A 51,058-nucleotide genomic window follows, 5' to 3' on the forward strand; every position below is an offset into this window, starting at 1 on the left:
AAGTCCGGTCTTGTGTTTGATGACGCTTTGGTTGAAACTTTGCATCGGGAACTCCTTGGGCATGACGCCCGGTTGATGGGTTGCTTACACTTCCATCAAAACGGAGTTCCCTTTCCTTTTCAAGGGGGTACTGTCAGATCAAGTCGAAACTAGAGCACGTAAGGACATGTCCGGCACGAGAATATCCACGTGCTTTTCCCGTGTCAGTACGCGCCATTGCTCCAGAATCTCCTCATAATTTCTGCCCAGTCGATCGATGCTGGTGATGCAGAGCAGATCGCCGGGCCTGAGCTTTTTGAGCATGGCCTGGTATTGCGGCCGCTGAAAGTCCTTGCCCGACATCTTGTCCATGAAGATGCGGTCGGGCGGTATGGCCTGCTGTTCCAGGGCGATACGCTGCCGGATTTCATTCTGATCCGCGCTGGATACGCGGATGTAGCCGTAGGTCTGTTCCATAGGGTTGTCCTTTTGCATCGGTTCACAGTTGCTCTCACCGATGGTTTTGCGGATGATCGGGGGGAAGGTGCGGCCCCCAAAGCGGCCTGGGCCTGTCATTGTTCTGTGCGGGGCTGGGGGCTATGGCTGGGGCCTTCGCCGTGGTTGAGGCGGGCGGGGGCGTGTCTTGCCTTTTGGCCTTTCCGGATTCTTTCAGCCGTCGGGCCTCGGTCAGATATTTGGTCAGGGTTTGGGCCTTCACCTCGATCCCCTTCTCGTGCAGCTTCTCGACGAGCTCCTGTGTGTCAAAGCCGCGCTTTTTCATCCGCTCCAGCGTCGGGGCGAGAGTGAAAATGGCCTGCTTTACGGTCATGGCGCGGTTTCCGTCCAGCGTGACAGTGGCGGGCTTGAGGTAGGCAAACGCCTGTCGGATTTCCTTCAGTTGGCTGGCTGTGATGCTCATGTTCTTTTCTCCTGTGATTGACGGGGCGTGACCCCGGTTTTGTCTTTTGCCTTTGGCGGTCAAGCGGCACGCTTGCCCACGACTTCCCGCAGGGAAGTATAGAGCATTTTCACTTTGAAAATGCTCTGCTGACGCGAAAGCGGCAGCCGCCGCAACGCGGCGTACATTCAGGCGAAAACCGCGTTTTTCGCCTGAATGCCACCTTTGACTTTTATAAAAAGTCAAAGGTAATCTGCTCTAGTGGGCTATGGCTCGACCCTGAGCCGAGATTCCCGGCGGACGGTCAGCGCATCCTTGATCTCCGGCGTTGCGGCACGGCTTCCCGTTCCTGCTGGACGTGCTGTTCACGGGCTTCTTGCCGGGCCTCCGCTTCCTGACGCTCGCTCTGGCGTTGGAGCAGCTCGGCCCGCTTGCGATTCAGGAAGTCGAGATGCAGGGGCCGGATTTCCGGCAAACGCAAAAATTCCAGAAACCCAGCCATGATCGCGTCCGCTTTTTCCAATTGGGACCCCAGCGATTCTTTTTCCTCATGGCTTTGCTTTCTGTGGGCCGCGTATTCCCCTTCAAGCCGCGTCTGCTTTTGGCGCAACGCTTCCGCTTCCCGTTGCAGATTTTCCATCCGCGTTTGGGTGATGTGCTTGACGGCAAGCGCCTTTTTCTGTTCGGCAATGAGAGCGGACGCTTTTTGCAGGATGGATTGGTAGTTGAAAACGGTGGCCTTCGGGAGCGAGAACTCCTCCTGAAGAATTTTTTCCGCTTCTTCGGCCTGCCGCTCATGCTCTTCAATGCTCTTTTTCAGCTCTTCTTCACGCTGCTCCAATTCGTCGATAGTTTTCTGGAAACGTTGGGCCATCTCTTCAGATTCTTGAATCAGTCTGTTCAGGGCCTCCTGTTGCTGTTTGAACTCCCGCGTATCCAGATGCTTTTTGGCTGAGCCCGGCTTTTGCTCGACGCCGCGCTGGATGGCGAAGCCACGGCTTTGCAGATAGAGCATTTTCTCTTTGAAAATGCTCTGCTGACGCGAAAGCGGCAGCCGCCGCAACGCGGCGTACATTCAGGCGAAAACCGCGTTTTTCGCCTGAATGCCACCTTTGACTTTCATAAAAAGTCAAAGGTAATCTGCTCTAGGCGGGCAAGTCGGCTTGCAGCTTTTTCAGACTGGCGCGGGTATAGATGCTGTTGGCGCTGAGCCGTCCGTCCGGCGTTACCGACACATGAAGGAAGTGCATGTGCGGCGTCTTTTCATCCATGTGTACCATTGCCGAGATGACGTTTTCCCTGCCCACGAAGTCGGTCAGAAAGGCCGCCCTCTCCTCGAAAAAACGCCTGGTTTCTTCGGCAGTGAGTGTGTCAAAAAATGCCGTGTCGGAACTGACCACAAGCCCGCATAGATGCACAGCGTCCTTGCGCACAGCCTTGACCAGGAGCAGATCGTCAATGCGATTCTGAATGGATTCGGCATAATTGGCGGACGGATTTTCACATAGATCGTAATTTCCGGCGCTCCGGCTGTAATCAATGTCAGGGTTGGAATGGCTCTCACGTTCGCGCCGGTTGTGCGACTGAATGCCGCGAATAGCGTCTTTTTTGAATTTGTCCATATGCAGGACGAGTGTGGACATAATGAAACTTCCTTAACCTGTAAGAAACAGGTGTACCGCTGTACCGGCGCTTAAGCAGCGGTACAGCGGTACACCTCCAACCGGCCTATTTTGAGCAGGCTTCCAATCTCTTTTTCAGTCGCTGAATCGCGCCCTTCGATTTGCCCATTTCCTCGGCGCAGTCGCGGATGCTGTAGCCTTCGCCAAGCAGCCTTTTCAGCTCCTCCAGTTCCACATCCTCAATTTCCCGAACCTGCCAATGCAGAGCGTTGCCCTCGGTAATCAGGTTGGCCTCAAAAGGCTTGGCGTCGTCGCCGAGAATGCCTCTGGCCTTGGTCAGATGAACCTCAAAACGCGCGCCTTCGGCCATTGCGTATTCCTTTGGTCTGCGGAGGCTGATGACCGTATCCATAATGTCCTCTTTGGCGCTGGTGCCGCGCTGGTCGCCGGACTTTCCGGCGTGGTGAATCAGGAGAACCGTAATACCCCTGCGACGCAGATCCAGAAGCCACGCCTGCATAGCCTGCCAGGACTGCGATTCGTTTTCCTTGCCCGTGCGGCAGAGTGTGACGATATTGTCCAGCACTACCATGTCCACGCCTTTCAGGAGAGGCTCAATCATGGCCTGCCCGTTGGGCGTGGACAAATCCGGCATGGCGCACGGCTGCAAGTCCGGCGTGATAAGTGAAAGGTTTTTCAGCGCCTGCGGCGGGATGGCCATGCCGCCCACCAGTGAGGACAAACGGCTCTGCATGGATGTGGCTGGCATTTCACCGTCCACATACAGCGTCCGCTTGGGCATGGGCGCGCGCCAGTTGAACACCGCGCCGCCGGAGGCGACAGCCACGGCCACACTCAGGGCGGCAAAGGTCTTGCCCACGCCTCGCGGAGCGTAAAGGATGCCTATCCCCTGAACCGGCAAAATGGGCGATAGAAGATAACCCCGGTCGGGTATCTGCATGGATAGGAACTCGCTCATGTCCAAGGCAACAAGGCCATGCTGTTTGGTCAGGGCTGCTTCCAGTTGCGAGCGGACGGCTTCAATGCCTTCAATCTGGTGAAGATCATTGAAATCAGTGCCGTTGCCACTGGTGAAATTGGGGAGCACAAGTTGAGCATTTGCAACTCTGGCCGCTTCTTCGCCTTTCTTGCGTCCGGCTTCGTCATTGTCGCCGCAGATAATGATTGGTCTGTCTGGAAACCGCTCTTTTGTGGTTCTGGCAACTGTTGGAAAATTTATTGCGGAAAAGGCCACACAGACCGTCCAGCCCGTTGCAAGAAAGATGCTTGCGCCAGTGGCAAAGCCTTCGCAGATGGCTATCGGTTTTTCCGGTCGGCCCTGAATGATGAATTGACCGCCAGACACCTTGCCACCCGTGAGAAAATACTTGGTTCCATCGGGATAGATGCGTTGCAGGCTTTGCAGATTGCCTGCGGCATCCAAAACAGGGATAAGCAACGCACCATCCCGCGCCTGCCGTATGCCTTCCAAAGCCGGAATGCCCTTGCGCCGCAGGTAAGGATGATTGGGGTCGCACGCTCTTGCCGAAGTCCAGTCCTGTCTGGCCTGTTGGGCTGCTTCCGCATGGCGTCTGGTACATTCTTCTTCCCGCTGTCGCCGGATGGATTGCTGGCGCTCCCGCCATGCGGACATCTCCGCAGGGGAAAGCGTCTGTTTTTCCTCGGCGCAGAACGTGCCCTGATCGTCGGTTTCCCAGTTGCACCACCAGAGCGTGGCCGGTTTGTCCAGATGGGCGATATACGCGCCGTTCAGCTTGCGCGGCTTGCTTTCTGTGGGGCAGCGGTGAAGAGTGCCGTCAGCAAGGATTTCTTCAGGAATAAGGCCATGCTGCTCAAGAACGTCGCTGACGCTCGCGGCGGGCATGGCTTCGCCCTGCCAGAGCGTTTAGCTAATTTCATTAGCAAAACGCTCTATGTCAGGCGGTGTTTGAAGGAAGGATACCGGTCTTGAAAAAGAATAAAATTCCCGGTGCGATGCCAGTGAAAAGAAAAAATCTCCGAGTTCTGTCAATCTCGGAGATTTTTATTTTTGTTGAATAATTTCAGATTATTAAAAAATACTGAGTTGTGCGGGTGCCGCAAAAAATATTTCACAGAGCTGAGAGATTTGAGCGGAAATTCAGCTTTCCCTGTCGCGCCCTGGACTTGTTTGAGCGTACTCACCCAGGGCAAGACGAATTTCTTCCATAGCCCAGCCTGCCAACTCAAAGGGAGTGTTGTTTTTGGCTTTTTGAGGGGTATGAAGCGCGTCCCGAACCGCAGACTTGAGTTCGGGGAAGGAGTCAAGTTCCCGCAAAAATTCTTCCTGAATTTTGGTACGGGTGTACTTTCTTCCCGGCCTGGCCTCGGCAATGAGTCGATTCACCAGAGGATAGAAAATACGCCGGACAGGCAGCTTGACGTTTTCCCGGCTTTCCAGGCTCTTTTCTCTGCCGGAAAGGGTTTTCTCTTTGTTTTGGTATTCAACTTTCTCAGCGAGCAACGCTTGATTTTGCTCCGTGAGTTCATTCATTTTCCGGGGGCAGGTTTTCCGTGACCTTCAAAGCTTCTTCCCGCCGCTGTCAACCTGTATTTTTGCAAGGGACTGCGGGGGGAATCCGGTCTCGTTCTTTCAACAAGAGCGGCTTTCAGCGCGGGCGACAGATAATTCTTGCGGAATGTGGGGGCGTGGCGCAGCCCTAGCCCGCTCATCAATTCAGCCGCGCTTTTTTCCCCTTGCCCAAGCAGAGCCAGCAAACGCCGGACTTGATCGCTTACTTGGTCGCTTGCTTGATCGCTTCGGATGTCTGCCAGGGCATCGCCCAGAGCCGTGAGCATAAACTCCACAAAGGCGGTGGCTTCTCCCCGCGCGTCAGCGCAACCGAGACTGTCGTAATACTCAGCCTGCCGATTGCGGACAATGGTTTCCACCGGCAGATACGCAAAGAGGGGATTCCATTTGCTGAGGATAAGCGTCTGCCAGAGCCGTCCCATGCGGCCATTCCCGTCGGCAAATGGATGGATGAACTCGAACTCATAGTGAAAAACGCAGCTCGCGACCAGAGGGTGCTCGTCCGTGCCTTCCAGCCAGCCAAGAAGTCTTTTCAGATGTCCATGCACAAGTTGCGCGGGCGGGGCCATGTGGACGACCTTGCTGCCCTGAAACACGCCCACGCCGCCCGTGCGGAGGCTGCCGGGCTTTTCCACAAGATCGCGCATGAGTATCGCGTGGGCCGACAGCAGGTCTTCCAGACTGTGCGGCTGCCATGTGTCCAGCTTTTCGTAGGCGGACACAGCGCCGTGCACTTCCTGAATATCGCGGGGTGGCCCAATGACCGCCCTGCCGTCAATGATGTCTGTCACCTGCTCCAGGCTGAGCGTATTGTTTTCAATGGCGAGTGAGGCATGGATGGTGCGAATGCGATTTTCCCGCCGCAGGTGCGGAGACAGAAGATCCACGGCAAGCCCTCTGACGGCGGCAAGCGTGGCAAGCTGTGCACTGATGCCTGCCACACCTTTGAGGATGGCGCTGGTGATGGTATATGGCGGATACGTCATGCGTCCTCTCTCCGGGCAGGCCAGCTTTCTCTACTCTGCTCCAGAATCAATGTTGCAGCAGCTTGCTGCAAAATTGTTGTTTCGGGGTTCAGCTGTCATTTTTGGCGGGGGAAATCTGTTTGAGAGTATTAACAATATGATGTAAGTGTGTTATATCCCCCCAAAAGGATGAGCCCATGGAAGCAAAGCCCGACTGCCCCAAGTGCCATGCCAGCACGGTATATCGAAGCGGAAAGATTCTGGAAAAACACCGGTATCGCTGCAAGAATTGTGGATTTCAATTTACTCGCACCACTCCACGTGGCCGCCCGGCAAGTGAAAAAGCCCTTGCCGTCACGCTGTATACCATGGGTCTGTCCCTGTCTGCCATTGCCCGCATTTTTCATGTTTCACCCCCCGCTGTTTTACGTTGGGTACGAAATTTTGCGGAACGTGTTTATGAAAAGCCTGAACCTGGTGAGGCCATCATTGTTGAGCTTGATGAAATGTGGCATTTTCTGAAGTCAAAAAAAAGAAACTTTGGATCTGGAAAGCCTGTTGTCGTGATACCGGTCAACTCATCGACCGGGAATGTGGCGGGCGTGATCAGGCTACCCTCCACAGATTGATGGAGCGATTGAAAAAGTGGAAAGTCTGGTTTTACTGTACGGACAAGTGGAAGGTTTATCCTCTGGAGATAGCCGAAAACGATCTGCTTCAGGGGAAAAGTGGCACAGTCCGCATAGAAAGGAACAATTGTCGCCAGCGTCACTGGTTTGCCAGATTCCGCCGAAAGTCGGTCGTTGTTTCACGAAGCCTGCATAGGGTTGACTTGACGATGGCTCTTTTTGCCAGGTTTCATCTGAATGGAACTCTGGATGACATTAAAACATTATTTAGTTAATACTCTCAAATGATAAACTTATGACGTGAGTCCTTAATAGTAAAGTACTTTATTAATGGCTTAGAAATATCAATTCATCTCCTCCGGCAGATCCGGGTGGCCTGTATTTAAATTAAAGATCCTTGAATAATGCTTTTATTATTAAAATCTTCAGGCACCCACATTCCTTTTTTTCTTCTTTCTTTAGCAATCTTACATGAAAAAAGATTATTATAATATGACCTTATTTGCTTTAAATATTCATATTCATCATCTATATTTTTAAATCTATCTTGAATAACATCTAAGGGGCCTATTTCACATCCGATCCACTTTCTCTTTTTTAATTCGGATACAATATATGTTGTTCCAGATCCGCCAAATGGATCAAAAATTAAATCCCCTTCCATTGATGACATCTCAATTATTCTATCAAGTAATTTAATTGGTAATTCATTAGAATTTTTTCTTTTCTTATATTTTGCATGACGTACTGGTGAAATATCATCCCATACATCTGATAAATTAATTCCTTTTGGATTCATTTTATTTTTATATCCACCATAATCCTTTATTTCTCTATAACAATTTTTGCATATTTTCATTTCAAGTCTATCTGGTAAAAAAACTAAAGGAGATTTTCCTTTAATAAAATATAATAATGAGTAATGAGATGGATATAATTTATTTGGAATAGGTAATGAATATTTCATATCTACAACTATCCAATTTCTAAATGATAAGTATTCATTTAATATTGATGCAAAAATAAAATTCCACTTTGGCAAATTCCAAATAAAAAAAGATCCACCAAATTTTAAAACTCGACAACATTCAATAATCCATTGTTCACACCATCTAATATACACATTGTATGATAAAGAATCGTTTATTTTTGATGGATACATTTTAGACAAATTAAATGGGGGGTCAGCAAAAATTAAATTAAAGTAGTTATCTGGTAATGTTTTTAAAAGATGGATACAATCTTCATGATATAATTTACCTAATGAAGTTTTAAAATCAGGCTCAACTGTATTGCTTACTGTATTTGCATTTATATCTTGATAAGGTGCTATAAGAAAAGAATCAAGCAAAGAATATGAATGAGAACCTATCTTTAATCTGAGCTCGTCTTCCGATATATTCAAAAATGTAAGCAATTTTTCTAGGTCATCCCCGAGTGGAAATTTTTCTTCCTTCAAATAAAATTCTATCGCTTCTTTTGAAATTCCAGTCAATCGAGAAATAGAGCTGGCTTCAGTTGCGGCTGACGCTTTACTTGCTAGAATTTTTTTTAGACAAAATCCATTCATAATAGCCCCATTAACAGGTCGTGGAAAAACTCGGTTTTGGCCAAACTTCAGGACACGAAGTCGTTGAAATTATCGATTGAGCACTTTTAAAAATCGATGTTTTCAATGGACTGCCTTAGTGACTATAGTCCGTAGACAAATAACCTAAATTAGCTAGAAAGGCAAGTATTATGAATACAGATAATATCCCTGCCTATTTTGGCGAATTTTTAAAAAAAACTCGCGTTGAAAAGGGATTTTCCCAAGAATCCCTAGCTCTTAAGACTGGATTGGATCGTACCTATATTTCGCTGCTTGAGCGAGCCAAACGACAGCCCACATTAAAAACTTTTTTTATTTTATCACAGGCATTTGAAATACCAGCAGAAAAGGTTGTGCAACAAATTATTGAAATAGGTCATTCGCATGAAAATTGTCAAAATTGAGCAGATCGGCACTGGTCAATGGCTACGGCAACGTGCCTCCTGGCAAAAAATTAATCAACAAGTAATACAAGCTATTCGAGGCACTGATTGGCCTCATGGCACTGGAAAGTTTAGTATCTTCCCCCAATCTGGTAAAAAAAGAAGAGAAGGTAATGGTGTTGTTCCAATTAAATATCCATGTATTTCAGCATTAGTTTCCAATTCGTGGAAAGCAGAAGCATTTCCGCAATTGCCTCCAGGAGTTTTAACTCCTGGTGATTTTGATGCTATGATAACTATTCCAGAAGGAAATGTTGTATTTGAATGGGAAACTGGTAATATATCTTCAAGCCATAGAGCAATCAATAAAATATTAGCTACGTTAGGAACCGCAATTTGTAGTGCATATCTGGTGTTACCAAACAAAGAGCTTGCTAAATATCTTACGGATAGAATTGGTAATTTTGAAGAGCTTATGCCATATTTTGATCTCTTTAGAAAAGAATGCCCAAATGCCCCATTTGATATAATAAGTATAACATACGATGAAATTTCTTCTCATGTTCCAAAGATTCCAAAGGGTAAAGATGGAAGAGCTATTATCTAGAAGATATTTCATCATTACTGATTATTTGAGAGTATTAACAATATGATGTAAATGTGTGATATGCCTCCCACAGGAGGAGCCCATGGAAGCAAAGCCCGACTGCCCCAAGTGCCATGCCTGCACGGTATATCGAAGCGGAAAGATTCTGGGAAAACAACGGTATCGCTGCAAGAATTGTGGATTTCAATTTACTCGCACCACTCCACGTGGCCGCCCGGCAAGTGAAAAAGCCCTTGCGGTCACGCTGTATACCATGGGTCTGTCCCTGTCTGCCATTGCCCGAATTTTTCATGTTTCACCCCCCGCTGTTTTACGTTGGGTACGAACTTTTGCGGAGCGTGTTTATGAAAAGCCTGAACCTGGGGAGGCCATCATTGTTGAGCTTGATGAAATGTGGCATTTTCTGAAGTCAAAAAAAAGAAACTTTGGATCTGGAAAGCCTGTTGTCGTGATACCGGTCAACTCATCGACCGGGAATGTGGCGGGCGTGATCAGGCTACCCTCCACAGATTGATGGAGCGATTGAAAAAGTGGAAAGTCTGGTTTTACTGTACGGACAAGTGGAAGGTTTATCCTCTGGAGATAGCCGAAAACGATCTGCTTCAGGGGAAAAGTGGCACAGTCCGCATAGAAAGGAACAATTGTCGCCAGCGTCACTGGTTTGCCAGATTCCGCCGAAAGTCGGTCGTTGTTTCACGAAGTCTGCATAGGGTTGACTTGACGATGGCTCTTTTTGCCAGGTTTCATCTGAATGGAACTCTGGATGACATTAAAGCATTATTTAGTTAATACTCTCCGATCCTGATTTCCCCGAACTGCGGAAATTCTCCATCCACAACTATTTCCTGGCCAGGTCCATCAGCCTGATGCGGGAAGGCGGCGTCGCGGCCTTTGTGGTCAGCCGCTATTTTCTGGACGCCGCCGATCCCTCGGCGCGTGAGCATATCGCGGGACAGGCCGATCTTCTCGGTTGAACAGAATAACTTTTTGCAAAGGCAGTGGCTGGCGCGATTCCATCGTCGTACTTGTGTTGTCAGTCGCTCTCAGAAAATGATGGACATGAGTTTGGCTTTGTTTGCCAGGTTCAGGGTCAATGGAGTATTGATGAACGTTTATCACTCCTAAAGTGAAACTCTCTTTTACGAAAATGCTTGTCTTTTGCTCGGCAGCCCTGTAAAAGCTCTGGGAGTCTGTATGGGGCAGGAAGGCATTTCCCGTTTTACGGGGTCAACACAAAGAGGTAGGAAAGTATGAAACGTGTCTGTACGCTTCTTCTGGCCGCCGGTATGCTGCTCGGCGCGGCCACCGGCGCGAGCGCCATTGACTTCAAGGCCAAGGGCCAGTGGCTGATGGGCTTCGGCGTGGGCGAAACCAGCCCGCTGCAAAAGGTCCGCGACGGCGCGAACAAGAAGAAGTACAACGACAACGACCAGTTCGCCGCCAATCAGCGCGTGCGCCTGCAGTTGGACGCCGTGGCCTCCGAAGCCCTGTCCGGCACGGTCTTCTTTGAAATCGGCACCCAGGCCTGGGGCAAAGCCGCGGATGGCGGCGCTCTGGGCGCTGACGGCAACAACGTGATCAAAATCAAGCGCGCCTACATCGACTGGGTCGTGCCCCAGACCGACCTGAAGTTCCGCATGGGCATTCAGGGCGTGGCCCTGCCCAGCAAGGCGGGCGGCTCGGCGATCATGGATACGGATGTGGCGGGCATCAACGCCTCCTACAAGTTCAACGAGAATGTGAGCCTCACCGCCCTGTGGGCGCGCCCGGCCAATGACAACTACCGGGGCTACCTCAAGGACGGCAACAATTACCACCGGAATTATCTGGACAACATGGATCTCTTTGCCCTGATGCTGCCCGTCACCCTGGACGGCTTTGAGATCACCCCCTGGGTCATGTACGGCATGCAGGGCGAGAACACCCTGGCCGACTACAACCGTTCCTGGGGTTCCAAGGACGGCAATCTGGCTTACAGCCTGCGTCCGTACCCCGCCGCGGATCAGATCGGCGACACAAGCAAGGCTTATGGCTCCATGTTCTGGGCCGGTCTGCCCTTTGCCATCACCGCCTGGGACCCGTTGAACATTGAGGTGGATCTGAACTACGGCTATGTGGAAGCCATGGGCCGCTACGACGCCTGGCGCGGCGGCTATGCCGGCACGCCCCGCTGGAGCAAGCGATCCAGCACCGAGCGTTCGGGCTGGCTGGCCAAGGCCCTGGTGGAATACAAGCTGGATTGGGGCGTGCCCGGCATCTTCGGCTGGTACGGCTCGGGCGACGACGGCAGCCCCAAAAACGGTTCCGAGCGCATGCCTTCCATCGTGCCCATGGGCAACTTCACCTCCTTTTTGGGCGACGGCAACTACGGCTGGATGTGGCAGGACTTTGCGCTGGATTATTCCGGCACCTGGGGCCTGGGTCTGCAAGTCCGCGACATGAGCTTCATGGAAGACCTCAAGCACACTTTCCGCGTGGCGTACTGGGGCGGCACCAACAACACCTCCGAAGTCAAATACATGACGAACTCCTATGCCTGGGCCGAGGGCTACGGCAACGGCACTTCCCCCTATCTGACCACCGAGGACGGGCTGCTGGAGTTCAACCTGGTCAACAGCTACCAGATGTATGAAAACTTCGACGTGAACCTGGAATTGAGCTATGTGGCCAATTTCATGGATAGCGACACCTGGGAAAAGGCCGGAGCGCGCGACTCTTCCTTCCAGAAGCAGGACATGTGGAAGGCGCAGCTCACCTTTGCGTACAGCTTCTAGCGCCATAACGCATACTGTTGCTCTGTATCCGTGACGCCTGTCACGTGACGCAGAGGCAGGGGGAGCTTCGGCTCCCCTTTTTTGTTTCTACCGGGCATGCCGAAAAGAGCAGGGCCGCCGGTAAAAAATTTTTTACGAAAAAGCTTGCCCTTTGAAAAAAAAGCCGATAAGGCTGAAAGCAACCTGTACGTGACGTGAAAGACAATTTTTTACTTTATGGAGAGGAAGGGAAATCATGAAACGTCTCTGTACGCTTATTCTGGCTGCGGGAATGCTGCTCGGCGCGGCAAGCGGCGCGAGCGCCATTGACTTCAAGGCCAAGGGCCAGTGGCTGATGGGCTTCGGCGTGGGCGACACCACCCTGATCAACAAAACCCGTGACGGCGCGGCTGCCAACAAACAGAAGTACAACAACGAGGACATGTTCCAGGCTCGCCAGCGCGTCCGCCTGCAGTTGGACGCCGTGGCTTCCGAAGCTCTGTCCGGCACGGTCTACTTTGAAATCGGCAGTCAGAAATGGGGCAATGCCAATCAGGGCGGCGCGCTGGGCGCGGACGGCAACAGCGTCATCAAGATCAAGCGCGCCTACATCGACTGGGTCGTGCCCCAGACCGACCTGAAGTTCCGCATGGGCATTCAGGGCGTGACCCTGCCCAACAAGGCCGGCGGCTCCGCCGTGTTCGACACGGACGTGGCCGGGATCACCGCCTCCTATCAGTTCAATGAGAACGTGGGCCTGACCGCCCTGTGGATGCGCCCCTTCAACGACAACTATGCGGGCGGCAACTGGAGGGATATTACCTCCAATAACAACAGAAATTATCTGGACAATATGGATCTCGTCGCCCTGATGCTGCCCGTGACCCTGGACGGCTTTGAGATCACCCCCTGGGCCATGTACGGCATGCGCGGCAAAAATACCGGCAAATTTGCCGACTACGCGGACAGTGAGCTTTCCGACGGCTACCCCAACTTCACCCTGGCGCCTTACAGCGGCAACCGGGGTGAGGACAACTGGCTGCCCAACAGCGGTCGGACGGGCAAGGCCTACGGCTCCATGTTCTGGGCCGGTCTGCCCTTTGCCATCACCGCCTGGGACCCGTTGAACATTGAGGTGGATCTGAACTACGGCTACGTGGAAGCCATGGGCCGTTACGACGCCCCGCGCGACGGCGGCGCCTGGAGCAAGCGCTCCAGTACCGAGCGTTCTGGCTGGCTGGCCAAGGCCCTGGTGGAATACAAGCTGGATTGGGGCGTGCCCGGCATCTTCGGCTGGTATGCCTCGGGCGACGACGGCAACCCCAGAAACGGCTCCGAGCGTATGCCTTCCATCGATCCTTACGGCAACTTCACCTCCTTCATGGGCGACGGCAACTACGGCTGGGGCCCGGGCGCCGGCTACGTGGACAAGGGCGTGAGCTATGCGGGCACCTGGGGCATTGGCCTGCGCGTGAAAGACGTGAGCTTCCTGGAAGACCTCAAGCACAGCCTCACTGTGGCCTACTGGGGCGGCACCAACAGCCCCTCGGAAATCAAGTACATGGATACCGCCTATGCCTGGAATTACGGCACGGATTATTCCGACGGCCCGTACCTGACCACCGAGGACAGCCTGCTGGAATTCAATCTGATCAATGCCTGGCAGATCTATGAAAACCTGGAAATGAACCTGGAACTGGGCTATATTGTCAACTGCATCGACAATGACGCCTGGAAAAAGGCCGGAGCGCGCGACACTTCCTTTGAGAAGCAGGACGCCTGGAAGGCCCAGCTCATTTTCGCCTACAGCTTCTAAGCGCACACAGGGCGTCGGGTCCTGTCCGGCGCTCCGCAATCGTAAAGGGGGGGGCTCCGGCTCCCCCCTTCTGTTTTTATCCCGCCTGCCAGAACATTTCAAAGTTGAAATATTCTGGGAACAGCTCCCAAGGGCAGGCGGCCACGCATGGGCTAACGCGGCGTCGCCGTGTTCCGGGCGTTGAGGCCGCAGGGCGGGCCTTTCTCACGATTTTGCAATGAGCTGGAGGGAGAGAAGCTATGGAAGAACTGACAAAAATGGTTCAGAGCGTCAACAGCGTGTTGTGGGGCGTCTACTGCCTGATCCCTCTGCTCGTGGGCACAGGTATTTATTATACCTTCCGCCTTAGGTTCGTGCAGATCCGCAAATTCCGCAAAGTGGTCCGATATACCTTCGGGGATCTGACGCTCTTCGGCAAAAAGGCCGGCAAGGACGGCATGAGCTCCTTCCAGTCCCTGGCCACGGCCATTGCGGCCCAGGTGGGGACAGGCAATCTGGCGGGCGCGGCCACGGCCATTGCCATGGGCGGCCCGGGCGCCATCTTCTGGATGTGGATCGCGGCCTTTTTCGGCATGGGCACCATCTTTGCCGAGGCCGTGCTGGCCCAGCTCTACAAGACCAGAGATTCCGAGGGGCACGTCACCGGCGGCCCGGCCTACTATATTGCCAAGGGCCTGGGCAGCAAGTGGCTGGCCGGGTTCTTTTCCGTGGCGATCATTGTGGCGTTGGGCTTCATCGGCAATATGGTGCAGGCCAATTCCATTGCCGATGCTTTCCGTTCGGCCTTCAGCATTCCCACCTGGATTGTGGGCGTGGCGATTGCCCTGCTGGCGGGCTTTGTCTTTTTCGGCGGCATGCGCCGCATTGCGGCCACCACGGAAAAAATAGTGCCTGTCATGGCCCTGCTCTATATTCTGGGCGGCCTGTGGGTGCTTTTGACCCATCTGGACATGCTGATCCCGGCCTTTAAAATGATTTTTGTGGGCGCGTTCGATCCTTCGGCGGCCACCGGCGGCCTGATCGGCGCGGGCGTCAAGGAGGCCATGCGCTACGGCGTGGCCCGCGGCCTGTTTTCCAACGAGGCAGGCATGGGCTCCACCCCGCACGCGCATGCCGTGGCCAAGGTCAAGTACCCGGCGCAGCAAGGCTTTGTGGCCATCATGGGCGTCTTTGTGGATACCTTTGTGGTGCTGAACATGACGGCTTTCGTCATTTTCGTCACCGGTTCCATTGACGGCACGACCACGGGCATTGCCCTGACCCAGAAGGCCTTTGAAACCGGTCTGGGCGCCACGGGCTACGGCTTTGCTTTTGTGGCGATCTGCCTGTTCTTTTTCGCTTTTTCCACAATTATCGGCTGGTACTTTTTCGCAGAGCAGAACATCAAGTACCTGTTCGGCGTCAAGGCCGTAAATCCCTTCCGGCTGCTGGTGATGTGCTTTCTGGTGCTGGGCTCGTTCCTGCAGGTCACCCTGGTCTGGGAACTGGCCGACATGTTCAACGGGCTCATGGTTCTGCCCAACCTGATTGCGCTGGTCGGGCTGGGCAAGCTCGTGTCCAAGGCTTTGAACGAGTATGAGGAATGCGGCGAAAAGGATTCTTTATAAGCTGTTGCGCGGGCCGCACACCCTGAAACTGCATTCCCCCCAGGCCGGGCCGCAGGAGCGCCGCCCGGCCTGGGGACGCGTCTGGCCGCCCGGGGACTGTCTTTCCAGTGGTTCTTTTGCCTGCCGGCTTTGTCACGCCGCGCTTTTTGCGCTAGAGCATTTTCTCTTTGAAAATGCTCTGCTGACGCGAAAGCGGCAGCCGCCGCAACGCGGCGTACATTCAGGCGAAAACCGCGTTTTTCGCCTGAATGCCACCTTTGACTTTCATAAAAAGTCAAAGGTAATCTGCTCTAGGAGCGGAGCATCACCCGACCGTCCTCATTCGTAAGGCGGCATGGCCGCCAACGGCGGATGCGGGCGGGCATGGCTTCGCCCTGTCAGAGCGTTAGAGCATTTTCTCTTTGAAAATGCTCTAAAGAGTTCAACGAAAATCTTTTCCCCGGCAGAATGACGAGTCCGGGTCCCGAAAAACAAGCCTTTTTTCTGATATGCATGAGCAGGCTCTGGCCGAGACCGCAACAGGACGCACGCGGCACGGCCTCCGGTTCAGCGATAGTCGCGCCCGGACCAGAGCACGCGGCCGATCACCCGGAACTGATCCGCGCTGTCGCCCCGCAAATCAAGGCTTACCGGCGGATAAGCCGGATTGACGCTGTGCAGGATGATTTTCCCGGGCAGCTTGTCAATGCGCTTGATGTAAATGGCGTCCTCAAAACCCACGGCATAGAGGCGGCCCGGGCTGATTTCCGTTTGGCCGCGATCCAGAAGCACCAAATCGTTGTCGAATATTTCCGGCATCATGCTGTCGCCCGAAACGCGCATCAGCACCATGCGCCGGGGGTTGCCCTTGCGGCGCAGATAATCGCCGCGAAAGGCATAGCCGCCCTCGCTGTGGGCGCTGACTTCCATGCTGCCGGTGCCGGCGGAGAGCCGGGCCTCGGCCAGCGGCACGGTAATCAGGTCGGTTTCGCAGTCCTCCTGCACGCTGGGCAGTTCCCCGTCAGCGGCTTCGGGCAGCCGCATGGGGCCGCTGCCGAAAAAAAGCCAGTGCGCATTGACCCCGGTCTGAGCCGCGCAGGTCTGTATCCAGGCCGGCGGCACTTCGCCGCGTTTGCGCGCGCCGCTCACGGATTGGGGCGTAATGCCCAGGGCGCGGGCCAGCTCGGCGTCGCTCCCGGCTTTAAGGGCCCGCATGAGGCGGGCAAGAGTCTGAGAAAAGGTCGTGGCATCAGGCATGGCGAACCTCGCTGGCCCTGAAGACGGAGAGAAAAAGCGTTTACGCTTGCATGCAGGGCAGACGCATCTAAATATTAAGTTCAATAATTTGCTATGTTATCATAAATGCTGGTAAGAGCCGCTTCGGCGGCGGAGCCGCACTCCGCTCCCACGAGGCCTGCGGCTTCGGGCGATGCTGTCGCATCGCCGCCAGAGCTGCCGCATAAGATGCGTCAGCCCTGAGCTTGCATGCTCTTCGTGCGGAGTGGATGATATAAATTTTTTATGAAAATTACCAGCGTTCAACGCTGTTGGCAAGGTTTTTGATCAATAAAAAACCTATAACCGCAGCCAGGGCGCGGCAATCTGCCCCCAGCCCGGCCCTCTGCTCGCGGCAGTGGTTGCAGAGACTTTGTCGGGAAACGCGGACTTTTTCGTTCGCCATCCGTTGAGGCGCTTTCTTTTCGCTGTGGCACCTGAGATTTTCGCGGTCACGGCATGAGATTTCAGCCCAGGCAGGAAGATTCGGCCCGGGCTCCATCGGCGTGTAAACTCTAGAGCATTTTCACTTTGAAAATGCTCTGCTGACGCGAAAGCGGCAGCCGCCGCAACGCGGCGTACATTCAGGCGAAAAACGCGTTTTTCGCCTGAATGCCACCTTTGACTTTCATAAAAAGTCAAAGGTAATCTGCTCTAGACCATTCCGGTATTGGCTCCCCCCCCGCCTCAAAACGGCATGGGCCGCAGCCGGGCCACCTCTCGCCTGGAAAGGGGGGCAGTCCGGCCGCTTTTCCCGGTCGCGTTCCTGCGGCACACGCGCTGTTTTTTTGATTCCTTCCCGGCATAATTCTTGCTTGGCAAGCGCAGGCGGTCAAATTTTCTCCCGCCTGCGTTTTTTCGCATCCGGCTTGCCGCCCGACGCGCTCATGACAAGGAGTAACCGGCATGGAACTGGAATTCCGCTTTCGCAATAATGATCTGGGGCCTCTGTTCCCCACCTTTCAGGAACGGGTCAATGCCATGTTGCCCGTCACACAGGCCGCGCAGGTCGCTTCCTCGGCCGCGCCCGCCTTGGAAGAGCGCGCCCCGGGTACGCCGCATACCCTGAACAACGAGGAAGTGCAACAGACTTTGGCCCAGGTGGAAGAAGAAGCCGTGCAGCAGAGCCGGGAACTGATGGAAGTCCATTCCGGCCTCAATGAGCAGCGCGTGGCCAGACTGCTTGGGCTCCTGGATTAGAGCATTTTCTCTTTGAAAATGCTCTAAAACATGTCCTGCATGCCGTAAAGCCTGCCCGGTTTGCGCGTCGCCAACCAGGCGGCGGCCCGCAGAGCGCCCCGGGCAAAGGTTTCGCGCGAGTGGGCCTGATGGCTGACCTCAATGCGCTCGCCCGGTCCCATGAAGTAGACGGTATGCACGCCCACCACGTCCCCGCCGCGCACAGCCTGGATGCCGATCTGCGCCCTGGGGCGTTCGCCGATAATTCCATCCCGGCCGGAGCAGCGCACATGCCCAAGCTCCCAGCCTCGCGCCCTGGCCAGAGATTCGCCCAGGGTCAGAGCCGTGCCGCTGGGCGCATCCTTTTTGCGGTTATGGTGCAGCTCAACCATTTCAATATCATAACTCTCGCCCAGGGCGCGCGTCAGCTCCGGCAGAATTTTCAGGAGCACATTGACGCCGATGCTCATGTTGGAAGACCAGAAAAGAGGTGATTTGGCAGCTAAAGCGCGCAATTCTCCCATCTGGGCTTCAGTGAAACCGGTTGTGCCGATGACCAGGGCATGACCGGCGCGGGCCGCGCTGCGGGCCGACGCCAGGCTCACGGCAGGAGCTGTAAAGTCGATGATCACCGCGCCCGGAGCCTGCGGAAGAATTTCCTCCAGCGTGGCGGCAACAGGACAATCCGCCCCGGCCAGGCTGGCCAGATGTTCCTTGTCGTCCACCAGACCGGCCAGCCTGTAAGCCGGATCTGCGGCCGCCAGAGAGCTGATGGTCCTGCCCATGCGTCCGGCGGCCCCCACCACGATGATGGCTGTGCTCATTGTCTTACTCGCTTGTGTCCAATGTTATTCCCGAAGCGGCCAGCAGTTCGGCGAAGGCAGCCTCGTCCAGAACCGTAATGCCCAGAGCCTGCGCCCTGGTCAGTTTGCTGCCCGGCTTGTCCCCCGCCACCAGATAATCCAGTTTTTTGTTGACGCTGCCCGCCGGGATTGCCCCGGCAGCCTCGGCCAGCCGCTGGGCCTGAGCGCGCGGCATGGAAAGGGAACCGGTAAAAAGCACGTTTTTGCCCGCCAGCGGCCCGCGCGCGACTTCCGCGCCGCCAATGGCAGAAGAACGGACGGATACTTCCTCGGGCGAGGACACGATTTCGCGGGAGACAGGCCAAAGCCCCAGTTCGCGAAAGCGGGCCAGCAAGGCCCGGTTGGCCGGGCTTTCAAAAAAGTTGCGGATGGAAGCCGCCACCTCCGGCCCCACATCCGGCAGGGCCTGCAAGGTTGCAACATCAGCCTGGCCCAGCGCGTCAAGATCGTGAAACCGGCCTGCCAGCAGGCGCGCAGTCTGCTCGCCCACATGGCGGATGCCCAGGGCGCTGATCAGACGCCCCAGGGGGGCGGTATGCCGGGCCTGATCCAGAGCGTCCACGAATTTTTGCGCCAATACTTCGCCCATGCGCTCAAAGCCCAGCAGATCCGCAATGTTGAGCGTAAACAGATCCGCCGGGGATTGCACGCGGCCCGAGCCCACCAGTTGCGTAATCCATTTCTGGCCCACGCCCTGAATATCCAGCCCCGCCTTGGAGACAAAATGGCTGATGGCGCGCAGACGCACCGCCGGGCAGGAAAGGTTGCCGCAACGCCAGGCAGCCTCGCCGGGCTCGCGGCGCGCAGGCTCGCCGCAGGCCGGGCAGACATGCGGGAAAACAAATTCCACGGCCCCGGGCGGCCGCCGGGCAAGCACCGGCCCCACCACTTCGGGGATCACATCCCCGGCGCGTTGCACAATGACCGTGTCGCCCACGCGCACGTCGCGGGCCCGGATTTCATCCTCATTATGCAGGGTGGCCCGCGAAACCATCACCCCGCCCACGGCCACGGGCTGCAGAACAGCCACAGGCGTGAGCACGCCGGTGCGGCCCACCTGGATGTCAATGCCCGTGAGCAGGGTTTGGGCCTGCATGGCCGGAAACTTGAAGGCCACGGCGAATCGCGGCGCGCGGGCCGTGAACCCCAAAGCCTCCTGGGCTTCCAGATTATCCTGCTTGGCTACAGCCCCGTCGATTTCCATGGGAAAATCCTGACGCTGCCCGCGCACCCATTGCACATAGTTTTCCACTTCCGCGGGATCACGGCACAACTTGCCCTGCGGCGGAGTCAGAAAACCATAGGCCCGCAGGCGTTCCAGCAAAACATGCTGGAAACCGCACGGCTGGGCCGGAGGCCAATGCGCCTGGCCCAGGCTGTAGGCCAGAAAACGCAGGGGCCGGGATTCGGTCACTGAAAGATCCAATTGGCGCAGGGTTCCGGCCGCCGCGTTGCGCGGGTTGGCAAAGGTCTTCTGCCCCAGGGCCTCCTGCCTGGCATTGAGCGCAAGAAAATCCTCTTTGAACAGAACCACTTCGCCGCGCACTTCGAGCAAGGCGGGAAACGGCCCATCCCCCAGCAGGCGCAGGGGCACGGTGCGGATGGTGCGCACGGCCTCGGTGACCACTTCGCCCGTCTCGCCGTCGCCCCGGGTCAAAGCCTCCTTCAGCACGCCGTTTTCGTAGATGATTTCCAGGGCCAGACCGTCCAGCTTGGGATCGCACCAAAAGGCGCGCGGCAGCGGGCCATTGGCCTCCTCATCCCAGGCGCGCTGCATGCGCTCCACAAAATCGCGCCACTCCTCGCCGGAAAAAACATTGTCCAGGCCGTACATCCGGCGGCTGTGCCTTTTTTTGGCCAGGCCGTCCAGCAGCCTGCCGCCCACGCGCAAGGTCGGGGAATGCGGGCTGCGCAACCGGGGCCAGCGTTCCTCCAGATCCGCCAGTTCGCGGAACAGGGCGTCGTAGTGATCGTCGCTGATTTCCGGGGCGTCCAAACTGTGATACAGGTAATTGTGGCGCTCAAGCTCGGCGGCCAGCCAGTGCGCGCGGCTCCGCTCCCCGGCAGTGGGCTGCGGGGAGAGAAGCGAATGTTGATCCGCAGTGTCTGCGGGTTTGCGGTGCTGGGACATGAAGAGCCTTTAGAGAGGGTAGGAAAAACCTTGGCCAGAATTTCTTATTCGGGCAGGGCCATGAGCCGGGCGCGCAGGCTGCGGATGCGATCGCGCAGCTCCGCGGCTTGCTCAAACTCCAGATCGCGCGCGGCCTGGCGCATTTCCTTTTCCAGTTTGAGCACCAGGGCAGCGGCAGCCTCGGCCGTCAGGGGCATGGCCTCCTCGCCGTCGGCTTTTGTTTTACCCTTGCCGCGGCCTTTGCCGCGGCCATGACCGGCCTCATTCTCCACATACAGCGTATCCAGCGGAGATTCAAGGCTTTTCCGCGTGCTGCGGGGCGTGATGCCATGCTCTTGATTAAAGGCCGACTGTTTGGCCCTGCGGCGGGCAGTCTCGTCCATGGCCGCCTTCATGGAAGCCGTGATCGTGTCCGCATACAGAATCACCTTGCCCTGAACATTGCGCGCCGCCCTGCCAAAGGTCTGGATCAGCGAGCCCGTGGAGCGCAAAAAGCCCTCCTTGTCCGCATCCAGGATGCAGACAAGGGAGACTTCAGGAATATCCAGACCTTCCCGCAAGAGGTTGATGCCAACCAGCACGTCAAATTCGCCCAGGCGCAGGGCGCGGATGATCTGCAGGCGTTCCAGCGTGTCAATATCCGAATGCAGATAGCGGGCCTTGACGCCCATGTTGCAGCAATATTCGGTCAAATCCTCGGCCATGCGCTTGGTCAGGGTGGTCACGAGCACGCGCTCGCCGCGCGTGATCCGGGCCCGGCATTCGCCCAGAAGATCTTCCATCTGGCCTTTTGTGGGGCGCACTTCCACTTCCGGATCCACCAGACCCGTGGGCCGGATGATCTGCTCGGCCACGACGCCCTGGGCCTGATCCAGCTCATAGCGGCCGGGCGTGGCCGAAACATAGACCACCTGATTGAGCAGGGCCGTAAACTCGTTGAACTGCAAAGGGCGGTTGTCCAGGGCCGAGGGCAGGCGGAAGCCGTACTCCACGAGGGTCAGCTTGCGCGAGCGATCTCCTTTGTACATGCCGCCTATCTGCGGCACGGTGATGTGCGACTCATCCACAAACAAAATAAAATCACGCGGAAAATAGTTGAGCAGGCAGGAGGGCGGCTGGCCCGGCTTGCGGCCGTCCAGATGGCGCGTGTAATTCTCAATGCCGTTGCAGTAGCCCAGTTCCTCAATCATCTCCAGGTCAAGCTGGGTGCGTTGCTCCAGGCGCTGGGCCTCCACAAGCTTGCCGTGCTCTTTAAAGTATGTGAGCCGTTGGGCCAGCTCGCTGCGGATGTCCGAGGCCGCGCGCTTCAGATTGTCCTGTGCCGAGACGAAGTGGCTGGCCGGATACAGCACGGTTTTGCTCATCTCGGCCAGCACTTCGCCGGTGAGCGGGTCCACGTCGCGGATGGCGTCAATGTCGTCCCCGAAAAAGTCCACGCGCAGGGCGCGCTCATGGCGGTAGGCCGGAATGATTTCCAGAGCGTCGCCGCGTACCCGGAACGTGCCGCGATGAAAGTCATAGTCATTGCGCTCATAGTGCACCTCCACCAGGCGGCCGATCAGCTCGTCCAGGGGCAGGCGCTGCCCCACCTCCACGGGAATCACCATTTTGGCGTAGAATTCCGGCGAGCCGAGACCGTAAATGCAGGATACCGAAGCCACGATGATCACGTCGCGCCGCGTCAACAGAGCGTGCGTGGCCGCATGGCGCAATTTGTCGATATTGTCGTTGATGGCGGAATCTTTTTCAATATATGTGTCCGAGGCCGGCACATAGGCCTCTGGCTGGTAGTAATCATAATAGCTCACAAAGTACTCAACGGCATTGCGCGGGAACAACTCGCGAAATTCGTTGTAGAGCTGCGCTGCCAGGGTTTTATTGGGCGCGAGCACCAGGGCCGGCCGATTGCAGCGGGCGATCACGTTGGCCATGCTGAAGGTTTTTCCCGATCCGGTCACGCCGAGCAGCACCTGGGCGGGCACCCCCGCCCGGAGGTTCTCGGTCAGGGCGGCAATGGCGGCGGGCTGATCGCCCGTGGGCGTGTAGCCGGTCTGGAGAAGAAAAGGAGAGCTTTCGAGGTCTTCCATAGGTTCTGCTTTTCGGTTATAAAGCGGTAAATCCGTCAACTGTCGTCAACAGGAAAAAACATGGAAAAAAACTTTCTTGCCGCGCCGCCGGATGCCCCTCTGCAAAGAATTTACATCATGGTCGCTACCCTGCGGGCCTTTAAAGGCCGCCGCCATGTGGACGTGCATATTTTCCGCCACGGGGCAACGGAAGAGGAGCTGGCCGCGCTTGAAAGCCTGGCTCCGGTAGGCGCGCCCGACCCCTCCGTGCCGCCGGAGGCCTTGCAGGGCGCGACGCGGGAAGCCGCGCTGCGTTGCGTGCTGGAAGCCTTTACCGCTGAAGAAAGCCGGGCCTTGCTGGACTATCTTGAGCAACGCTACGCCGGGCACATTGAAAAGATCACGGTCTGCCCCCTGGATCTGCCCGTGCCTCTGGGCGTGGCGCCTCTGGGAGACATACCCGAAGGCAAGAGCACGGGATTCATCCGCTTTGACGCGGCGCCCGATTATCCGCTTGGGTTCACGGCACGGGGCTTTTACGATCTGGCCGTCCACGAGCCCTTGCTCACGGAGTAGACGTAAGCCGTTTCCCAGGGCCTCCACGGAAAAGCCGCGGCGTCCGACCCGTGCGCAGCCCTGCCCTCAAACGCGCGCGCAGGCTCCAGAGCGTGCGCGAGCTGCGCGAGAAAGACCGCGCGCGGCAACAACAGACCGCCCATGCGCATGATGTGCGGCGTTTCCTGCTGGCAATCCAGCAACAGAGCGCCGCGCAGACGCAAAAGCGCCACCAGGCCGGCCAGGGCCGCGCGCGAGGCCTCGGCCCGCAGGTGAAACATGGACTCGCCGAAAAAGGCCCGCCCCAGCGCCACGCCGTACAGACCGCCTGCCAGACGCCCGTCTTGCCAGGCCTCCACGGAATGGGCAAAGCCCAGGACATGCAGTTTTTCGTAAGCCGCGATCATTTCCGGGCTGAGCCATGTGCCGGGCCCTGCGCTGCGGGGTGCGGCGCAAGCCCGTATCACCTCATTGAAAGCAGCGTCCAGCGTGAGCTCAAAGGGATGCCGGCGCAACGCCCGGGCGCTGCGCCGCGGCAGCCTGAAACCGTCCAGCGGCAACACGCAACGCGGGTCCGGCGACCACCAGAGGATGGGCAGGCCCTGCTCATACCAGGGGAAAATGCCCCGGCTGTAGGCAGCCAAAAGGCGCTCGGGCCGCAAATCCCCGCCCATGCAGAGCAGCCCGTCGGCACGCGCCGCCTGTGGCGGCGGAAATTGCGCGGCCAGACTTGTGAATGTCCGGCGCATCCCGGCTCTGCCGTTCACACCCGCGCAAGTTCCGGCGCGGCTTTGGCCGGGGCGCGCGGGGAAAGCACGGGCCCCGCCGGCTCAAGGGCCAGGGCGTCGCCCTTGAGCGTCAGGCGCGCCGCGCCGCCTTTTTTCAATGAGCCGAACAAGAGCTCATGGGCCAGGCGATCCTCCAGCTCGTTGCGCAGCAGGCGGCGCAGAGGCCGCGCGCCCATGGCCGGATCAAAGCCCTTGTCGGCCAGCCATTGCCGGGCCTTGTCGCTCACGCTCAGTCTGACGTTGCGTTGCGCAAGGTTTTTTCGGATTTGCGCCGTGAACTTGTCCACAATGCGCAGCATCATTTCCCGCGACAGGCTTTGGAAGGGCACCAGCGCGTCCAGACGATTGCGAAACTCGGGGGTGAAAAGGTTTTCCACGGCCCTGAGGCCCTTGCGGGCCGCGTCCTGAGGCGCGGCGTCGGCAAAGCCCATGGCCTGACGGGACATTTCAAAGGCCCCGGCATTGGAGGTCATGATCAGGATGACATGCGAAAAGTCGGTTTTGCGCCCGGTGTTGTCCGTCAGGGTCGCGTAATCCATGACTTGCAGCAGCACGTTGAAGATGTCCGGGTGGGCTTTTTCCACCTCGTCGAGCAAGACCACGGAATAGGGAGCCTTGCGCACGGCCTCGGTGAGCAGACCGCCCTGATCAAAGCCCACATAACCCGGAGGCGCGCCGATCAGCCGGGAAACCGCGTGCTTTTCCATGTACTCGCTCATGTCATAGCGCAGAAATTCCACCCCCAGGCTCTGCGCCAGGCTGCGCGCCACCTCTGTTTTGCCAACGCCTGTGGGGCCGTAGAATAAAAAGGCCCCGGCCGGGCGCTGTTCCTGCCCGAGCCCTGCCCTGGCGCGCAGAATGGCCCGCACGGTCAGCTCAATGGCCTGATCCTGGCCAAAGACCATGTTTTTCAATTCCTTTTCCAGACCGGCCAGCCTGGCCCGCTCCCGCCCGGAAACAGTGCGCAGCGGAATGCCCGCCATGCGGGCCACCACCCGCTCCACATCCGCCATGCTCACGGCCGGGCGCGCGTTTTTGCCGGCAGTCGGGGCGCGCTTGCCGTCATTGTGCCTGAGACGCACGGCCGCCCCGGCTTCATCCATGACGTCAATGGCTTTGTCCGGCAAAAGGCGATCCCGCACATGGCGGGCCGAAAGTTCCACCATGGCTTTCAGCGCCGGCTGGCTGTAGCGTACCCTGTGGTGATCGGCATAGCGTTCTTCCAGCCCCTGCAGGATGGCCACACATTCGTCTATGCTCGGCTCGCGCAGATCAATGCGCTGAAAGCGGCGGGCCAGAGCGCGATCTTTTTCGAGGTTATTGCGGAATTCTTCATAGGTGGTGGAGCCGATGCACCGCAACTCGCCGCTTGCCAGCACGGGCTTGAGCAGATTGGAGGCATCCATGGAACCGCCGGAGGTGGAGCCGGCGCCCACGATGGTATGGATCTCGTCAATGAACAAAATGGCGTCCGGCAAGGCTTTCAGGGCCTGTACAATGGCCTTGAGCCGTCCTTCAAAATCGCCCCTGTAGCGGGTGCCTGCAAGCACCAGCCCCATATCCAGGGCAAAGAGCCGGGTTTTGGCAAAGAGTTCGGGCACCCGGCCCTGGGCTATGCGCAGCGCCAGACCCTCGGCCAGAGCCGTTTTGCCCACGCCCGGATCGCCCACAAAAAGCGGGTTGTTCTTGCGGCGACGGCAGAGCACCTCAATGGCGCGATCCAGTTCCTGCTCACGTCCCACCAGAGGATCGATTTTTCCCTCCCGGGCGCGCTCCGTGAGATCAACGGCATACTGCCTCAAAGGGTCGCCTTTGGCCGCGCGTTCATCACTGTTTTCCCTTTCCACGCCGCGGGAACCACTGCCCTCTTCCAGGCCGTGCGAGACAAAGGTCAGCACATCCAGGCGTTCCACGCCCTGCTTGTGCAGATAAAAAACCGCGTAGCTTTCGTCCTCGTCCATGATCGAAATCAGCAGGTCTCCGAGTTCCACGGAGTCCCGGCCCGCCGAGCGAATATGGTTGAGCGCCCGTTCCAGCACGCGCTGCACGCCTTCGGTCTGGGTGACTTCAGGATTGGCCGCGCGCTCCAGAGGCTCCAGCTCGGTGCGGAAAAAGTCTTCCAACTGTTCACGCAGCACGGCCACACTGGCCCCGCTGCCTTCCAGGATAATCCGCCCTTTCATGCTGTTGGTCAGCGCGTACAGCACATGCTCCACCGTGAGCAGATCGTGCCTGCGCCGCTGCACTTCCATGAGCGCATCCCTGAGGACTCCCTGTACATTTTTACTCAGCATATCTTTTTCTCAATGGATCTTTTCCATAGTGCATTTAAGGGGAAAGCCGGCAGCCCGGGCCTGCCGGTGGACCCGGCTGACCTTGGCTTCGGCCACTTCATGGGTAAAGACGCCGCACTCGCCCACGCCGCGCTGATGCACGGCCAGAGTGATGGCTGTGGCTTCCTGTGGGGATTTATGAAAAATCCCGCAGAGAACGTCGACCACAAAATCCATGCTGGTGTAGTCGTCGTTATGCAGCAATACAAGATAGCGATCCGGCTCTTTGAGCTTTTTTTCGACGATGATCCGGCTTTCTCCGTCGGACTCGCCCGAAGTATGCAAAGGCATGGGATGCTTCTCCTCACTGATGACCCGCGTCTTGATCAGGGCAAAGGCTCCTCTCCCGGCTGCGGGGCTGCATTGTATGTCAGGCCCAGCCTTTGCCGCCAGAGCTGATTCTGCTCCTTGCCAAAGACAAAGGAAAGGGCCGGCGGCAGGCTGTGTCGGAGGCGCCAGTCCTGATGCAACTGATGATAAGTTTTGATGCTTATTTGCGCATTGTCAAGGCCCAGTCGCTGCTGGACGCTGGCGATGCGCTCGGCCGGGCCTTCCATTTCCACTACCTTTGCAAAAGGCAGGATATCCAGTTCCACTTCCACGTCTTCCAGTCGCCAGGGCTCGCGGATTTTTTCGTAGCGCGCGGCCACGCCGTAGCCCATGCCTTCCAGCAGGCCCTGCATGGCGGTCTTGTCCGCGATTTCCAGTTCATGCTCCTCACGCACCTTGAAATGCTCGCTGTGCGGCACAGGCAGCTTGAGCGTGAGCAGATGGCGGGTCCTGCCCGGCCATTCCCGGGTGCGCAGGCGCAGAAGCCGACGATTTGCACGCAACTGCCCCGCCGCAGTGTCGAAAATCAGATTGCTTTCAAAATGCGCTCCGGCACTTTCCGCTCCCTGTTCCTGAAGGCTGCGGCGCAGAAGTTCAAAATCCACATTGAGATATTTTCGCTCCACTTCCAATGGCATGACCAGCTCCGAATACTAGAGCATTTTCTCTTTGAAAATGCTCTGCTGACGCGAAAGCGGCAGCCGCCGCAACGCGGCGTACATTCAGGCGAAAACCGCGTTTTTCGCCTGGATGCCACCTTTGACTTTCATAAAAAGTCAAAGGTAATCTGCTCTATGAGCCTCTGTGAAACAGGCGTTGCTGGAGGGCCGCAATGGCGGCAATGCCGCCCTGATCCGCGCCGGGGTGGACAATGGGCGTAAAGCCCAGCCGCCGGGCCTGGGCAAGGCGCAAATCATGCGCGGCCACATGCCGGACCTGGCCGTTGAGATCCACCTCGCCCCAGAACACGCATTTTTCCGGCAGGGGCACGTCATAGTAGGAGGAAAGCACGGCGGCAACCAGCGCCAGATCCAGGCCCGGCTCCTGCAGGCGCATGCCGCCCCCGACCTTGGCATAAATATCGACCTGCCCGAAATTGAGCTTGAGCCGTTTTTCGAGCACGGCCAGCAGCAGATGCAGACGATTGGCGTCAAAGCCCAGGGCCGCGCGGCGCGGGATGCTCAAAAAGGTGCGCGCCACCAGGGCCTGCACTTCCACGGCCAGGGGCCGCTGCCCGTCCACGGCCATGACCACGGCCGTGCCGGAAAGCGAGGCGTCGCGCGTACCCAGAAAAAAGGTGGAGGGATCGTCCACAATCTGCATGCCGCTCTCGGCCATGCGAAAGACCAGCAATTCTTCATTGGGGCCGAAACGGTTCTTGAAGACGCGCAAAAGCCGGAACATCTGGCGGCGATCCCCTTCCAGGGAAATCACCGTGTCCACCATGTGCTCCAGCAGGCGCGGCCCGGCCAGCACGCCGTCCTTGGTCACATGCCCCACCAGAATCAGGGTGCAGCCCAGCCGGCGGCAGGCCTCCAGCAGGGCCGTGGCCACGGCGCGCACCTGGCTGACGTTGCCGGGCAGGCCTTCGGCCTCAAGGCTGGTCAGGGTCTGCACCGAATCCACCACCACCAGGGCGGGCGGCGCGGCGTTCAGGGCGTCCAGCACGTCTTCCACCCGTGAGGTGGCCATTGCCAGCAAATTGGGATCGAGCATGTCAAGCCGCTCGGCACGGGCCTTGATCTGCGGCAGGGATTCCTCGCCGCTGGCATAGAGCACGGGCCGCCCCTGGGCTGCCACCAGACCGGCCACCTGCAAAAGCAAAGTGGATTTGCCAATGCCCGGCTCGCCGCCCAGCAAAATGGCCGCGCCCGGCATCAGGCCTTTGCCCAGCACCCTGTCCAGGGCCTTGAGCCCGCTGCCGTAAGGCGTATGCCCGGCATCGGCCACGTCACGCAACGGCACAGGGCGATCGGCCGCCGCCCCGGCAACAGCCCCGGCGCGCTGCCGCCCGGCAGGTTGCCGGGCCTGGCTCACGGCCTGAAGCGTGTTCCATTCGCGGCAATTGGGGCACTGGCCGCGCCACTGGGGGGTCTGGGCCCCGCAGGCCGAGCAGATAAACACTTCACGCGCCTTTGACATGACTGAAAACTACGGAAAAAAAAGGGCGGAAGCAAGCTTCGGCTCACGCGGTCTGCCGCGAGCGGCCTTTTGCCCTGGAGGCCGGCCGCCGGGGGAAGCCCAACCAGGCAGCCCAAAACGCCCCCGGTGAGAGCATGCTGCCGCTCTGGGGGCGCGCTTTTCAAGGCAGGAGTAAAACTATTCTTTTGGAGACGGTATGTCTTGCACATCCGCAATTTTCACGCCGAATTCAGCCACACCCTCGGGCGGCGCATAAAAGAGCACCATAAAGGGCACTTCGCCGCCATGCGGCACATTGGTATTGTTGGAAAGAATTTCCACCTTGTTGTTCAGGAAGGATTCCATCTCCTTCTCACTCAGCACCTGCAACTGAAAAAGCGAAAGCTGGGTGCCGGCCAATTGCTTTTTGACGGCCAGAGGCTTTTTGTCCTTGTCATAGATGGCGGCCTCCACGGCAATCAGCTCCTTGGGCTGCGGGAACTCGTTGACCACCTGCCCTTCAATCACAAAGACCTTGCCCACCTTCTCATTGTCCACATAATACTGGCGCACGTTGCGCATGGTGAGCAATTCCACCTTCTTGGCAAGCTCCTGCTCGGTAAGCGGGCTGGCCGCTTCCCTGGCGGCAAAATACCAGTACGCGCCGCCGCCGATGCAGAGCAGCAACAGAGCCGCGAGCCAGAGTCTGGGACGGCCGGAACGCTGTTTTTTCCGGGCGGGCGGCATTTCGTCGCTTCCCGGGAGTTCGTCGCCGGATACATGGGGTTCCGGCTGAAAAGGAAAGACAGTCCTGCAGACAGAGCAACGCAGTTTGGCGCCCGCTTTTGCAAGACCGTCGGGCAGGTTGAACCTGCTTGAACACTGAGGACATTTTACTTCCATGCCGCAACTCCACAAACAACAACCGGCCTCAGGCCGGAATGGCTATTCCGGTATAATTTCGCAGATCCCGGGCAAGCCGCGATAGCGCTCAGCATAGTCCATGCCGTACCCCACGATAAAGCCCCTGCTCAGCTTGAACCCCGCGAAATCCACTTTTACCTCGGCCTCTCGACGCTCATGCTTGTCCACCAGAGCGGCCAGCCGCAGGCTGCGCGGCTTGCGGGCGGCAAACTGATCCAGAAGAAAACGCATGCTGTGCCCGCTGTCCACCACATCTTCCACAATAAGGACATGCTTGTCGCGGATGTCAACTTCCACATCCTTGCTGAAAATCACATGTCCCGAACCGGATGCGTTTTTGCCGTAACTGGAGAGCCGGATGAAATCCAACTCCAGATTATCATTATACAAAAACCGTACCAGGTCGCTGAAGAAAAGAAAACCGCCTTTCAGCACGCAGACCGCGACCAGGGGTTCCCGGCCGTAAAGCCCGTTGATTTCCCTGGCCAGCGCGCGCACGCGGCTTGCAATCTGCTCCGCGCTGAATACCGGCTTGAGTTCCTTGACCGTGATGGCGTCAGACATGTTCCCCTCGGCTTTTCAAGATGCAGCGGATCGGATGGGCCACACGCCGCGCTCATGCTGTGCGGGCCTCTCCCAGATGCAGGAAAACGGCGGTTTCGTCGCAGTCCGGATATTTGGGACAATGCACGCAGTCGGCCCAGATTTTTTGCGGCAGAATACTTTTATCGACCACCTCAAAACCTGAACGGGTAAAAAAGCCTTCCTGATAGGTCAGGGCAAAAATTTTTTGCAGATGCAGCTCCCGGCACTCGCCGAGACAGGCCTGAACGAGACTGCGGCCAATCCCCCGGCGGCGCATATCATCGCGCACCACAAGGGAGCAGATTTCGCCCAGGTCTTCCCAGACCGGCGCAAGGGCGCAGCAGCCCGCCAGCTCGCCGCCCGCCATCTCGGCCACAAAAAAGTTGCGGATATGGCCGTAAAGATAAATCAAGGCGCGCGGCAGCAGCAATCCCTTTTGCGCACAGTGCAGCAAAAGGCCGTGCATGGCTTTGACGTCGTCCAGATGCGCCTTGCGGATCACATACTCCACGGTCATTATTTCTGGCTCAAGAGTTTGTCGATGACCATCTTCAACATGCTTTCGTCAGCCATGCCCGGCTCGGAAAGAACCAACTGGCCGTCTTTGCTGTAAAAAGCGTTGTGCGGAATGCTGCTTACCCGGTAGGCCAGCGCTATATCGCGATCGGCCAGATATACGGGATACTCCATACCCATTTTTTTGACAAAAGGCGCCACGGGCCCTGCATCTTCATCCACTGCCAGGCTGATGATCAGCACGCCCTTGTTGGCGTATTCCTTGCTGGTCCTGATCAGCTCCGGAATTTCCACGCGGCAGGGAGGGCACCAGGTGGCAAAGAAATTGAGCAGCACCACCTTGCCCCTGTTGCTGGCCAAAAGCTCGGTCAGCCCGGCCAGATTCAGACGAGGCAAAGACTCGGCCAGGGCGGCGCAGGGCAGAAGCAGGCACACCAGCAAGGGCAAAAGTATTTTTTTCATGGCGCGATCCGAAGAAAAGTTAAGGGAAAGGGCAGGTCTGAAATAAACATTGTTATCGCGACAACAAACAGCAGGCCCGCCGCGGAGCCGTTCCCGACAGCAGTGGAGAGCCCCCGGCGCGCAGCCCCACGCCGTTTACAAGAAATTTTTCGCGGCGCGCACCGCGCCCACGGCATCCGCGCAATAGGCATCCGCGCCTATGACATCCGCAAAAGCCTGGGTCACGGCCGCGCCGCCGACCATGACCTTAATGGGCAGCTTTTGCTCCCTGATAATCCGGATAGTGTCTTCCATGCGGATCATGGTTGTGGTCATCAGCGCCGACAGGCCAATGATACGCGCGTTATGCTTCAGGGCGCAAGCCACAATGGCTTGGGCAGGCACGTCTTTGCCCGCGTCAACCACGTCAAAGCCGTGATTGCCGAGCAAAAGGGCCACAATATTTTTGCCGATGTCGTGAATATCGCCTTCAACCGTTGCCATGACCACCACCGGGCGCTTTTCCGGCCCCCGTCCGGCCTCCAGGAGCGGCTTGAGCGCGGCGAAAGCCGTCTGCATGGTCTCGGCGGCGCGGATCAACTGGGGCAGAAAGTATTCGCGCCGCTCATAGCGCGCGCCTACCTCGGTAATGGCCGGGATCAGCGTGTCCTGCACCAGGCCGAAGGGATCGGCCCCGGCGTCCAGCTCCGCCTGCAACAGGCCCAGCACATTTTCCTTGTCCCCTGTGAGCACGGCTTCGCCGAGCGTGGCGGCGGCCCCGGCCTTGCCGCCCTGTACGCCGACGCTGCCGCCCGCGGGCTTCCATTCCGCATACGAGGCGATAAAGGATTCCGCGTGCGGATCATGATCGCAGAGCACATTGAGCGCATCCCTGGCCTCGCGCAAGCGCACGGCAGCGGGATTGGCTATGCAGGAGGTCAGGCCCGCGCCCACGGCCGCGGCCAAAAACGTGGCGTTGAGCAGTTCGCGGGCAGGCAGTCCAAAAGAAATATTGGACAGCCCCAGGGTGGTGGGCAAGCCCTGGCTCCGGCACCAGCGGGCCATTTCCAGGCATTGCCGGCCGCCTTCCGCCTTGGAGGAGACCGCCAGAGCCAGAATGTCAACCATCATCAGACGCCGCGGAATGCCCAGGTTTTCGGCCTGGAGCAGCAGGTTTTCCACAATGCGGATGCGCTCCGCGGCCTTTACCGGCAGCCTGGCGCCCTGCAGCGGCAGCAGAATAAAGGGCGCGCCGAAATCCCGGCAGAGCGGGCCGAGTTGCGCCATGCGCTCCGCCTCGCCGCTCACGGAATTGACCAGAAACGAGCCCGGACAATACGGCAGCGCCCGCGCAATGGCCTCGGCATTGGAAGAATCCAGGGAGAGCGGCGTCGTCAGCCGCGCCGCCAGGCGCTGCACCAGCTCGGGCAGCAACCGGGCCTCATCCACCAGCGAAGCGCCCACATTCACGTCCAGCACCGCAGCGCCGGCCTCCACCTGCCGGTCAGCCAGTTGCAGAGCCTCGTCGAAACGGCCCTCCTGCAATTCGCGGGTCAGCGTTTTTTTGCCGGTGGGATTAATGCGCTCCCCGATGATCACCAGGGGCTCTTCAGGGCCGATGCGCACCAGCTCCGCGCGGCTGGTCAGGCAGATGCCCTCACGTTGAACGGGTTTTGCGGCCGTGAAAGCCGAGCCGCGCAACACCCGGCAGAGCGCCGCCAGATGCTGCGGCGTCGTGCCGCAGCAACCGCCCAGAATGCGCGCGCCCAGGGCGGCAAAGGCCGCTGTTTTCTGCGCAAATTCCTCGGGCCCCAGGGGAAAAACCGTGGCGCTGCCGCGCAATTCCGGCAGCCCCGCATTGGGTTCGGCCATGACCGGGCAGGCGCAGACGTCAAGCAATCCCTCAACGACCGGCAACATTTGCTCCGGCCCGAGGCTGCAATTGGTGCCCACCACGTCCACGCCGAGATTTTGCATGGTTTCGGCAAAAACAGCCGGCGAGGAGCCTGTCAGGCTCACGCCCTGTTCAAAGGTCATGGAGACCATGATCGGCAGGTCGCACTCCTGGCGGGCGGCCGCCACCGCGGCGCGGGCCTCGGCCAGATCAAACTGGGTTTCAATGAAGATCAGATCCGCGCCCCCGGCCGCCAGGCCGCGGATCTGGGCGGCAAAAGCGGCTATCAGGTCTCGCGGCTCAACCGACCCCAACGGCTTGGCAAACTGGCCGCTGGGCCCCACGTTGCCGGCCACAAAGACCGGGCGCCCGGCATCCTCGGCAGCCGCGCGGGCCACTTGGGCCATGCGCCTGTTGAATGCGTGGACATCCATATTTTTCGGCAGCTTGAAGGCATTGCCGCCAAAAGTGCAGGAAGTGAGGATATCCGCCCCGGCATCCACATAGGCTTTATGGATGCCCCGCAGCACGTCCGGGCATTCCATGCAGTATTGTTCCGGGCTCATGCCCACCGGCAGCCCGGAGGCTTGCAGCATGGTGCCCATTGCTCCGTCCAGAAGAAGCGGCCGCTCAAGGCCGAGTGCCTGTCTGAAGGTCATCCGAGCCGTCTCCTTCGCTGTATGTTGTTGGGTGGCCCATCGGCGCGGACCGCGTCGCCTCACGCCCTGCCCGCGCCCTTTGCTCTTGGGTCCGATACCTGTATAGTGGGGATACGGGGACAACAGCCGCCGGGTCACAGCCCTTTGGGCGCGGATACGCCCCGGAAACCGGCAGCCTGGCCGCGGCTGGATTTTTACTACTGAAAAATATTGAAAAGGACAAACCAAAACTATAGCATGACATATTGCCGCACGTTCCGAGCGGCAGTGTTTGAGTATTAATAAAATGAAAAAAAATAGCAAGATAGCGGCTTCTGCGCCGTCTAATGGCGAAAAAAGGAAAACGGCTCTACGAAAAAGAAAACCTGAAATCGAAGTGCTGAACGTCCCGCAGGATGCCGAAAAAGAGGAAGAAGATCACGCCCTTGAGTCGCTGGATCTTTTGGACGATGACGCCCTGACTGCCACGGCGGTTCTTGATCTGGACGGGGAAAAGGACGCCGGGCTTGCGGAGCCCGCTTTGACTTCTGAAGGCGGGAACGGCGACGCCCTGCCCGCGCCTGCGGCTCCGCGTCTGCCCTCCCCTGCCGGGAGCCGGGACAGCCTGTATCTTTATCTGCGGGAGGTGAGCCGGTTCCCCATGCTCAAGCCTGACGAAGAGCATGAACTGGCTTTGCGCGTGCGTGATCACAATGATCCCGATGCGGCTTTCCGTCTGGTTTCCTCGCATCTTCGCCTGGTGGTGCGCATTGCCATGGATTTTCAGCGCCGCTGGATGCAGAATGTGCTGGATCTTGTGCAAGAGGGCAATGTGGGCCTGATGCGCGCCGTCAACAAATTCGATCCGGACAAGGGGATCAAGTTTTCCTACTATGCGTCCTTCTGGATCAAGGCGTATATACTCAAGTTCATCATGGACAACTGGCGGATGGTCAAGATAGGCACCACCCAGGTCCAGCGCAAACTGTTCTACAATCTGAACCGCGAACGCCAGAAACTCATTGCCCAGGGCTATGATCCTGACGCGGCCATGCTTTCGGAGCGTCTGGGCGTCACGGAGGAACAAATCAATGAGATGGATCAGCGCCTGGCGTCCACGGATCTTTCGCTGAACATGCAGGTAGGGGAGGACCCGGGCGGAGCCAGCCGCATGGACTTTCTGCCCGCTCTGGGGCCGGGCATTGAAGACACGCTGGCCACAGACGAGATCGCCACTCTGCTGCGCTCACGCTTGAAAAGCATCATGCCCAAACTGAATGAGAAAGAAATCTATATCCTGCAAAACCGCCTGCTCACTGACGAGCCGGTCACCTTGCGCGAGATAGGCGAACGGTATAACGTCACGCGGGAGCGCGTCCGCCAGTTGGAGGCCCGGCTGCTGGAAAAAATCCGCCAGCATCTGTCGTTGGACATCAAGGACTTTTCAGATGCATGGATACAATCGTAAATGAAACAAAATACTATAGCGTTGCTTTGCGCTCTGGCGTTTATTGCAATTGCGTCCTTCTCTCTTCTCGGTTGTGGCGGCTGTGCCGGCGGCAAACCCGGCGCAAGGCAGGATGCCGGGAAGCCGGATGCGACCCTGGAGGCGGCGCCCCGGAATCCTCAGCCCTCTCCCCTGCAGGGCGTGGCCGTTCGCCCGGTGGAATCCGCGCTCTCGCCCGATGCCCAGTGCACCTTTGCCTATCTGCTCTATATCCAGGCGCTGACCGACGAAGATGAAGACGCGCTGATCCTGGCGGCGGCACAACTCAAGAAGGCGCGCGTTCCAGCCAGGATCTGGCTTGAGGGCGGCGTCTGGCTGATGAGCCGCAAATCGCCCAAGGTTCTGGAGCTTCTGGAACAGGCCCTGGCGGTCTGGCCGCAGGATCTGTCGCTCAACCTGCTCCATGCCGAAGCCCTCATGGAACACGGCATGCCCGAAAAGGGCGTCGAACTCATGCGACGCTATCTGCAGGCCCATCCCGAGTCGCTGGACGCCCGTCTGGAGCTGGCTCTGCTGCTGGTCAAAAGCAAGCAGTTCCAAGAGGCCGAAAAACTGCTCGACACCATACCGGCCAGGCAACGTTCGCCTCTGGTAGACTATTATCACGCCAGGGCGCTGATCGGCATGCAACGTCCCGGCGAGGCCATACCCTATCTTCAGAAGGCCATCAAGGATCTTCCCGATTTCGTGGAAGCAATGGCCGAACTGGCTTTTCTTTATGAGCAGCGTTCGGATCTGCGCCAGGCCCGGGCCGTCTATGAACGGCTGCTCAAGCTCAACTTTTCCTCCCAGGATGTGGCTCTCAGGCTGATCAGCATTTCCCTGCGCCTGAAACAGCCGGAAAAGGCCCTGCAATACATGCGTCGGGCGCCTGACACCCTGCCCTTCAAGATTACAGTGGCCAGCATGTTCATGGAGTCGCGCCATTATCTTCAAGCCGAAAGTCTGCTCAAGCAAATCGAGGCGGAAGGCGGCGCGCCCAGTCAGGTCTATCTCTTGCTGGCTGACCTGACCTACGAGCAACGCCGCGATCTCCCCATGGCCATTGCCTGGCTGGATAAAATGCCCCCCAAAAGCAAACATGCCGCCAGGGCCGAGCTGTTGCGCGCGCAACTGCTGGCCGAAGCCGGGCAGAATGAGGCCGCGCTCGCAGTCGTGCGGCAGGGCCAGCGGGACTATGCCGAAGTTCCCGACTTCTGGGAATTTGAAATTCGCTTGCAGGCGCGGCAGAAGCAAATGGCGACAGCGCTCGAAAGCGCTCGAAACGCCGTAAAAAAATGGCCCGACAATACCGACCTGAGTTTTTTGCTGGGTTCCCTGCTGGATGAAAACGGCGACAAAAAGGCCGCTTTCGCGGTCATGGAAAAGATTCTGGAACGTCAGCCGGACAATTTCCAGGCCCTCAATTATGTGGGCTACACCCTGGCCGAAGAAAACCGCGACCTGGAACGTGCCGTGAAACTCCTCATCCGGGCTGACGAGCTTTCGCCAAATCAATCCTATATCGTGGACTCCCTGGCCTGGGCCCTCTTCAAATCCGGGCGTCTTGACGAGGCGCTGAAGGAAATTCGCAGGGCCGTGACTTTGGGAGAGGATGTGGAGCCCTCCATCTGGGAGCATTACGGCGACATTGCTTCGCGCATGGGCCTCAAGGACGAAGCCCGCAAGGCTTACAACAATGCTCTGGAACGCAAACCCGACAATGCCGAGGCCCTGCGGCAGCGTCTCTCAAAACTATGAAAAAGATCCTGCTGTTCTGCGTGGCTGTTCTGCTCTGCGCCTGCGCCAAACAGCCGCCTGTCGAGCGCGGTCCTGAAACGCAGACGCAACTGGATAGCCGGTGGCTGAAATTCACCGCGCTCAGCGCGGCGGTTCCCGCCAAACCCTACCGTTTGCAACTGAGCATGCGTTTCGGGGCCAAAGGCGATACCCGCCGCGTCACGGCGCTGTTCTGGGGAAACAGCGAACGGCAACTGCGCCTGGACGTCATGGCAGGCGTGGGCGCGGTGGTGGCTAAAATCCTTGAAGACGGCCAGCACTTCCTGGTCTACAGCCCAAGAGAAAACAAAGGCTATTTCTATCAGGGTGCGTCGCAGCCGCTTTTGCAGGTCGGCGTGCCGGTGCCCTTTGATCTCGGGCATCTGGCGGATCTGCTCAATGGCCGCTATGCCGCCGTATTCGGCGAGAGTTTTGCCGCGGCTTCCAGTCTGAAGGACGGCCTGGCGCGTTACGAGCTTCCCGGCGAGCCGGGGGGGAGCCTGGACCTCAACAGTCAGGGCTTGCCGGTCTTCTGGCGTGAATCGTCCGGCGGAGGCAGAGGCTGGAGCATGGAAATCGCGTATGACGACGGCCATCCCCCCTTGCCGCGTCGCCTGACCCTGATCCACAGTAACGGCAAGCGCGCGATTTTGCTGGTCAAGGAAAGGGAAAAGCCGGCCACTGCCTTTACCGCGGAACAGATGAGCCTTGCCTTGCCTGAAAGCGCGCCCCTGCTGCCCTTGGCTCAGTATAAAAACTAGAGCGGTTTGCTGTTGAAAACAGCAACCGCTCTGGCGGCCGCGGGAGCGGACGCCCGCGCCGGCGGTAGCCGTTAGCAAGCTTTGCTTGCTTGCGCCAGCCGTTGGCGAGTCTGCGAGCCTTACGGATGGCGACAGCGGTTGCGTTGCATGTTTTTTGTGGTAACTCATTGCTGTCTCCATCCGTAGCTTCCTTCGTCGCAACGGCTGAAGCAATGAGCCTGAAAACCACGCTTTTCAGGCGCTTGTCCCGCTTGCGGGGGCTTGTCCCGCTTGCGGGGAAATGATGCGCCGCTTTTGAAATTGAATAATTTCAAAAGCAAAATGATCTAGTAGCCTGCCGCTCTCCCTGAGGGCTGGCAGACGTTGCAACAGCGGGAGTTTTTATGCAACGCGTTCACTTTGCATCGGATCACGCCGGATTTGAGCTGAAAGAATTTTTGGCCCGGGCAGTAAAGGATCTGGGGCATGAAGTCATTGATCACGGCACTTTCTCCAAAGAAAGTTGCGATTACCCGGTGTTCGCGCATAAGCTCTGCGAGGCTGTGGAGCAGGACGCCTGCCCGGGGATTTTGATTTGCGGCACGGGCATCGGCATGTCCATTGCCGCCAACCGGCATCCGGGCATCCGGGCGGCGCTGTGCGGCACGGAACTGCATGCCCGCCTGGCGCGCCGCCACAATAACGCCAATGTGCTGTGCCTGGGCTCGCGCGTCACCGGCGTTGAGCTGGCGCTCGCAATCATGACCGCGTTTCTGGAAAGCAGCTTTGAGAACGGCCGCCATCAGCGACGCCTGGATCAGCTCAATATACCCTGCCGCGGCTTCTGAAACAGATTTTCACCAACGGCGAAACACGTTCAATTTTATTTTGTTTTAAAGGATTGCCATGCTGCTTTACAATACTCTGGGCCGTCAGAAAGAAGAATTCATTCCGGTTCGACCGGGCAAGGTCAATATGTATGTCTGCGGCATCACAGCCTATGACTATTGTCACATCGGCCATGCGCGCTCGGCCCTGGTCTTTGACGTCCTTGTCCGCCATCTGCGCCATCTTGGCCTTGACGTTTTTTTTGTCCGCAACTTTACCGACGTGGATGACAAAATCATCAATCGCGCCAACAAAGAAGGCCGCGCTTGGCGGGAAGTGGCACAGACGTATATTGACGCCTTTCATGAAGACATGGATCGCCTGCATGTGCTGCGCGCCGACGCCGAACCCCGCGCCACGGAGTATATAGCGGAGATAGAGTCGCTCTGCGCAAAATTGATTGCCGAAGGCAAAGCCTATGCCGCGCCTTCCGGCGACGTGTATTTCAGGGTGCGTTCCTATGCGCCGTACGGCAAGCTTTCCGGGCGCGGCCTGGACGAGCTCCTGTCCGGCGCGCGCGTGGCCCCGGGCGAAGAAAAGGAAGACCCTCTGGATTTTGCGCTCTGGAAGGCGGCCAAACCCGGCGAGCCCTCCTGGAAGAGCCCCTGGGGCCAGGGGCGGCCGGGCTGGCACATCGAATGCTCGGCCATGAGCGCTCCGTATCTTCCCTTGGATATCCACGGCGGCGGCCAGGATTTGATCTTTCCCCATCATGAGAATGAAATTGCGCAGTCCGAGGCTGCTTGCCGTTGTGAGTTGGCCCGTTACTGGGTGCATAACGGTTTTGTGCAGGTCAATGCCGAGAAAATGTCCAAATCCCTGGGCAATTTCAAAACCATCCGCGACATTTTGGAGAGCTACCTGCCGGAAACCCTGCGCTTTTTCCTGTTGGGAAAACACTATCGCAGCCCCATTGACTTTACCCCCGAAGGGATGGACGAGGCGGAAAAGGCCCAGCACCGGGTCTATGCGTCCATGCTGGAAGCCGAGAAAGCGCTTGCCCGGAGCACATGGAAAAAATCGCCCCTGCCCCAACAGTTGCTCCAGGAGTGGGCGGCCCTGCCGCAGGCCTTTGAGGCCTCACTGGACGACGATCTGAACACCGCGCAAGCTCTGGGGCAGATATTTTCGCAAGTGCGCATCGTCAACCGCCTGCTGGAAGAAAAAAGCCTGCGCTCGTCAGAAGGCGCGCGCGGATTGCTGGAAGAATTTCTGGAGCGCAGCCGCAACTGGGAGGCGCAGCTCGGTCTTTTCGGTCGGGAACCCGCTGCTTTTCTGGCTGATTTGCGCGCCATGCGCGGCAAACGCAAAAACCTTGATCTGCATGCCGTGGAGGCGCTGCTGCGCGAGCGCCGGGACGCCCGCAGCAGAAAGGATTTCGCGCGTTCCGACGATCTCCGCGACCGCTTGCTTGCGCTGGGTGTCACTGTGCGCGATACGCCGGAAGGGCAGACCTGGGATCTTGAATAGCGTTTCCGGCACAGCCCCCTTGGAGGCAGCAAACACGGCCACGCTGAAAAAACCGCGCCGGACAACGCGGGATTTCTGCCAAACGGCCTGCCCGCTGCCCGGCAGTTGGCATTCCGGCCATGACCGGAGCGCGCCCGCTCCTGTCGTGCGGGTGCGGGCATCTGCTTCCCGACTCGTTGCAGCGTTTTGGACATGTCATACGCAAGATGCTCTCAAAACAGCAGCGGCAGAAGGGTGAAACGCCGTGGCGCGCCTTGTGTGCTGTATCCTGCCGCTTGAGGATAACTATGCTGTTTCGCCATGCACGCACACGCCGCTGGGTGGCCCTGCTCGCCCTGCTCGGCTTTTTGCTGCCGCAGATCATTCCCGCTGCCGCTCAGGCCTTTTTCTTTGGCGGAGTTTCGATCAAAGATGAAAAGGATATGGGCCGCAAGTTTGACATCATGGTCCGTTCAAACCTGGCCGTGGTCGACGACCCGGAAGTGAGCCAATATGTGAAGTATCTGCTTGATCGCCTGGTCAGGGCCCTCCCTCCCCAGCCGTTTGATTTCAAGGCTACGGCGGTTCTGCATAATTCCTTGAACGCCTTTGCCGTGCCGGGCGGCTATGTCTTCGTCTTCACGGGCCTGATCATGAATCTGGATCGGGAGGATGAGCTGGCCGGAGTGCTGGCCCACGAGCTGGCCCATGTGACCCAGCGCCATGTGGCTTCGCGCCTGGAGCGGGCCCAGTACCTGACAGTCGGCTCGCTGCTGCTGGCCATTGCCGGCGTGGCGGCGGGCGGAGCCGGCGGCGGCGCGCTGGCGATGGGCGCCTTGGGGGCCGGGCAGTCGGCTATGCTCAACTACAGCCGCGTGGATGAAAACGAGGCTGATCATATCGGCCTGCAATATCTGACGGCGGCAGGCTATCCGCCCAGCGGCATGGCAGGCGGTTTCAAGGTCTTGCGCCAGAAAAGCTGGATGAGCGGCACGAGCGTGCCCACCTATCTTTCCACCCACCCGGCCATAGGGGATCGCATTAACGGCTTGCAGGCCCGGATCAAAACCCTGCCTGCGCAGGTCCAAAACCGCAGGCTGGACAACCGGCGCTTCATCCGCGTCAAAACGCTGCTCTGGGCCCGATACGGCGATGAGCAGGCCGCCCTGCAACGCTTTTCAGGCAAAGACGGGCTTTCGCAGATGGGGCGGGGCATCGTGCTTGCCCGCCAGAACCGAATCAATGAAGCCAGCGCCGCTTTTGACCGGGCGCTTGCCGCAGCCCCCGCCGATCCGCTGGTTCTGCGCGAAGCCGGAGCCTTTCATTACCGCAAGGGCGACATGAGCCGGGCGGAGGGGCTCTTGCGCCAGGCCATGCGCCTGGAGCCGCGCGACTACATGGCCGCTTTTTTCTACGCCCGCATGTTGGATGAAACCGGAAACCCGGCCCAGGCGGGCAAGTATTATGCGGATGTGCTGCGCTATGTGCCTGAAGATGCCGAAGTGCATCAGGCCTTTGCCCGTTCCCTGGGAAAAAGCGGAAAGACCCTGGAGGCCTATGTGCATATGACGTACAGCGCCCTCTACTCCAACAACAGGAAATTGACTGAACGTTACTTCAATCAGGCCAAAGGCCTGGCAAACCGCGCTGCGGACAAGCGGCCCTTCCGGCGGCTGGAAGCGGCATACAAAGAACGCAAGGAAATATGGGACAAGAATTGATGCAAACGCACGCCACAACCATACTGGCAGTGAAAAAGGACGGGCATGTGGCCATGGCCGGCGACGGGCAGGTGACCCTGGGCCAGAATATGATCATGAAGCATTCGGCCCAGAAAGTGCGTCGTCTTCACGATGGCAGGATTCTCGCGGGTTTTGCCGGGGCCACGGCCGATGCCTTTACCCTCTTTGAGCTTTTCGAGGCCAAGCTGAAAGAAGTGCGCGGCAATCTGCTGCGCGCGGCCGTGGAAATGACCAAGGAATGGCGCAAGGACAAATACCTGCGCAAGCTTGAGGCCATGCTGCTGCTGGCCGACAACGAGCATCTGCTCATTGTCTCGGGCACGGGTGATGTCATTGAGCCTGACGACGACGTAGCGGCCATCGGCAGCGGCGGCCCGTTTGCTCTGGCCGCGGCCAGGGCCTTGCGGCGGCACAGCGGGCTGGACGCCGAGGCTGTTGTGCGTGAATCCATGCGCATTGCTTCCGAAATTTGCGTATATACCAACGATCATCTGACGGTTGAGCTTTTATAGCGTGCCTCATGACGTGAAAACGCCACCGCGCAAGATCTTCCGTCCGGGCAACAGGGGCGGCCGCCTGCGTTGCCCCGGTCGCATTTAGAGCGTTTTGCTAATGAAATTAGCTAAACGCTCTGGCGACAGCGTTAGCTGGCGCCCGCGCCGGCGGTAGCCGTTAGCAAGCTTTGCTTGCTTACGGATAGCGACAGCGGTTGCGTTGGCTGGCTGTCGCAGTAACCAGTTGCTGTCTTCATCCGTAGCTTCCTTCGTCGCAACGGCTGAAGCAATGAGCGTCCAGACCGCATTTTGGACGCGAAATGATGGCAGCGAAGTGATTGAAAATGGATATTTTCAATCAAAAAATACTCTAAGGAATCAGCCCATGATCCACATCACGGCGGGTTGCAAAGTCAATCTGGGTCTGCGCGTCACGGGCGTGCGGGCTGACGGCTATCACGAGCTGGACTCCCTTTTCTATCCCCTGCCAAGTCCCTGCGATCATCTCGGCATCAGCCTTTTGGATAAGCCGGGGCTCACTCTTCGCTGCAACGCCCCGGGCATTGATCTCACAAACAATACCCTGACCAGGGCGTACGCGGCTTTTGCCGAAGCAGCGGGCGGCGCTCCCGGCATTGAGCTGGAACTGAAAAAGGGCATTCCTGTGGGGGCCGGCCTCGGCGGGGGAAGCAGCGATGCGGCCGCTCTGCTGCTCTGGCTCAACAGTCGGCTTGCCAAGCCTTTCAAGCAGGCGAGCTTGACCGAGATCGCTCTGCGGGTGGGCGCGGATACCCCCTTTTTCCTGCAACACGCTCCCTGCCGGGTGCGCGGCATAGGCGAAAGGCTGACGCCTCTTGCCCATGATTTTTCAGGCCACCGTCTGGTGCTGGTCTGCCCGGATATCTCTGTCAGTACATCCTGGGCTTTTGCCCGCTATGACGAGCTTTGCGCGGCTCCGACAGCGACTGCCGCGCAAAAGAGCTTGACAAAGCGCCCCTGCAAGGCTAATGGAACTTTTCTCTCGGGGCCGGGGTTCAGCGAAGCCGCGGACGCCTGGTCCCTCCGGGAGACAGGCAACGATCTGGAGGCCGCAGTGTTTCCCCGGTACCCGCAACTGGCGGCCATCAAGGCGGATCTGTTGCGTCTGGGGGCTGACGCGGCCTGCATGAGCGGCAGCGGCTCCAGCATTGTTGGCGTGTTCGGTCGCGCTGAAGCCGCGCTGGCCGCCAAGGCTGCGGAAGCGTTGCGGGAAGAGAAAAGACGCGTTTTTTTGCTGCAGTTGTGACGTACTGGGATGTAGCCAAGTGGTAAGGCAACGGGTTTTGGCTCCGTCATTCGAAGGTTCGAACCCTTCCATCCCAGCCATACCTTGCTCCTGCGACAGTGCCGTGCTCACGGCGAAAACGCCCGGCACAGAGGCTTTCACGCCCCGGCCGGGCTCTTCCGGCCATGACAGACGGAGCTTTTCGGTTTTAATCGCCCTTTGGCGCGCAAACAAGGCGGCCCCATGTTCAGCGACCTGAAAATCGTCACCGGCTCGTCCAATCCGGATCTGGCAAAAGCCATTTGCGATCACCTGGGCTGCCAGCTTACTCCCACGCTCGCCACCACGTTCAGCGATGGGGAGCTGCGCATTGAGATCGGCGACAATGTGCGCGGGGACGACGTTTTTGTGGTCCAGCCCACCTGCCCTCCGGCGGTCAACCGCAATCTTGTGCAGCTCTGTCTGATGCTGGACGCGCTCAAACGGGCAAGCGCCGGGCGGATCACGGCAGTGATTCCCTATTACGCCTATGCCCGCCAGGATCGCAAAGTCAGCCCCCGCGCGCCTATCAGCGCGAAAGTGGTCTCGGATTTCATCAGTGTGGCCGGCGCTGAACGCGTTGTCACCATTGATCTGCACGCGGGCCAGATCCAGGGCTTTTTCAACTGCCCTGTGGACAATCTCTTTGCCGTGCCGGTTATGCTTGACGCTTTACGCCAGCTCAATGAGGACAAGCTCGTCATTGTCTCACCGGACGCCGGAGGCGTGGAACGCGCGCGCGCCTATGCAAAAAGGCTCAACGCGCCCTTGGCGATTGTCGATAAACGCCGCGACCGGCCCAATCAGGCCCAGGCCATGCATGTCATCGGCGAAGTGGAAGGTCGCCTGGCCATTGTGGTGGACGACATGATCGATACCGCGGGCACGCTTTGCGCCGGCGCTGAGGTGCTGCTCAAATACGGCGCCACGAAAATCGTGGCCTGCGCGACGCATCCGGTTCTTTCCGGGCCGGCCATTGATCGCATTAATGCCACCGAAGCGCTCTCCCAGGTTTTTGTCACGGACACCATTCCCCTGGGCGACAAACTGGAGCGCTGCCCCAAGCTGCGGATTATCTCCGTGGCGGCGCTTCTGGGCAAAACCATTCACAACATCCATACCGGCTCATCCGTAAGCGTGTTGTTTGTGTAGCGGATGTGAATTGTGAACAGGCACGCCCTGCCTGGCCGCCATTACGGCCCAAAACGGCACGACGCGCTTTCCACGGATTCGGACAACGTGCCGTCCCGCAAGGGAACGGCAACTGCGCATCAGAACTTTTTCCGCACGTTTCAGGCGGCGGTAAGCCAAGGAGTGGACCATGAACATTGAAAAAACGTTGAGCGTGCAAAAGCGCGAGGGTTGCGGCAAAGGCCCCAGCGGCCGCTTGCGCGCCCAAAAATTGATTCCCGGCGTGTTCTACACAGGCAAGGGCGAAAACATCGCTGTGCAGGCGCCTGCGCTGCCGCTGGAAAAAATGTATGACGAAATGGGTCACACGACGGTGTTTAATCTTGAAATCGACGAAAACGGGCAGAAAAGCACATACCCCGTGCTGATCTGGCAGGTGCAGCGCCATCCTTACAAAAAATGCTTCACGCACATAGATTTTTACGGGGTGGACCTGCATAAGGACGTCAAGGTGGATGTGCCCCTCGAATTCATCGGCGTTTCGCGCGGCGTCAAGTTGGGCGGCGTTCTGGAAACCTACCATGAAAGCATCCGCTTGAGCAGCAAGCCCATGGATATGCCCCAGAAAATCACCATTGACGTGTCCGACATGGATATTAATGATACCCTCACTGTGGAAGATCTGCAGTTGCCTGCCAATGTGTCGGCCGTGTATGATCACAACTTTGCCGTGGTCAGCGTGCTGGCAAAATCCAAGGATGATGAGGAAGAAGGCGCTGCGGAAGGGGCCGCTGCCGCTGCCGAGTAATTCGGCTTTCCCCTATTTTGCGCAGGCCGGTTCCTTTTTTTGGAGCCGGCCTCCTTTTTGGAGCATATTAACTTTAGAGCAGATTACCTTTGAGATTGTATAATCTTGGAGGGTAGTATGCATTGCCATGCGGGAACGTGAAATCAGCTATACCACATTGAAGCGCGACGGGCGTTGCGTGACCATTGAGCTCTGGCCCAATGCCGAAGCCGGGCTGATGCTCTTTTATCCCGGCACCATGCTCTCGCCCATTCAATACCGGCCCATGCTTGCCGCCTTGCACGAGGCAGGCTTTGCAGTAGCCGGACTGCATTTGACCGGCCACGGTCTCAATCCGCACTCCGCAAGATTCAGCTTTGAGGATCTCCTGAAAGACGGCCTTGATGCCGAAGAATGGCTGCGCAATGCCGGTTTTGCGCAGATTGCCGTTTGCGGCCACAGCCAGGGCGGCATTCTGACTCTGGCGCACGCCGCGGCCTCCAGGCGGCTGACAGCGGCCTTTCCCATTTGCGGCATACTGCCGCAGCGGCCCGAAGCCATTGAGCTGACTCTTTTCCGGGCGTTGGGCTCCCGACGCGCCGCGCTTATGACCTGGCTCAACGCCCTGGCCCGCTGGCTGCCTCGTTTGCCCTTGCCTGTGTCTGCCTATCTTTCCTTGAGGCGGATCAGCGCAAACGCGCGCCACATACGCATGAACAGGCAGAAAAGCCGAGTAAGTTATCCCCTGAGCTATGTGGCCAGTTTGTTCAATGCCCGCCTGTCACGGCATCTGCAGTGCCCGCTGTTTTTTTTCAATGCCAGGGATGACGCATTGTTCACTCCCGCTCTGGCCGGCGCTACATTCCAGTTTTTGCATGCGCCGCAAAAACACTTGATCTGGTTGCCCGGCGGCGGTCATCTTGCCGCGTTGAACCCTGCGCTCTGCCGGTATACGGCGCGAATCGCCGCAGCGGCCTGCGCGGGTTTGGGCCTGCCCCTGCATTTGGAAACGTCATGCCCCGCGGAAGGTGCAAAAGATGGAATATAACGGCATAGTGGTCGGGCTGGGCAACCCCGGTCCGCGTTACCAGGGCACCCGCCACAATTGCGGCTTTGCCCTGGTCTCGGCGCTGGTGCAGGAAGCGGAACGCGAAGGTCAGGTCACGGAATGCAATGGAGGCAAATTTTCCTGTGAACTCTGGCGGCTGCGCCTGCCCCGCCTGAAAGGCGTCTGGCTTGCGGCCAGGCCGCTGACATTCATGAATCTGAGCGGGCAATGCGTGCAGCCCTTGCTGGCATGGCACAAGCTCAAGCCCAGTCAGCTTCTTGTGGCCCATGATGAACTTGACATCCCGGCCGGGGAACTGCGCTTCAAGCTGGGCGGCGGCAATGCGGGGCATAATGGGCTCAAATCCATCACCGAACTGCTCGGCGCCCCGGATTTTTACCGTCTGCGCATTGGCATCGGCCGCCCGCAGCACAAGGGAGATGTGCTTAACTGGGTACTCGGGCGGCCTGATGCCGAGGATGCCGAACATTTGCGGGAAGCCATGCCCAAAGCGCTTGAGACCCTGTTCATTTTTGCCGACAAAGGCCTGGAGGCCGCAATGCGACAGGCGCGCGGCGCTGCGCCCCGCAAAAAAGCGGAACAGCCGGGCAAAACAAAATAGAGCGGTTTGCTGTTGAAAACGGCAAGCGCTCTGGCGGCCGTGGGAGCGGACGCCCGCGCCGGCGGTAGCCGTTAGCAAGCTTTGCTTGCTTGCGCCAGCCGTTGGCGAGTCTGCGAGCCTTACGGATGGCGACAGCGGTTGCGTTGGCTGGCTGTCGCAGTAACCAGTTGCTGTCTTCATCCGTAGCTTCCTTCGTCGCAACGGCTGAAGCAATGAGCCTGAAAACCACGCTTTTCAGGCGCTTGTCCCGCTTGCGGGGACTTGTCCCGCTTGCGGGGAAATGATGGCAGCGCCGCTTTTGAAATTGAATACTTTCAAAAGCAAAATGCTCCAGAAGCTCTTGTTGCGGGACGCATGCGCATACGTTTTTTATTGAGGGATTCGCCTCTGAGATGGTTTTCGTAAAAAATTCATTGTAATTTTACATGGTTGAGAAAAAAATTTCACTCTGAAAGTCACACCCTTTTTTTATTTTTTCTCTGGACTCCCGGCCGCGGTTGGGATATGTTTTTTGAAGAGTGGATATTTGTATCCATAACTTCCCAAACATGACTTTCAACCCCCTTTGTGTATTGCTGATTTTTCCATGAGTCAGCAACTGTCGAACTTCAGGCCCGTTCGTCGCTGCACGCGTCGTCAGGCGCCGACATACTCCCCGGCGGCAAAGTCGATAAACGCTTATGCACCAAGGCTGAGCCGCACGCGCAACGCGCGCCGCAGGCGTCGCCGGCAGTCAACTCTCGCTTATCGGCGTCCGGATCTGTTTATAGAGCAGTTCCACTTTGAAACTGCCTGCTGGCGTGAAAGCGGCGTCGCCGCCGTAGCGGCATGCAAATAGCGACAGCGGTTTCCCTGGACAAAGCCCGGCGCAAGCCAAGTGCTGCCTTTATCCGTGCCGCTCGCCAGCTCGCCTGCGGCTACAGCAAGAACCAATGTAGAGAGAGCCCCTGGCGTGGCTCGCTGCCGCAAGGGCAGACCGGGCTTTCTCAGGGCGAAAAGGCTCGGGAGTCAGCAAGAAAGTGTTTTGCCGTTTTTACTGCCTTATCCCCGGAGGTTTGGGAGGAGTCTTTCAGGCCTGAAGTAACGGCAGCACTCTGCTGTCGTCGCCGTCCGGGAAGGTTGCCCGCTTGAGAAAAGCTCTTCTCAAGGAGGACAGGCATCCAAGATGCGCAGCCGTTACCTGCGCCAGCTCAGCAGCGGCGTCCCTTTGGGGCGTGTGGTGAAATCATGTTTACACCGGATGATCTCGTCGTTTACCCGGCACAGGGCCTTGGAAAAATTGAACGCATTGACCGGCAGAATATCGGCGGCATTGCATGTCAATTCTACATTGTGCGTATTCGCGCCAATAACATTACGCTGATGGTCCCGGTGAATAATGCCGCCAATGTGGGATTGCGCAAACTTACTTCCCCGGAGGAAGCCAGGCGGATTCTTGATTCTTTATATGTCGATACTGACAAGATCATCTATACCGGCCAGAATTGGAACCGGCGCTTTCGGGAGTATTCCGAACGCCTGAAAAGTCCGGAACTTGCGGTGGTCAGTGAAGTTTTGCGTGAACTGCTGCTCATCGGGCGCGTCAAAGAGCTTTCTTTCGGCGAGCGGCGCCTGCAGGAGCAGGCTATGTGCCTTGTGACCGGGGAACTGGCGGAAGTGCTGCAACTCAGCGAAGAAGCCTTGCGCGAAGAGCTGCTTGAAATCTATGCGCCGCCGCTTGCGTCCGAGGCTGTAGCCAACTGACGCTCGAATCCTCACCCGAGCTGCGCGCTGCAATGCCTGAGCGTTGGTTTGGTCGGCATATTCTCTATTTTTTTCTTGCCATAATGACAAAGATGCGCTAATCGCTTTGCACACGTCTTCTTTGTCCCCTTACCATCCGCCCCCAGTATTACAATGCCATTCGGCATTGTGCATGTTGCATTATGTATTCTCTTCAAAAAAAACCGGATTGTTATGCGCAAAAAGAAAACTACCACAGCACTGTTGACAGACAGCGTCATGAGCCTCACGGTTCTGAAAACCCGCAGCATGCAAGAGCTCATGGAGTTGGCGGAACAGTTTGAAATTGAAAATGCCAGTTCCATGCGCAAGCAGGAGATCATTTTTGCCCTGCTTTCCACCTGTGCTTCGCAAAACGGCTCAATTTACGGCGACGGCGTGCTGGAAATTCTGCCGGACGGCTTCGGCTTTTTGCGCTCGCCTCTTTGCAGTTACATGCCCGGCCCGGACGATATTTACGTTTCCCCGTCCCAGATTCGCCGCTTTGCTCTTCGCAAGGGCGACATTGTCGCCGGGCAAATCAGGCCGCCCAAGGAGGGGGAACGCTACTTCGCTCTGCTCAAAGTGACCGAAATCGGCTTTGAGCCGCCGGAACACGCCAAGAACCTGGTTCTCTTCGACAATCTCACGCCTATCTATCCCAATCAGCAACTCGTCATGGAAAACGGCGAGAAAAATCTTTCCAACCGGGTCATCGACCTCATGGCCCCCATCGGCTGCGGGCAGCGCGGCCTGATTGTCGCGCCGCCGCGCACCGGCAAAACCATCCTGCTCCAGTCCCTGGCCAACGCCATCAATGCCAACAACCCCGACGTCTACCTCATTGTTCTGCTCATTGACGAACGCCCGGAAGAAGTCACGGACATGGAGCGCACGGTCAAAAAAGCGGAAGTGATCAGTTCAACCTTTGACGAGCCGCCGCAGCGCCATGTGCAGGTCTGCGAGATGGTGCTGGAAAAAGCCAAACGGCTGGTGGAACGCAAGCGCGACGTGGTCATCCTGCTTGATTCCATTACCCGCCTGAGCCGCGCTTACAACGCGGTCACGCCCTCGTCGGGCCGCGTGCTTTCAGGCGGCCTGGACGCCAACGCCCTGCAGCGTCCCAAGCGCTTTTTCGGCGCGGCCCGGAACATTGAGGAAGGCGGCAGTCTGACCATCATTGCCACAGCGCTGATCGACACCGGCTCACGCATGGACGAAGTGATTTTTGAAGAATTCAAGGGCACCGGCAATATGGAAATTTACCTTGACCGGCACCTTTCGGAGAAGCGTGTCTTCCCGGCCATCGACATCAACCGTACCGGTACCCGCAAGGAAGATCTGCTCCTGACCGACGACGTGCTCAACCGCGTGTGGATATTGCGCAAAATTCTGGCGCCCATGTCTTCTATCGACAGCATGGAATTCTTGCTGGACAAAATGCGCGCCACCAAAACCAACAAGGATTTCATGAACGCCATGGGCAAGTAGAGCGTTGAGCTAATTTCATTAGCAAAACGCTCTACTAGAGCAGATTACCTTTGACTTTTTATGAAAGTCAAAGGTGGCATTCAGGCGAAAAACGCGGTTTTCGCCTGAATGTACGCCGCGTTGCGGCGGCTGCCGCTTTCGCGTCAGCAGAGCATTTTCAAAGTGAAAATGCTCTAGAGCAGATTACCTTTGACTTTTTATGAAAGTCAAAGGTGGCATTCAGGCGAAAAACGCGGTTTTCGCCTGAATGTACGCCGCGTTGCGGCGGCTGCCGCTTTCGCGTCAGCAGAGCATTTT

Annotated in this window: 49 protein-coding genes, 1 tRNA gene and 1 pseudogene; 29 read left to right on the forward strand and 22 right to left on the reverse strand. The window is 57.9% G+C overall.

Translation table 11 applies throughout. The features are described 5' to 3' along the window. Positions 1-138: 138 nt before the first annotated feature. Together G7Y52_RS07915 and G7Y52_RS07920 are read right to left on the reverse strand one after the other, a co-directional pair. Positions 139-474: a recombinase family protein gene (locus G7Y52_RS07915; RefSeq protein ID WP_241159660.1), complete on the reverse strand. Its 336-nt coding sequence runs from the start codon at positions 472-474 to the stop codon at positions 139-141. A gap of 16 nt (positions 475-490) precedes the next feature. Further along, positions 491-898: a protein MobC gene (locus G7Y52_RS07920; RefSeq protein ID WP_241159661.1), complete on the reverse strand. Its 408-nt coding sequence runs from the start codon at positions 896-898 to the stop codon at positions 491-493. 17 nt (positions 899-915) lie between these two features. On the opposite strand from G7Y52_RS07920, the gene G7Y52_RS07925 reads away from it, so the two are divergent. Genes G7Y52_RS07925 through G7Y52_RS07935 form a run of 3 tightly spaced genes read left to right on the forward strand, consistent with a single transcriptional unit; the run spans position 916 to position 2,087 of the window. Then, a complete protein-coding gene (locus G7Y52_RS07925) occupies positions 916-1,275 on the forward strand; it encodes a hypothetical protein (protein ID WP_165069687.1) in 360 nt (119 codons plus the stop codon). Then, on the forward strand, positions 1,206-1,832 hold the full coding sequence (locus G7Y52_RS07930; RefSeq protein WP_165069692.1) for a hypothetical protein: 627 nt from the start codon (positions 1,206-1,208) through the stop codon (positions 1,830-1,832). Before G7Y52_RS07925 ends, G7Y52_RS07930 begins: the two co-directional genes overlap by 70 nt. Before the next feature lie 9 nt (positions 1,833-1,841). Further along, positions 1,842-2,087 carry a hypothetical protein gene (locus G7Y52_RS07935; protein WP_165069695.1) on the forward strand — a complete coding sequence of 82 codons (246 nt, stop codon included), beginning with the start codon at positions 1,842-1,844 and terminating at the stop codon, positions 2,085-2,087. Here the strand turns inward: G7Y52_RS07935 and mobV are convergent. From mobV to G7Y52_RS07955, 4 genes are all read right to left on the reverse strand, one after another. Beyond that, a complete protein-coding gene (mobV, locus tag G7Y52_RS07940) occupies positions 2,023-2,520 on the reverse strand; it encodes a MobV family relaxase (protein WP_241159662.1) in 498 nt (165 codons plus the stop codon). The two genes, G7Y52_RS07935 and mobV, sit on opposite strands and share 65 nt — an antisense overlap. Before the next feature lie 85 nt (positions 2,521-2,605). Further along, positions 2,606-4,384, reverse strand: coding sequence for an AAA family ATPase (locus G7Y52_RS07945; protein WP_165069700.1), 1,779 nt, complete (start codon positions 4,382-4,384; stop codon positions 2,606-2,608). A 255-nt stretch (positions 4,385-4,639) separates the two neighbouring features. After that, a complete protein-coding gene (locus tag G7Y52_RS07950) occupies positions 4,640-5,032 on the reverse strand; it encodes a hypothetical protein (RefSeq protein ID WP_165069708.1) in 393 nt (130 codons plus the stop codon). Next, on the reverse strand, positions 5,029-6,057 hold the full coding sequence (locus tag G7Y52_RS07955; RefSeq protein ID WP_165069714.1) for a Fic family protein: 1,029 nt from the start codon (positions 6,055-6,057) through the stop codon (positions 5,029-5,031). The genes G7Y52_RS07950 and G7Y52_RS07955 overlap by 4 nt, the downstream gene beginning before the upstream one ends. 176 nt (positions 6,058-6,233) lie before the next feature. On the opposite strand from G7Y52_RS07955, the gene G7Y52_RS14965 reads away from it, so the two are divergent. Then, entirely contained in the window at positions 6,234-6,665 is a 432-nt protein-coding gene (locus tag G7Y52_RS14965; protein ID WP_206215235.1) for a helix-turn-helix domain-containing protein, read from the forward strand. A 382-nt stretch (positions 6,666-7,047) separates the two neighbouring features. On the opposite strand, the gene G7Y52_RS07965 is transcribed toward G7Y52_RS14965, so the two are convergent. Continuing rightward, positions 7,048-8,235 (reverse strand): site-specific DNA-methyltransferase, encoded by a 1,188-nt coding sequence (locus G7Y52_RS07965; protein ID WP_165069725.1) that lies wholly within the window; start codon positions 8,233-8,235, stop codon positions 7,048-7,050. Positions 8,236-8,405: 170 nt separating this feature from the next. On the opposite strand from G7Y52_RS07965, the gene G7Y52_RS07970 reads away from it, so the two are divergent. From G7Y52_RS07970 to G7Y52_RS08000, 7 genes are all read left to right on the forward strand, one after another. Further along, positions 8,406-8,660, forward strand: coding sequence for a helix-turn-helix transcriptional regulator (locus G7Y52_RS07970; RefSeq protein WP_206215236.1), 255 nt, complete (start codon positions 8,406-8,408; stop codon positions 8,658-8,660). Then, positions 8,641-9,246: a hypothetical protein gene (locus G7Y52_RS07975; RefSeq protein WP_165069730.1), complete on the forward strand. Its 606-nt coding sequence runs from the start codon at positions 8,641-8,643 to the stop codon at positions 9,244-9,246. The genes G7Y52_RS07970 and G7Y52_RS07975 overlap by 20 nt, the downstream gene beginning before the upstream one ends. A gap of 82 nt (positions 9,247-9,328) precedes the next feature. Next, positions 9,329-10,035 (forward strand): IS1 family transposase gene (locus tag G7Y52_RS07980; RefSeq protein ID WP_206215237.1). Its coding sequence is split into 2 segments (ribosomal slippage): positions 9,329-9,665 and positions 9,665-10,035, totalling 708 coding nucleotides; the frame shifts between segments, so codons are not numbered across the junction. Between the two features lie 461 nt (positions 10,036-10,496). Further along, positions 10,497-12,020, forward strand: coding sequence for an outer membrane homotrimeric porin (locus tag G7Y52_RS07985; protein WP_165069740.1), 1,524 nt, complete (start codon positions 10,497-10,499; stop codon positions 12,018-12,020). A 235-nt stretch (positions 12,021-12,255) separates the two neighbouring features. Next, complete coding sequence (locus tag G7Y52_RS07990; RefSeq protein ID WP_165069744.1) at positions 12,256-13,815, forward strand: outer membrane homotrimeric porin; 1,560 nt, start codon at positions 12,256-12,258, stop codon at positions 13,813-13,815. A gap of 239 nt (positions 13,816-14,054) precedes the next feature. Beyond that, entirely contained in the window at positions 14,055-15,422 is a 1,368-nt protein-coding gene (locus tag G7Y52_RS07995; RefSeq protein WP_165069748.1) for a sodium:alanine symporter family protein, read from the forward strand. Positions 15,423-15,426: 4 nt separating this feature from the next. Then, positions 15,427-15,750 carry a hypothetical protein gene (locus G7Y52_RS08000; RefSeq protein WP_165069752.1) on the forward strand — a complete coding sequence of 108 codons (324 nt, stop codon included), beginning with the start codon at positions 15,427-15,429 and terminating at the stop codon, positions 15,748-15,750. Between the two features lie 218 nt (positions 15,751-15,968). Here G7Y52_RS08000 and G7Y52_RS08005 read toward each other — a convergent pair whose 3' ends face one another. After that, a complete protein-coding gene (locus G7Y52_RS08005) occupies positions 15,969-16,658 on the reverse strand; it encodes a helix-turn-helix transcriptional regulator (protein ID WP_165069758.1) in 690 nt (229 codons plus the stop codon). 924 nt (positions 16,659-17,582) lie between these two features. Between G7Y52_RS08005 and G7Y52_RS08010 the strand changes: the two genes are divergently transcribed. Beyond that, entirely contained in the window at positions 17,583-17,876 is a 294-nt protein-coding gene (locus G7Y52_RS08010) for a pseudouridine synthase (protein ID WP_165069761.1), read from the forward strand. A gap of 23 nt (positions 17,877-17,899) precedes the next feature. Here G7Y52_RS08010 and dapB read toward each other — a convergent pair whose 3' ends face one another. The 3 genes from dapB to uvrB are packed head-to-tail and all read right to left on the reverse strand — an operon-like array spanning position 17,900 to position 22,936. Next, positions 17,900-18,679, reverse strand: coding sequence for a 4-hydroxy-tetrahydrodipicolinate reductase (gene dapB, locus G7Y52_RS08015; RefSeq protein WP_165069765.1), 780 nt, complete (start codon positions 18,677-18,679; stop codon positions 17,900-17,902). A gap of 4 nt (positions 18,680-18,683) precedes the next feature. Continuing rightward, the gene (gene ligA, locus G7Y52_RS08020) at positions 18,684-20,849 is read right to left on the reverse strand and encodes an NAD-dependent DNA ligase LigA (protein ID WP_165069769.1); all 2,166 of its coding nucleotides are present in this window, start codon (positions 20,847-20,849) and stop codon (positions 18,684-18,686) included. A gap of 44 nt (positions 20,850-20,893) precedes the next feature. Continuing rightward, positions 20,894-22,936: an excinuclease ABC subunit UvrB gene (uvrB, locus tag G7Y52_RS08025; protein ID WP_165069773.1), complete on the reverse strand. Its 2,043-nt coding sequence runs from the start codon at positions 22,934-22,936 to the stop codon at positions 20,894-20,896. Between the two features lie 60 nt (positions 22,937-22,996). Between uvrB and G7Y52_RS08030 the strand changes: the two genes are divergently transcribed. Next, on the forward strand, positions 22,997-23,491 hold the full coding sequence (locus tag G7Y52_RS08030; protein ID WP_165069777.1) for a hypothetical protein: 495 nt from the start codon (positions 22,997-22,999) through the stop codon (positions 23,489-23,491). On the opposite strand, the gene aat is transcribed toward G7Y52_RS08030, so the two are convergent. Genes aat through G7Y52_RS08050 form a run of 4 tightly spaced genes read right to left on the reverse strand, consistent with a single transcriptional unit; the run spans position 23,452 to position 27,559 of the window. After that, positions 23,452-24,219, reverse strand: coding sequence for a leucyl/phenylalanyl-tRNA--protein transferase (aat, locus tag G7Y52_RS08035; RefSeq protein ID WP_165069780.1), 768 nt, complete (start codon positions 24,217-24,219; stop codon positions 23,452-23,454). The genes G7Y52_RS08030 and aat overlap by 40 nt on opposite strands. A gap of 14 nt (positions 24,220-24,233) precedes the next feature. After that, entirely contained in the window at positions 24,234-26,552 is a 2,319-nt protein-coding gene (clpA, locus tag G7Y52_RS08040) for an ATP-dependent Clp protease ATP-binding subunit ClpA (protein ID WP_165069783.1), read from the reverse strand. 9 nt (positions 26,553-26,561) lie between these two features. After that, on the reverse strand, positions 26,562-26,882 hold the full coding sequence (locus tag G7Y52_RS08045; RefSeq protein WP_165069787.1) for an ATP-dependent Clp protease adaptor ClpS: 321 nt from the start codon (positions 26,880-26,882) through the stop codon (positions 26,562-26,564). Between the two features lie 35 nt (positions 26,883-26,917). Next, on the reverse strand, positions 26,918-27,559 hold the full coding sequence (locus G7Y52_RS08050) for a class IV adenylate cyclase (protein WP_165069790.1): 642 nt from the start codon (positions 27,557-27,559) through the stop codon (positions 26,918-26,920). Here G7Y52_RS08050 and G7Y52_RS08055 point away from each other — a divergent pair. Then, positions 27,464-27,802, forward strand: a complete 339-nt coding sequence (locus G7Y52_RS08055; RefSeq protein ID WP_165069681.1) for a hypothetical protein — start codon at positions 27,464-27,466, stop codon at positions 27,800-27,802. The two genes, G7Y52_RS08050 and G7Y52_RS08055, sit on opposite strands and share 96 nt — an antisense overlap. Here the strand turns inward: G7Y52_RS08055 and radA are convergent. The 7 genes and pseudogenes from radA to G7Y52_RS08085 all read right to left on the reverse strand — a co-directional run bounded on the left by radA (position 27,714) and on the right by G7Y52_RS08085 (position 34,061). Further along, the gene (gene radA, locus G7Y52_RS08060) at positions 27,714-29,063 is read right to left on the reverse strand and encodes a DNA repair protein RadA (RefSeq protein WP_165069793.1); all 1,350 of its coding nucleotides are present in this window, start codon (positions 29,061-29,063) and stop codon (positions 27,714-27,716) included. The two genes, G7Y52_RS08055 and radA, sit on opposite strands and share 89 nt — an antisense overlap. Positions 29,064-29,240: 177 nt before the next feature. Beyond that, positions 29,241-29,789, reverse strand: a complete 549-nt coding sequence (locus G7Y52_RS08065; RefSeq protein ID WP_241159665.1) for a DUF3426 domain-containing protein — start codon at positions 29,787-29,789, stop codon at positions 29,241-29,243. A 63-nt stretch (positions 29,790-29,852) separates the two neighbouring features. Beyond that, a pseudogene (locus G7Y52_RS15480) lies at positions 29,853-29,945 on the reverse strand (zinc-ribbon domain-containing protein); the annotation flags it as partial. Between the two features lie 42 nt (positions 29,946-29,987). Continuing rightward, complete coding sequence (gene hpt / locus G7Y52_RS08070) at positions 29,988-30,530, reverse strand: hypoxanthine phosphoribosyltransferase (RefSeq protein WP_165069800.1); 543 nt, start codon at positions 30,528-30,530, stop codon at positions 29,988-29,990. Between the two features lie 52 nt (positions 30,531-30,582). Then, a complete protein-coding gene (locus G7Y52_RS08075; protein WP_165069803.1) occupies positions 30,583-31,068 on the reverse strand; it encodes an N-acetyltransferase in 486 nt (161 codons plus the stop codon). Continuing rightward, positions 31,068-31,529 (reverse strand): TlpA disulfide reductase family protein, encoded by a 462-nt coding sequence (locus G7Y52_RS08080; RefSeq protein WP_165069807.1) that lies wholly within the window; start codon positions 31,527-31,529, stop codon positions 31,068-31,070. The genes G7Y52_RS08075 and G7Y52_RS08080 overlap by 1 nt, the downstream gene beginning before the upstream one ends. Before the next feature lie 135 nt (positions 31,530-31,664). Then, entirely contained in the window at positions 31,665-34,061 is a 2,397-nt protein-coding gene (locus G7Y52_RS08085) for a homocysteine S-methyltransferase family protein (protein ID WP_165069810.1), read from the reverse strand. Positions 34,062-34,437: 376 nt separating this feature from the next. Here G7Y52_RS08085 and G7Y52_RS08090 point away from each other — a divergent pair, with 376 nt between their 5' ends. The 15 genes from G7Y52_RS08090 to rho all read left to right on the forward strand — a co-directional run bounded on the left by G7Y52_RS08090 (position 34,438) and on the right by rho (position 50,761). After that, positions 34,438-35,508: an RNA polymerase factor sigma-32 gene (locus G7Y52_RS08090; protein ID WP_241159663.1), complete on the forward strand. Its 1,071-nt coding sequence runs from the start codon at positions 34,438-34,440 to the stop codon at positions 35,506-35,508. Then, positions 35,509-37,287: a tetratricopeptide repeat protein gene (locus G7Y52_RS08095; protein ID WP_165069818.1), complete on the forward strand. Its 1,779-nt coding sequence runs from the start codon at positions 35,509-35,511 to the stop codon at positions 37,285-37,287. Beyond that, on the forward strand, positions 37,284-38,066 hold the full coding sequence (locus G7Y52_RS08100; RefSeq protein WP_165069821.1) for an outer membrane lipoprotein LolB: 783 nt from the start codon (positions 37,284-37,286) through the stop codon (positions 38,064-38,066). Before G7Y52_RS08095 ends, G7Y52_RS08100 begins: the two co-directional genes overlap by 4 nt. A gap of 383 nt (positions 38,067-38,449) precedes the next feature. Further along, positions 38,450-38,893, forward strand: coding sequence for a ribose 5-phosphate isomerase B (rpiB, locus tag G7Y52_RS08105; protein ID WP_165069824.1), 444 nt, complete (start codon positions 38,450-38,452; stop codon positions 38,891-38,893). Between the two features lie 58 nt (positions 38,894-38,951). Then, on the forward strand, positions 38,952-40,403 hold the full coding sequence (gene cysS / locus G7Y52_RS08110) for a cysteine--tRNA ligase (protein ID WP_165069827.1): 1,452 nt from the start codon (positions 38,952-38,954) through the stop codon (positions 40,401-40,403). 287 nt (positions 40,404-40,690) lie between these two features. Continuing rightward, entirely contained in the window at positions 40,691-42,103 is a 1,413-nt protein-coding gene (locus G7Y52_RS08115; RefSeq protein ID WP_165069845.1) for a M48 family metallopeptidase, read from the forward strand. Beyond that, entirely contained in the window at positions 42,103-42,636 is a 534-nt protein-coding gene (gene hslV, locus G7Y52_RS08120) for an ATP-dependent protease subunit HslV (RefSeq protein ID WP_165069896.1), read from the forward strand. The genes G7Y52_RS08115 and hslV overlap by 1 nt, the downstream gene beginning before the upstream one ends. Before the next feature lie 367 nt (positions 42,637-43,003). Next, positions 43,004-43,903, forward strand: coding sequence for a 4-(cytidine 5'-diphospho)-2-C-methyl-D-erythritol kinase (gene ispE, locus G7Y52_RS08125; RefSeq protein ID WP_165069852.1), 900 nt, complete (start codon positions 43,004-43,006; stop codon positions 43,901-43,903). 5 nt (positions 43,904-43,908) lie between these two features. After that, a tRNA-Gln gene (locus tag G7Y52_RS08130) sits at positions 43,909-43,983 on the forward strand. Between the two features lie 142 nt (positions 43,984-44,125). Further along, positions 44,126-45,073: a ribose-phosphate pyrophosphokinase gene (locus G7Y52_RS08135; protein ID WP_165069855.1), complete on the forward strand. Its 948-nt coding sequence runs from the start codon at positions 44,126-44,128 to the stop codon at positions 45,071-45,073. Positions 45,074-45,242: 169 nt separating this feature from the next. Beyond that, positions 45,243-45,860, forward strand: a complete 618-nt coding sequence (locus tag G7Y52_RS08140) for a 50S ribosomal protein L25/general stress protein Ctc (RefSeq protein ID WP_165069859.1) — start codon at positions 45,243-45,245, stop codon at positions 45,858-45,860. A gap of 127 nt (positions 45,861-45,987) precedes the next feature. After that, positions 45,988-46,887: an alpha/beta fold hydrolase gene (locus G7Y52_RS08145; protein ID WP_165069862.1), complete on the forward strand. Its 900-nt coding sequence runs from the start codon at positions 45,988-45,990 to the stop codon at positions 46,885-46,887. Then, complete coding sequence (gene pth / locus G7Y52_RS08150; RefSeq protein ID WP_165069881.1) at positions 46,877-47,509, forward strand: aminoacyl-tRNA hydrolase; 633 nt, start codon at positions 46,877-46,879, stop codon at positions 47,507-47,509. Before G7Y52_RS08145 ends, pth begins: the two co-directional genes overlap by 11 nt. A gap of 1,227 nt (positions 47,510-48,736) precedes the next feature. Beyond that, positions 48,737-49,252, forward strand: coding sequence for a CarD family transcriptional regulator (locus tag G7Y52_RS08155; protein WP_165069884.1), 516 nt, complete (start codon positions 48,737-48,739; stop codon positions 49,250-49,252). A 213-nt stretch (positions 49,253-49,465) separates the two neighbouring features. After that, on the forward strand, positions 49,466-50,761 hold the full coding sequence (rho, locus tag G7Y52_RS08160) for a transcription termination factor Rho (protein WP_241159664.1): 1,296 nt from the start codon (positions 49,466-49,468) through the stop codon (positions 50,759-50,761). Positions 50,762-51,058 lie beyond the last annotated feature (297 nt).

Origin of the sequence: Desulfovibrio sp. ZJ200 (assembly GCF_011039095.1) — a bacterium.
Taxonomy (GTDB): domain Bacteria; phylum Desulfobacterota; class Desulfovibrionia; order Desulfovibrionales; family Desulfovibrionaceae; genus Desulfovibrio.

What these genes read in the sequence shown, in the direction of transcription:
- G7Y52_RS07915 (WP_241159660.1), bottom strand. Translation starts at nt 474, where the DNA reads ATGCAAAAGGACAACCCTATGGAACAGACCTACGGCTACATCCGCGTA.
- G7Y52_RS07920 (WP_241159661.1), bottom strand. Translation starts at nt 898, where the DNA reads ATGAGCATCACAGCCAGCCAACTGAAGGAAATCCGACAGGCGTTTGCC.
- mobV (WP_241159662.1), bottom strand. Translation starts at nt 2,520, where the DNA reads ATGTCCACACTCGTCCTGCATATGGACAAATTCAAAAAAGACGCTATT.
- G7Y52_RS07945 (WP_165069700.1), bottom strand. Translation starts at nt 4,384, where the DNA reads ATGCCCGCCGCGAGCGTCAGCGACGTTCTTGAGCAGCATGGCCTTATT.
- G7Y52_RS07950 (WP_165069708.1), bottom strand. Translation starts at nt 5,032, where the DNA reads ATGAATGAACTCACGGAGCAAAATCAAGCGTTGCTCGCTGAGAAAGTT.
- G7Y52_RS07955 (WP_165069714.1), bottom strand. Translation starts at nt 6,057, where the DNA reads ATGACGTATCCGCCATATACCATCACCAGCGCCATCCTCAAAGGTGTG.
- G7Y52_RS14965 (WP_206215235.1), top strand. Translation starts at nt 6,234, where the DNA reads ATGGAAGCAAAGCCCGACTGCCCCAAGTGCCATGCCAGCACGGTATAT.
- G7Y52_RS07965 (WP_165069725.1), bottom strand. Translation starts at nt 8,235, where the DNA reads ATGAATGGATTTTGTCTAAAAAAAATTCTAGCAAGTAAAGCGTCAGCC.
- G7Y52_RS07970 (WP_206215236.1), top strand. Translation starts at nt 8,406, where the DNA reads ATGAATACAGATAATATCCCTGCCTATTTTGGCGAATTTTTAAAAAAA.
- G7Y52_RS07975 (WP_165069730.1), top strand. Translation starts at nt 8,641, where the DNA reads ATGAAAATTGTCAAAATTGAGCAGATCGGCACTGGTCAATGGCTACGG.
- G7Y52_RS07985 (WP_165069740.1), top strand. Translation starts at nt 10,497, where the DNA reads ATGAAACGTGTCTGTACGCTTCTTCTGGCCGCCGGTATGCTGCTCGGC.
- G7Y52_RS07990 (WP_165069744.1), top strand. Translation starts at nt 12,256, where the DNA reads ATGAAACGTCTCTGTACGCTTATTCTGGCTGCGGGAATGCTGCTCGGC.
- G7Y52_RS07995 (WP_165069748.1), top strand. Translation starts at nt 14,055, where the DNA reads ATGGAAGAACTGACAAAAATGGTTCAGAGCGTCAACAGCGTGTTGTGG.
- G7Y52_RS08005 (WP_165069758.1), bottom strand. Translation starts at nt 16,658, where the DNA reads ATGCCTGATGCCACGACCTTTTCTCAGACTCTTGCCCGCCTCATGCGG.
- G7Y52_RS08010 (WP_165069761.1), top strand. Translation starts at nt 17,583, where the DNA reads ATGGAACTGGAATTCCGCTTTCGCAATAATGATCTGGGGCCTCTGTTC.
- dapB (WP_165069765.1), bottom strand. Translation starts at nt 18,679, where the DNA reads ATGAGCACAGCCATCATCGTGGTGGGGGCCGCCGGACGCATGGGCAGG.
- ligA (WP_165069769.1), bottom strand. Translation starts at nt 20,849, where the DNA reads ATGTCCCAGCACCGCAAACCCGCAGACACTGCGGATCAACATTCGCTT.
- uvrB (WP_165069773.1), bottom strand. Translation starts at nt 22,936, where the DNA reads ATGGAAGACCTCGAAAGCTCTCCTTTTCTTCTCCAGACCGGCTACACG.
- G7Y52_RS08030 (WP_165069777.1), top strand. Translation starts at nt 22,997, where the DNA reads ATGGAAAAAAACTTTCTTGCCGCGCCGCCGGATGCCCCTCTGCAAAGA.
- aat (WP_165069780.1), bottom strand. Translation starts at nt 24,219, where the DNA reads ATGCGCCGGACATTCACAAGTCTGGCCGCGCAATTTCCGCCGCCACAG.
- clpA (WP_165069783.1), bottom strand. Translation starts at nt 26,552, where the DNA reads ATGCTGAGTAAAAATGTACAGGGAGTCCTCAGGGATGCGCTCATGGAA.
- G7Y52_RS08045 (WP_165069787.1), bottom strand. Translation starts at nt 26,882, where the DNA reads ATGCCTTTGCATACTTCGGGCGAGTCCGACGGAGAAAGCCGGATCATC.
- G7Y52_RS08055 (WP_165069681.1), top strand. Translation starts at nt 27,464, where the DNA reads ATGCGCTCCGGCACTTTCCGCTCCCTGTTCCTGAAGGCTGCGGCGCAG.
- G7Y52_RS08050 (WP_165069790.1), bottom strand. Translation starts at nt 27,559, where the DNA reads ATGCCATTGGAAGTGGAGCGAAAATATCTCAATGTGGATTTTGAACTT.
- radA (WP_165069793.1), bottom strand. Translation starts at nt 29,063, where the DNA reads ATGTCAAAGGCGCGTGAAGTGTTTATCTGCTCGGCCTGCGGGGCCCAG.
- G7Y52_RS08065 (WP_241159665.1), bottom strand. Translation starts at nt 29,789, where the DNA reads ATGCCGCCCGCCCGGAAAAAACAGCGTTCCGGCCGTCCCAGACTCTGG.
- hpt (WP_165069800.1), bottom strand. Translation starts at nt 30,530, where the DNA reads ATGTCTGACGCCATCACGGTCAAGGAACTCAAGCCGGTATTCAGCGCG.
- G7Y52_RS08075 (WP_165069803.1), bottom strand. Translation starts at nt 31,068, where the DNA reads ATGACCGTGGAGTATGTGATCCGCAAGGCGCATCTGGACGACGTCAAA.
- G7Y52_RS08080 (WP_165069807.1), bottom strand. Translation starts at nt 31,529, where the DNA reads ATGAAAAAAATACTTTTGCCCTTGCTGGTGTGCCTGCTTCTGCCCTGC.
- G7Y52_RS08085 (WP_165069810.1), bottom strand. Translation starts at nt 34,061, where the DNA reads ATGACCTTCAGACAGGCACTCGGCCTTGAGCGGCCGCTTCTTCTGGAC.
- G7Y52_RS08095 (WP_165069818.1), top strand. Translation starts at nt 35,509, where the DNA reads ATGAAACAAAATACTATAGCGTTGCTTTGCGCTCTGGCGTTTATTGCA.
- G7Y52_RS08100 (WP_165069821.1), top strand. Translation starts at nt 37,284, where the DNA reads ATGAAAAAGATCCTGCTGTTCTGCGTGGCTGTTCTGCTCTGCGCCTGC.
- rpiB (WP_165069824.1), top strand. Translation starts at nt 38,450, where the DNA reads ATGCAACGCGTTCACTTTGCATCGGATCACGCCGGATTTGAGCTGAAA.
- cysS (WP_165069827.1), top strand. Translation starts at nt 38,952, where the DNA reads ATGCTGCTTTACAATACTCTGGGCCGTCAGAAAGAAGAATTCATTCCG.
- G7Y52_RS08115 (WP_165069845.1), top strand. Translation starts at nt 40,691, where the DNA reads ATGCTGTTTCGCCATGCACGCACACGCCGCTGGGTGGCCCTGCTCGCC.
- hslV (WP_165069896.1), top strand. Translation starts at nt 42,103, where the DNA reads ATGCAAACGCACGCCACAACCATACTGGCAGTGAAAAAGGACGGGCAT.
- ispE (WP_165069852.1), top strand. Translation starts at nt 43,004, where the DNA reads ATGATCCACATCACGGCGGGTTGCAAAGTCAATCTGGGTCTGCGCGTC.
- G7Y52_RS08135 (WP_165069855.1), top strand. Translation starts at nt 44,126, where the DNA reads ATGTTCAGCGACCTGAAAATCGTCACCGGCTCGTCCAATCCGGATCTG.
- G7Y52_RS08140 (WP_165069859.1), top strand. Translation starts at nt 45,243, where the DNA reads ATGAACATTGAAAAAACGTTGAGCGTGCAAAAGCGCGAGGGTTGCGGC.
- G7Y52_RS08145 (WP_165069862.1), top strand. Translation starts at nt 45,988, where the DNA reads ATGCGGGAACGTGAAATCAGCTATACCACATTGAAGCGCGACGGGCGT.
- pth (WP_165069881.1), top strand. Translation starts at nt 46,877, where the DNA reads ATGGAATATAACGGCATAGTGGTCGGGCTGGGCAACCCCGGTCCGCGT.
- G7Y52_RS08155 (WP_165069884.1), top strand. Translation starts at nt 48,737, where the DNA reads ATGTTTACACCGGATGATCTCGTCGTTTACCCGGCACAGGGCCTTGGA.
- rho (WP_241159664.1), top strand. Translation starts at nt 49,466, where the DNA reads ATGCGCAAAAAGAAAACTACCACAGCACTGTTGACAGACAGCGTCATG.